Raw genomic sequence first — 57,671 nt, forward strand, 5'->3', positions numbered from 1 at the left:
GTCGCGTTGCAGTAGGCGTAGAGGAGCTTCGCGCCGTGGCGGATGATGCCGCCGTGCTCCTGGTCGACACCCGGCAGGAACCCGGGGACGTCCAGGAAGGTGACGATCGGGATGTTAAAAGCGTCACACATCTGGACAAAGCGCGCAGCTTTTTCTGAAGCCTCGATGTCCAGGACACCCGCGAGGGACTGCGGCTGGTTCGCCACGATGCCGACGACCTGGCCGTCCAGCCGCGCCAGGGCGCAGATGATGTTGCGGGCCCAGCGCTCGTGGACTTCGAGGTAGTCGCCGTCGTCGACGATCTCCTCGATGACCTTGGCCATGTCGTACGGCCGGTTGCCGTCGGCCGGCACCAGGTCCAGCAGGACGTCGCCGCGGCGGTCCGGCGCGTCCGTGGACTCCACGCGCGGCGGGTTCTCGCGGTTGTTCTGGGGCAGCAGCGACAGGAGGTAGCGCACCTCCGCGATGCAGGTCTCCTCGTCGTCGTACGCGAAGTGGCAGACACCGGACGTCTCGGCGTGCACGTCCGCGCCGCCCAGGCCGTTCTGGGTGATCTCCTCGCCCGTCACCGCCTTGACCACGTCCGGGCCCGTGATGAACATCTGGGACGTCTCACGGACCATGAACACGAAGTCCGTCAGCGCCGGGCTGTAGGCCGCGCCGCCCGCGCACGGGCCCAGCATCACGGAGATCTGCGGGATCACCCCGGACGCCTTGGTGTTGCGCTGGAAGATGCCGCCGTACCCGGCGAGCGCGGAGACGCCCTCCTGGATACGGGCACCCGCGCCGTCGTTCAGCGAGACCAGCGGCGCACCGGCCGCGATGGCCATGTCCATGATCTTGTGGATCTTGGTGGCGTGGGCCTCGCCCAACGCACCGCCGAAGATCCGGAAGTCGTGCGCGTAGACGAAGACCGTGCGGCCCTCCACCGTCCCCCACCCGGTGATGACACCGTCGGTGAACGGCTTCTTGGCCTCCAGACCGAAGCCGACCGCGCGGTGCCGGCGCAGCTGCTCGACCTCCTGGAAGGAACCCGCGTCCAGCAGCAGCTCGATGCGCTCCCGTGCGGTCAGCTTGCCCTTGGCGTGCTGCGCCTCGGTCGCCTTCTCACTCGGTCCGGCCAGTGCCTGGGCACGGATCTCGTGCAGCTCGGCCACTCGCCCACGGGCGTCCGTCGGCTCACTCGGCGCGTCATCCAAAACGGTCATGTAGTGACCTTACGAAGCCTCGCAAGGAAAGCGGGCCGTCGACTCCGTACAGTCTCCGGCCCGTTTTCCTGGTAGCCCTGAACAGAACCTGAGCGGCATGCAGCCGTTCCGACTGCTCAGGGGGCATCCCGGTTGTAGGGGTCGAACAAAGCCGTCAGGCGAGAGCCACCTCACATTCATGCGTGGCGCATGCCCTCCCTGGAGTGACAAGGAGGCGCAGACGGCGGCCCCTGGCGAGGATCTCGACCGAGTCGTCGGCCCTCAGGACGGCGCGTACCGGGTGGTCCCAGGTGATCTCCAGGGGCTCGCCCGTGCGCGGCGGCTCGCTCACGCAGAGGGTAGCGGCGCGGCCCCGGCGCCGGACCAGCACGCTCGCGCCCGCGGAGGCGGTGAGCGGCCCCGCCGTCCCGGCCTGCCAGAAGTTGACGGCCGTCAGGCCGAGGGAGGGGATCCTGACCCCCTGCCGGGTGGCGTCGTTGACGAGGACCGACATCCGGTGGCGGTCGGCGGCCCGGGCGGCCATCTCGTGGCGGGTGGCACCGGGCAGCAGGACATAGACGTAGGAGGCGTCGACCGGGTCGGTGCCGTGGTCGAGCCAGAGGGTCTGCCAGCGGCGGGTGGCCCGTTCCGTCGTACTGGTGGTGTTGATGTCGGACCAGGCGCCGGTGCGGTCCTCGCGCAGGGCGCGGAGTTCGCCGTAAGGCACCACGTAGCCGCCATGACCTTCGAGGTGGGCCCAGCCGTGGCCGCGTACGAAGACCTGGGCGCCGTTCTCCCCCAGGTTGCGGTTGTCGACGACCGTCTCGACCGGGACGCCGTCGGCGCAGGTGATGCCGGCGCCCAGGCAGATCACCGCGTCGTCGGCGCAGAACCATGACTTGCGGGCCTGGAGGGTGGAGCCGAGGCCCTTGAGGTGCTGGCCGATCGCCGCGTACTCGCCGTCGGTCACGCCCCCGACCCATCGCACGTCGGGCTTGGGCTCGCCCCACTCGCCGCCGGCCTTGTCGGGGAGGCGGCGGGTGGAGACGGTCGTACCGGGGAGGCGGTACCAGTCGACGGTCGGCCAGTACCAGTCTGTGTACTGATCACCGTTTCCCCCGGCCCACCAGGAGAGCATGCCGGCGCCGGTGTGCCAGCCTCGCGGGTTCTCGCCGTTGCCGCACTCGTAGGACGCGATGCGGTCGCCGGCCATGGCGATGTTGGCGACGAAGCGGGGGCGGCGGTGGACGGCCCGGTCCATGGCGGCGAAGAGGTGGTGGCCGAGGGGGGCGGGAGTGGCGGGGATCGGTGATTCGGCCACCGCCCGGAGCCGGGCCAGGTCGGCGACCCCGAACTGACGTGCCGTCAAGATCGGTGCGACGGTGTCCCGTTCGATCCAGTCCTTGATACGGCCGTGCCAGCGCTGACGCTCCGCGGGGCTGGCGCCGGCCGCGAGGAGGGCGATGGCGGCGATGACGCCCTGGCCGTGGAAGTGGTCGCTGCGCAGGACGTGCCGGTCGTCGCTCTTGAGGTAACCCCGGCTGATGGCACGGCCGTTGACGCTGTCCATCATCAATCCGTCGTGGATCAGGGGCGCGTAGGCGTGCTCGACGCTGTCGAGGACGATCTGCCGGGCGGGGTCGGTGACCTCCCACGCGGAGCCGGCGAGGAGGGCGAAGAGGCGGCCGAGGCCGTCCAGCAGGACCTGCCCGTAAGTGCCGGAGTAGGCGACCCAGGTGTGCTGCACGAACGAGCCGTCGGGGTAGAGGCCGTCGCCCTGGGTGACGTACGGGAAGACCGGTGAGAGTGCGTCGCGGGCGAGGGCGATGCGGTCGGGTGCGCGGCCGAGGATGCCGCGCAGGGCGACGGAGCGGCACAGGTCGACGCGGTTGGCGCCGGTGGAGGTGCCGGAGTAGTCGGTGAGCATCGCGTCGGGGATGAAATGGTCGACGGCCGCGCAGGCTGCCTGTCTCCGGGTGTCCGTGAGGTGGTCGTGGAGGGCGGCCACCAGGTCCATGAGCAGGCGGGGGCTGCCGATCTGCCATTCCCACCAGTTGCCGTAACGGGTGGTGGAGGGGTTGTAGACCGTGGCGGAGAGGTGGTCGAGCCCGCGCAGGACGTCCGCGAGCAGGGTGTCGTCGCCGGTGGCGCCGGTGCCGGGCTGGACGTAGGCCTGGGCCATGGTCCACAGGCGGCTGTAGCTCTGGGTGATGCCGGAGGGCGGGTCGTAGGGGCGGTCGGGCCACAGGGAGGTGGGGGCGGGGGCCATGGCCGTTCGGAAGGCGCGGGCCAGTTCGCCGGTCTCGGCGAGGCGGGAGGCGTACGGTTCGGCGGCGGGGTCGTAGCCCTCGCCCAGGGAGAGGGCGAGCCAGCGGTGGCGGAGGTCGGCGTAGGGGTCGGGGTCGGCGGCACGGCTCACCGAGGTGCTGGTGGCGACGAGGGTCGCCGCGAGTAACAGGGCCCTGCGGGTGAGTCTCATGGAAGCGCCGTGACGTGGGTTCATGCCTTGGGCATCTACCACCTCAGCGTATTCACGCCAACACATTGCGGATGATGTTGAAACTTGAATGGAATAGGTCTACCGTCGTCCGTGTTGAGTAGTTCAACGTTCAACTTACTCGCTCCGAAGGAGCACACCATGGCGAACACCGACCTGACCGCCCTGACCGGTGACTACACGATCGACACGGCGCACTCCACGATCGGCTTCACCGTTCGTCACGCCATGGTCACCAACGTCAAGGGGAAGTTCCTCGACTTCAGCGGCTCGCTGCACCTGGACGGCGGCGACCCGTCCGCGTCGTCGGCCTCCATCGACGTCAAGATGGACAGCATCGACACCGGCTCCGCCGACCGCGACGGTCACCTCAAGAGCGCGGACTTCTTCAAGATCGAGGAGTTCCCGACCATGACCTTCCGCTCCACCAAGGCGGAGTCCCTGGGCGGCGAGGACTACCGCATCACCGGTGACCTGACCATCCTCGGCACCACCAGGCCGGTCAGCATCGACCTGGAGTTCAACGGCGCCGCGAAGGACCCGTTCGGCAACGAGCGCGTCGGCTTCGAGGGCAAGGCGGAGATCCTGCGCTCCGAGTGGGGCCTGACGTGGAACGCCGCGCTGGAGACGGGCGGGGTGCTGGTCTCCGACAAGATCAAGCTGAACTTCGACATCTCGGCGATCAAGAACGCGTGAGCCTTCGGCGAAGGCGCCGGTGAGCGGATCCGGGCTCACCGGCGCGTCGTCGGTTCCATGGTGGCGCCGTCGGTCCTGCGGACGGTGCAGACGACGTAGTGCGCTCCGGATTCCCAGGAGAACTCGCTCACCCAGGAGCCTGCCGTGTAGGCCGAGGGGGCGTAGCCGTGCTCGGCCGGCGGCACGGCGATCTCGCAGTAGCGGCTCGGATTCCCCTTGACCTGGTCAAACGTGATGTCGGCGCCGAACCGGGCGAATCCGAGGACTTCCTCGGCGTGCGGCTGGGCGCAGGAGACCAGGCGGGCACTCCGGTTCGAGACCACGTCGATGCAGTCTCCCTTCTGCATGTTGGCCGTGTCGGAGAAGGTGTACCCGGGCTTCCGGTAGCCGTCGAGCGGCCCGTACATATGGCCGTGCGCGCCCAGCACCAGGCACGCCGTGACGCGGCCCGCGCCCTGGAACGTGGCTCGCGTCGGGACCACGGCGAAGCTGCGGGCGTCGGGGAGCTTCGCACGAACCTTCCCGGTGCGCTGTTCGCATTTCGCGGGCCCCTCCCGGCGCGCCTCGGCAGCACTCGCCGCAGGGACCACCGCGAGCACCTGGCCGTCGGGGTACGTGGTGCAGGTGAACTCCTCCATCACCTTTGGCACCCCGTCGAAGCGAACACCCCCCGGCCACGCCGCGACGACGCAGTCACCGACGGCGAGCGGTGTGTTGACCTCCACCACCGCTCCCGGGCCGGTCAACTCCGCGTCACCGGGACGCCATTGCGTCAGCCCCAGCGCCACCCCGCCGACCGCGGCGACGCCCACGGCACCCGCCAGTACCGCCCGCACGAACCCGCCGCCCCGACGGGTGCGTTCAGAGCCGGCGGACAGAACCAACGCGGGCAACTCGGCCACCCCGTACGGCTCGTGCACATCGGCCACCTCGGCCGCCTTGAACGGCACCCGCGCACCCGCGGACCGCAGCCGGACCCCCAACAGCCCCGCCACCACCCGTCGGCGCAGCGGGAACTCCCCGAACCGCGGTTCCGGCGGCGCCTCCTGAACCCCACCCACCGGCACCCCGAGGAACATCGTCAGCACCCGTCGCCACAGCGGCGCCCTCACTGACCGCTCCCGGGGCCGGCCGTCTCCAGGGGGCTCTCGGCCTGCGCCGGGGTGCCCGCGACCAGGCTCGCCACCTGGGGGACCGCCCCCAGCGTGGCCAGGACCGCCGGTGCGCAGACGCCGAGGGCCACCGCCGCGTACGCCCCGCTGATCTGGCCGCTCGCTCCGAAGAGAAGGGCCGTCGTCGCGCCGATGGCGGCACGGAGGACGGCCAGGCAGGCGTGCGCGGCCAGATCCAGGTACTGCCGCAGCGGCGGTGGCTTCGCGCGGCGGCGGCCCGTGGTGGTGCGGCGCGCGGCCTGCCATTGCGCGCAGCCCCGGAAGACGGCCAGGAGCTCGACGCTCAGGCCTCCCCCGGCGCCCAGCACGCCGAACTGCCACCAGGTCATCGCGTCCCCCGTCGCTGCCAGTGGCCGTCCAGCATTCCGACTCGGCGGAGGGAAGGGGAGCGGACCCCGGACGGCGCGGGACAAATACGTTACAGAGTGCGACGGTTGCAGTAGTCGACGTACGGCGTCGTTGATCCCTGCGCGGGACCGGGTCGAACATTTCGTCGGCGCGGAGGTCCGCTGGGACATCGCGTCCGTGCCGGCCCTCCTCGGTCGTCGACGGGCCCCGGGCGGCGTGCACCGGCTCCGCACATGTGAGGATCCGTCGATTACGGCCCTCGCGCCGGGCGTGGCTCGCTAACTTCCCGGAATCATGGAGCGTGAAGTGGCGGACACCGGTGTCCGCGAGCAACGTCAGATCGGCGCCGTGGGCTGCGGGGCCCGCGGTACGGGGTGTTTCTTACGCGTCGCCGGGTTCTTCGCGGCGATGGGCGGGGCCGGGCATCTGCGCGCTCCCTCGGTCTACGACTACGGCCATCCCGGGAACGCGATCTGGACGGGACTGCTGATGATCGCCGGGGGAATGGCGGCGGTCGTCGCGGGGTCACGGCTCGCCCGGCACGGGCGTCGGCACACGGCCCGGGTGCTGGAGCGGCCGGAGGAGTTGCCGGACCGGAAGTTCACCCTGTATCTGCGCCCCTTCGACGTGGACCACGACCTGAACAAGGTGATGCAGGCGCCCCGGGCGAGTCTCCGCGAGCGGGTCACCCACACCAGCGGGCGGACCTTCGAGGAGGCGCTGGCGCGCGGACTGCGGCGCCGGTTCGGGCGGGTCGTCGCCGTCGGGAGGCCGGGCGAGCGGCTGCCGTTGCCCGGTGCCGACCGCTTCTATCTGCCGTTGGCCGAGTGGCAGGCGCCGGTCAGCGGACTGATCGGGCGGGCCCGGATCGTGGCGCTCGTGACCGGTTCGAGCCCCGGCACGCTGTGGGAACTCACCGAGTGCATGCGGCTGTTGCCGCCGCAACGGCTGCTGCTGCTCGTCTTCTCGGACGAGGTGGAGTACGAGGAGTTCCGCACGGCCGTCCCCGCGGCCTTCGAGGAGCGGTCACGGGAGATGGCCGGCGAGGGTTCGGCGCCGTTGCGGACGCCCGTCTTCCCGGCTTATCCGCCGCTGCACAATCCTCAATCCCTCGTCCGCGGAACGGGACTTCAGGGGCTCATTCACTTCGACGCCGCCTGGCAGCCGACGTTCACACGCTGCGACTACACCCGTTTCTGGACGCTCACTCTCATGGGGCGGCAGATGAAGACGGACCGGCGTGTCGTGCGGCCTGTGCTCCGGCGGCTGGCGGAGGCGACGGCCGGGCCGGAAGCCGACACCACAGGCGATCGTGGCCGAATCACACCCCTTGCCTGAGGTCTCACAGCGTTCTCATAATCCACCGACAGATTTGACTTGCTCATGCCATCCGATGAGCACTTCTTTGCTGTCTCTGTGATCCGAGCACTTCCACCCCCCACGGAAGGCATCACGTTGAAGAGACTCCTCACGGCCCTCAAGAGAGGTGCGGTCCTCGGCGCCGCCGCCCTCGCGATCGCCAGTCTCCAGCCCGTCTCGGCCGCGCAGGCGGCTCCCGCGCCCGTCGTCGGCGGGACCCGTGCCGCGCAGGGCGAGTTCCCGTTCATGGTCCGGCTCTCCATGGGCTGTGGCGGGGCGCTCTACACCCAGCAGATCGTGCTCACCGCGGCCCACTGTGTGAGCGGGTCCGGGAACAACACGAGCATCACCGCGACCGCCGGGGTCGTGGACCTCCAGTCCACCAGCGGGCGGGTCCAGGTCCGTTCCACCAAGGTCCTCCAGGCGCCCGGGTACAACGGCACCGGCAAGGACTGGGCGCTCATCAAACTGGCCCAGCCGATCAGTCTGCCGACGCTGAAGATCGCCACCAACGCGCAGTACAACACCGGGGACTTCACCGTCGCCGGGTGGGGTGCGGCGCGTGAGGGCGGGGCGCAGCAGCGGTATCTCCTGAAGGCCACGGTGCCGTTCGTCAGTGACGCCACGTGCAGGGCGTACGGCGGGTCGTACGGTGGGCTGGTCGCGAGCGAGGAGATCTGCGCCGGGTTCGCCTCGGGCGGGGTCGACACCTGTCAGGGTGACTCCGGGGGGCCGATGTTCCGGAAGGACAGCGCCGGGGCCTGGATCCAGGTCGGGATCGTCAGTTGGGGTGAGGGGTGCGCTCGCCCGAACGCGCCCGGTGTGTACACCGAGGTGTCCACGTTCGCCTCGGCGATAGCGTCGGCCGCGTCGACGCTCTGAGTCCGACAGCGTTCGCGTCTCGTACGGCCTCCTGCGGGCCCGGCATGTCGGCTGCCGGGCCCGCAGGGTCTTTTCTCGCCCCCCGCCGCCCCTACCTGTCCCGTCACTGGGGGCTGCCGCCCCGGATCCCCGATTCGGCAGCGCAAGGGCCTTGGCCTCAAACGCCCGACGGGCTGGGTCTCAGAACCCGCCCCCGAAGTCCCCTCCCCCGCCGAAGTCGCCGCCGTCTCCTCCGCCGAAGCCCCCACCGAAGTCGTCCGAGTCGAAGTTCGCGCCTGAGACGTCGCCGCCCTCGTAGCCTCCGGGGCCACCGAAGTCGCCGTAGCCGGTGCCGTAGTCGGATGCGTAGGCCGGAGTCGCCATCATGCTGCCGAGGACCGTGCCGACGAGGAGGCCCGGGAGGATCCCGCCGCCGAAGTAGCCGCCTGCCCAGGGGCCGTAGGCCGGGCCCGCGTCCCAGTAGGGGCGGCGGCCCGCGTCCGTGTCGACCTCGCGCATGACCGGGTCGCGGCCGTCGGCCAGACGGGTCGCGTCGGCGGCGCAGACCGGGACCTCACGCGGGGCGCCTGACGGGGGCGTCCAGGTGGCGTCGGTGACGGACGGACCGTGGCGGGGGTCGAAGAAGCAGGGCGCCCGGCGGTCCGGCAGGGGCCTGCCCTCTCTGCGGGCCGCCAGTTGGGCCAGGGAGAAGCGGCCTTCCTCCAGGGCTTGGGTGACCGCGCGTACCTCTTCCGGTCTCCGTACCTCCGCCATCAGGGTCTTCGCCTGCTCGTAGGCGTCCAGCGCGCGCTCGTAGTCCGCGCGCATCGCGTCGTCCGCGCCCCGCTCCGCGGGGTGGAAGTCGAGGCGGTCCAGCTCCTCACCGAAGGCGGTGATGTCCTCGTCGACCACCACCCGCAGCTTCTCCAGCGCCGCCCGCTGCTCCTCCTCGTGCCGCCGCCGGTTGCGGCGGACCAGGGCGTAGCCACCCGCTCCGCCGGCCACCAGCACCGCACCCAAAGTGATCAGCGCGCCCGTCGGGACGCCGCCGCCGTCCGAGGAGGAGTTCCAGCTCGCCGGGGCCGAGCCTCCCATGTTCGTCAGCGCGCTGTTGGTGAAGTCGCTCAGCTGGGACCGGGTGTCCTCGCCAGCGACCGTGGTGACGAGGTTCCGTACGGCGGAGCGCGGCAGGACCGTGGAGTCGGCCCGGGCGTCGAACGCGTCGCCCAGGCGGATCGCGTAGAGCCCGGTGATGCCGGTCGCCGTGCGCAGCTTGGTGAAGAGGTTCTGAGTGGGGTAGCCGGCGGGCAGGACCGCGATGAAGAGCGGTTTGTCGGCGTTCTCGATCTGGTCGGCGAGGGTGGTGGCGTCGGCGGTGGACAGCTGGTCCGACGCCGCCGGGTCCACGTAGACGGGGCTGTCGCGGAGCGCCTCGGCGATCGTGGAGACGCTCGTGGCGGCGGCCGCCGGCGGCGCGGGGGCCACCCACAGCATGGTCAGGGCCGCGAGCGCCAAGGCCGCCGCCAGTCTGAGGAGGCCTCGGGTCCGAGGAGCGGACTTCATACTCCGACGCTACCCGAAGCCTCCCAAAACGGGACATCCATGCAGGTCAGCTGGCCCGGTAGGCGGCCAGCAGGCTCTCCACCGCCTTTCCGTACCGTCCGGTCAGGAGCAGGTGGTCCGCCTCCGCGAACGGCTTCGCCGACGCCGCCGTGACCGGCCGCTGCTGGACGATCAGCCTCGCCTTGGTCACCAGGGCGCGGCCCGTCTCGTGCGCGCCGGCCCTCTCGGCCACCGCCGCCGCGACGGCGAGCGCCTTCAGGGTCGTGGCACCGCCCTCGGGGAGCCTGGTCAGGGTGGTCAGGCCCCAGCCGTACGGGAACTGCGGGTCGTACGTCGGATCGCCGACGTTGATCGGGAGCTGGGCCTCCGACTTCGGCCAGGTGACCGGGAGTTGACCGGTGAAGGGGCGCTTGCCGTAGAGCACGTCGGCGACTCCGGCGCCCTCGGTGCCGGGCAGCCAGGACGCCACCAGGGCGTCGATCGCGCCGAGCCGGTCGCCGAGGAGCTGCGGGCGGCCGGAGACGATCAGCACCGCGCACTTCATGGCCGCGCACACCTTGTCGACGGCGGCCCGGTCGGCCGGGGACAGCTCCAGGTCGTTGCCGTTGCCGACGTCGCCGACGCCCTCGGCGTAGGGGGTCTCGCCGACGACGACCACACCGACGTCGTGGCCGGCCGTGGGCGCGGAGGCGTCCTTGGAGTACGTCACGTCTCCGCCGGCCCCGCGCAGGCCCTCCAGGATCGTCGTCCCGGGGACGATGTCACCGGAGGAGCCCTGCCAGGTGACCGTCCAGCCGCCGCTCTGGTTGCCGATGTCATCGGCGTTGGAGCCGGCGACGTACACCTTCTCGGACTTCTTCAAAGGCAGCACACCGCCCGCGTTCTTCAGCAGCACCTGCGACTCGGCCGCCGCCTGCCGGGCCACGGCGCGGTGTTCCGCGGAACCGATCTTCGCCGCGCCGCTGGTGTCGGCGTACGGCTTCTCGAAGAGCCCCAGCTTGAACTTCTGCGTCAGGATGCGGGACACGGCGTCGTCGATGCGGGTCTCGCCGACCCGCCCCGCCTCGGCCTCCGCCACCAGGCCGGTGCGGAAGTCCTTGTAGGCGTACGGAGCCATCACCATGTCCACGCCCGCGTTCACCGAGGTGCGGATGTCGCTCGTGTAGTCGCCGGGGATCTGGTTGATGCCGTCCCAGTCGCTGATGACGAAGCCGTCGAAGCCCATCCGGCCCTTCAGCACACCGTTGATCATGTCGGCGCGGGCGTGCATCTTGACCGGGCCCTGTCCGTCGCCGATGACGTCCAGGGAGGAGTACGACGGCATGACCGTGCCCACGCCGCGGTCGACGGCCGTCCGGTACGGGGCGAGGTGGACCGCCTCCAGCTGCTGCCGGGTGACGGTGGTGACGCCCTGGTCGATGGTGTAGGTGCCGGTGCTGGAGGAGCCGTAGGCGGTGCCGCCGTCGCCGACGAAGTGCTTGGCGGTGGCGAGGACCTTGTCGTCGTCCTTCAGGTCCTTGCCGTTCGCGGCGCCCTGGAGGCCCTGGATGACCGTCTCCATGGACTCGACGAGCGCCGGGTCCTCGCCGAAGGACTCGTAGGAGCGGCCCCAGCGTTCGTCGCGGGTCACGCAGAGGCAGGGTGCGAAGTCCCAGGGAATGCCGGTGGCGCGGACCTCGGCGGCGGTCACCGCTCCGGTGCGCTGGGCGAGTTGGGGATCGCGGGTGGCACCGAGGCCGATGTTGTGGGGCATGACGGTGGCGCCGACCAGGTTGTTGTGGCCGTGGACGGCGTCGACGCCGTAGATCAGGGGGATCTGGAACCTGGTCGCCTGGGCCCGGAGTTGGAAGGAGTCGATCATCTTCGCCCAGGCCTCGGGGGTGTTGGGCGTGGGGGTGGAGCCGCCGCCGGACAGGAGGGAGCCGAGGGCGTACGTGGCGATGTCGCCACCCGCTCCGACGGCTCCGCGCTCGGCCTGGGTCATCTGGCCGGCCTTCTCGGCGAGGGACATCCGCGAGAGGAGATCGGCGACGCGCGCCTTGATGGGCAACTTGGCGTTCAGATACGGCAGTCCGTGGGCGTCGATCACGATCTGCGGCGTCTCGTCGGGCGCCTTGGCGCCGGTGACGGTGAGTTTCAGCGGAATGGTCTCGGCGTTCTCGGCGGCCTTGTCCTTGAGGGTGCGCACCTGGATCGTCCGCGTGGTGCCGGAGGCCGTACCGGCGGGGAAGGTGAGAGTGCCGGAGACGGGGACGTAGTCCTTGCCGGGGTCGGCGGGCGTCTCGTACGCGACCGTCACGGGCTCCTCGACAGGTGCGGAGCCGGTGGTGGCCAGGGTCACCTCGACGGTGGCGGTGCCGCCTTCCTTCACCGGATACACAGGCGCGTCGGTGAGGACGGAGACGCGCCGGGACTGGTCGGCCCTGCCGTACAACTCGACGCCGTCCATGGCGAACTGCCCGGGTGCGCCGACCGGGAGGGTGAGCGCGTACCCCCAGGTCTCGGTGAGGCCGAGGACGTGGTCGATGCCGCCGACGGGCTGGTAGTCGGTGCGGTAGGCGAAGTCGGTGAAGGGGATCTCGATCTGTTTCCAGCCACTGAAGTCATCGGTGAAGGAGGTCGTCCAGAGTTCGGAGGCCTCGCCGTTGGCGCCGCCGTCCTTCAGCTCGAAGGCGATCTTCCTGCCGTTGTTCTGCCCCTCCCACCAGAAGCGGATCCCCTTGTGGGCGGACCAGTCGTGGGCCGGCTCGGCGAAGGCGAAGTCGTGGGTGAAGCCGCCGTAGCCGCTGATGTCGTAGCTGCCGGAGAGGACCTGGTCTCCCTCGGGGGCGTCGGAGCGCGCCGCGAGCCGCAGCGTCGGCGGGTCGTCGGTGTCGCTGCCCCAGGTGAACAGACCGCCGTCCGGTGGGTTCGCGAAGGGCACCTCGCCCTCGAAGCGGTCGACGGGGACCGGGGCGGGATCGTCGGCGGCCTGTGCGGCCAGCGCCGGCAGCAGGGCCGCCAGCAGGGTGGCGGAGGTGAGCAGGGCCGTTCTTCGCATGGAGCGTCCCCCTTGGCCGGCGTGGCTCTCGTCGTCCACGTCCACATCAATCCACTCATGACTTACCTCACGGCGTGAGTTAACTGGGGGCACGCAAGGCCGTCAAGGCATCGCGTCAGCCATTCGGCCCCGTGGGACCCAGCCACAACTCTCGTTGCGGCCAGGCGTGTTGTACGACCGCAACAGGACCGGTGTCGAACGGTGGTCGTACCAGCGGCCGTGGCGTGATGTCGTCGGTACGCCGACGGAGGGGGCGGGACGTGCGACGTGCCGGGCTGGTGGTGGTGGGTGTGACGGTCGGGGGGCTGCTGCTGGGTGGATGCGGTCCTGCGCATCGGTCCCTGGTCGGCGTCTGGCTGGACCCGGACGGCCGGGCGATGGCGCGGGTGCGGCCGTGCGACGGCGACCAGTCGGGCGGCGTGCGCCTGCGCGCCTACCCGGACGACCGCGAGGGGGGTCGTGGGCGCCGGGGCCATCAGGCCGTCAACGGCTGGTCGGCAGCGGCCGTGCCCGCACTGGGCGACACCACGTTCCCTCTCTTCGCCCCACCCGACGCCTGGCACCCGGACACCGTCGGCCCCCAGCGCCTCCTCTCCAACGCGACCTACGGCCTGGAGTTCACGGCGTACGAGCACGAGGACTTCGTGGACTACGTCGGCGAGGTCACCTTCACGGGCGAGAACCTGGCCGCGTTGGAGCACGGTGAAGTCTGGGCGGACGGGCGGTCGATGAGCCGGGCGGCCTTCGACCAGTTGGCGGAGGAAGCGTGTTGAGGCGAGTGGCGGGGGTCGTGGTCGCGGTCGCGGGGGCGCTGCTGTTGAGCGGGTGCGGCGCGGAGGTGCTGCCACTGGTCGCGGTGCGGCTGGACGCGGCCGGGACGGCGGAGGCGGTGCTGCGGCCGTGCGGGGACGACCTGGTCCGGGGCCTGTCCCTGAGCGGCACGACGACCGGGGAGGCCGACTCGGACTCCGCCCGCAACCGCTCCGGCTGGCGGGCGCCGGGTCGGCTGCGGCCCGACGACGCCGAGTTCCCCCTCTTCTCCCCGCCGGGCGACTGGCACGTCGGTCCGGCGGGAGAGCAACGGCTGGTGCCGGGATACACGTACGAACTCGGCTTCGGGAAAGCCGAGTTCAACTACGAGTACACCGGCATCGTCACCTTCACCGCCGCCGACCTCACCGCCCTCGAACCCGGCCAGGTCTGGGCCGACGACCGGGCCATGAGCCTCGGCGAGTTCGAGGGGCTCGCCGAGGGCTCGTGCTGAGGGCGTTACGCGGCGGGGGTGACGCCGGCGCGGAGGAGGCCGTAGGTGTACGCGTCCTCCAGCGCCTGCCAGGAGGCGGCGATGACGTTCTCGGCGACGCCCACCGTGGACCACTCGCCCGCGCCGTCCGACGTGGAGATCAGCACGCGGGTCGTGGACTGGGTGCCGTGGACGCCCTCCAGGATGCGGACCTTGTAGTCGACGAGGTCGAGCTTGGCCAGCTGGGGGTAGATCTTCTCCAGGGCGACACGCAGCGCACGGTCGAGGGCGTTGACCGGACCGTTGCCCTCCGCCGTGGCGACGATCCGCTCACCCTTGGCGAAGAGCTTGACCGTGGCCTCGTTGGCGTGGCTGCCGTCGGGACGGTCCTCGACGATCGCGCGCCAGGACTCGACGCCGAAGTACTTGAGGGGCTTGCCCTCGACCTCGCCGCGCAGGAGGAGTTCGAAGCTCGCGTCGGCCGCCTCGTACGTGTAGCCCTTGAGCTCGCGCTCCTTGACCCGCTCCACCACCCGGCCGACCAGCTCGCGGTCGCCGCCGAGGTCGACGCCGAGCTCCTTGCCCTTCAGCTCGACCGAGGCACGGCCCGCCATGTCGGAGACCAGCATGCGCATGGTGTTGCCGACCTGCTCGGGGTCGATGTGCTGGTACAGGTCCGGGTCGACCTTGATCGCGGACGCGTGCAGGCCGGCCTTGTGGGCGAAGGCCGAGACGCCGACGTAGGGCTGATGGGTGGAGGGGGTGAGGTTGACGACCTCGGCGATGGCGTGCGAGATCCTCGTCATCTCGCGCAGCTTGCCCTCGGGCAGCACCTTCTTTCCGTACTTCAGCTCCAGCGCGGCGACCACCGGGAACAGGTTGGCGTTGCCGACCCGCTCGCCGTAGCCGTTGGCCGTGCACTGGACGTGCGTCGCGCCGGCGTCGACGGCGGCGAGGGTGTTGGCGACCGCGCACCCCGTGTCGTCCTGGGCGTGGATACCGAGGCGGGCGCCGGTGTCGGCCAACACCGTCGACACGACCGCCTGGATTTGGGCCGGGAGCATGCCGCCGTTGGTGTCGCAGAGGATGACGACGGACGCGCCCGCCTCCGAGGCGGCCCGTACGACGGCCTTGGCGTACTCGGGGTTGGCGCGGTAGCCGTCGAAGAAGTGCTCGCAGTCGACGAAGACCCGGCGGCCCTGCGCCGTCAGGTACGACACCGTGTCGCGGACCATCTCCAGGTTCTCGTCCAGCGTGGTGCGCAGGGCGAGTTCGACGTGGCGGTCGTGGGACTTGGCGACCAGCGTGATCACCGGAGCGCCGGACTCCAGCAGCGCCTTGACCTGCGGGTCCTCGCTCGCCTTGGCTCCGGCCCTGCGGGTCGCGCCGAAGGCGACCAGCTGGGCGTTCCTGAACTCGATCTCCGCCTGCGCGCGGGCGAAGAACTCGGTGTCCCGCGGGTTGGCGCCGGGCCAGCCGCCCTCGATGAAGCCCACGCCGAAGTCGTCCAGGTGCCGTGCGATGGCCAGCTTGTCCGCGACGGTGAGGTTGATGCCCTCCCGCTGTGCGCCGTCGCGCAGGGTGGTGTCGAAGACGTGGAACTGATCGTCGAGTTCGCTGGTTTCGGTCATGGTCTCAAGGCTCCTGAGGATTGGATCTCGGTCGTACCGGAATGACCGGCTCCACCGCCCCCACATACTCCCTCGCGCTCTCGCCTCCGGCTGCGGGTGGGCCAGAAAAGCGAAAAACCCCTCGCGGGTGCGAGAGGTCTGCGCGCGGGTCGAGGACGACGGTGTCCGCCCGTACCTGGTCGTACGAGACGGTCACTGCGGACCGGCGCGCCTGCTGCCAATAATCATGGCGAACGAGAGCACGGGGGCAGTCTGGCACAAGTCGCCCCCACGCTCACCGTCCGTCTCAGGATGCGAACCGTGCGCTGGTCAGCGCAGGTGGCGGACGAAGCCGTCGGTGACCCCGTTGGTGTCGTCCGGCATCAGCTGCGTGGAGCCGGAGGCCAGACCGACCTCCTTGCCGCCGCGGCTCACGGAGTAGAGGGTGACGGCCTCGTCCTCCACGGTGCCGCCGCCGACCGACTCGCTGACCAGGCGGACCTGGCCGGTGCGCAGGTCACGCAGATAGACGTTCTGGACGCCGAAGTAGCCCGTCTCCCGGTTCCGCGGGGTCGCCTCGTAGGCCAGGTAGCGGCCGTCGGGGCTGATCTCGGGGCTCTGGGTGCCGAAGGCCGTCTCCGCGTTGTGCGAGATCCGCCGAATCTTCCCGGTCACCAGGTCACGTACGAAGACGTCCGGGTCGGTGCCGTTGGTGTCGTCCGGGACCAGGTCCGGGGCGCCGGAGCTGAAGGCGACGTACCGGCCGTCGGCGGTGAGCGAGGCGTCGACGGCCATCGCGGTGGTCGGGGTGCCGTCGGGGGTGACGTTCAACTGCTGCTGGGTGCCGCTGCGGATGTCGTACGCCCACAGGGCCGAGCCCGGGCCGCGGTACTGGAACTGGTCGTAGACGATGCGGCTGCCGTCCTCGCTGACGTCGTACAGGACGGACGTCCATTCGGGGCGGGCACGTTCGCTGACCCGCTTGACCTTTCCGGTCGTGCGGTCGAGGAGGTAGAGCATCCGGTAGCCGTTGGGGTCGTCGGCCTCCATCCGGTTGGGCCGGGCGGTGAAGGCGACCCAGCGGGCGTCGGCCGACATGGCGGCGCCGCCCGCGTCGACGGAGCGGCCGTCGATCCCTAGGCTGAGCCGTTCGGTCTTTCCGGTGCGGCGGTCGTGCAGATAGACGTCGTCGACCCATTCGTCGGCCGGCGGCGGGGTGTCCCCATGGACGAGATTGCGGGCCTGGGAGGTGAACAGGACGTACCTGCCGTCGGGGCTGATCTCGAACGAGCTGGACGTGTCGTCGGCCTGGGCGCCTGCGGAGCTGACGTTCACCCGCTCGACGGTGCCCTTGCGCAGGTCGCGCACGAAGACGTCCCGGAGCCCGTTGGTGTCGCCGGGCACCAGGTTGGAGGCGTCCGACGAGAAGACGGCGAAGCGGCCGTTGCCGCTGAACTCGGGGCCGTAGGTGTAGCTGTTGCCCTGCTCACCCGTGGGTGAGGTGCCGAGGCGCTCGGTGTGCGGGGCGGGCGTCGCAGCGGCCGACGCCGTGGTGGCGGAGAACGCGAGCAGGGCGGCGACGATGCCGGTGGCGAGTGCGGTGCGGGTGCTGGCGTACAAGAGCGGTTCCCCCTGTGTTGGTTCCTCGGTGCTCAGTGATGCGGTCAGTGCAGGCGCCGGGCGAACACGTCCGTCACCCCGTTCGTGTCGTCCGGTACGAGGTTCGAGGCGTCCGACGCGTAGGCGACCCGGTGGCCGCTCAGCGCCGTGCCGCCCGTCGCCGGGCCGTCCGGCTGGGTGCCGTCGGCGGCCGTTGCGACGCGCTGGATCGCGCCGGTCCGCAGGTCCTTGACGAAGACGTCGGCGACGCCGTTGGTGTCCCCGGGCACCAGGTTCGTCGCCGCCGACACGAAGGCGACCCGGCGGCCGTCAGCGCTCAGGTACGCCCCGGAACTCGCGCCGTCGCCCTGCGTGCCGTCGGCCGCGACGCTGACGCGCACGGTGGTCTGCGACGCGCGGTCGAAGGCGAAGACGTCGCTGACCCTGTTGGTGTCGTCGGGCACCAGGGAGCGGACGTGGGAGGCGAAGGCGAACACCCGGGCGTCCGCGCTGAGCGACGACTCGAACGAGCTTTCCTTGTAGACGTACTTGGCGGGCCGGCTGATCTGTTCCGTCGTCCGCTCGACCCGGTCGCGCACATAGATGTTGCGGGCGTGGGTGTAGTCGTGGGCCGGGTCCAGCTGGTCGGCCGACTCGAAGGCCACGTAGCGGCCGTCGGCGCTGAGGGCCGCCCCGAGGGAGTCGGCTTCGCCGAGCGTGCCGTCGGTGCGGTACTGAACCAGCTCGTCCTTGCCCGTGCGCAGGTCGTGGACGATCACGTCGTCCCGTCCGTTGGTGTCGGCGGGCGCGGCGTCCGGTGCCGAGGTGGTGTAGGCGACGACCCGGCCGTTCGCGCTGATGGCGGGCGCGTAGTTGAGCAGGTACCGCGGCGGCACGTCCGGATGGCCGTGGCTGACGCGCTCGGTGCGGTGGGTGCGGCGGTCGACGAGGTAGATGTCGTCGAGGCCGTTGGCGTCGTCCTCGGTGAGCGCGGCGGCGGTGGCGACGACGACACGCCGGCCGTCGCCGCTGAGCGCCACGTCCGTCGCCGGGCCCTCGGCCACCCGCTCGGTGCGACCGGTGCGCAGGTCGTGGACGAAGGCGTCGGCGACGCCGTTGGTGTCCCCCGGCACCAGGTCGGTGGCGGTCGAGACGAAGGCGACGTACCGGCCGTCGGCGCTGAGCACCGGGCGGCCCGAGGGGCCGTCGGCCTGCCGGCCGTGGGTGCTCACACTGGCCCGTTCGGTGCGCTGCGTGGTGTGCGGGCCGGCCTGGGCCGGTAAGGCGGCCACGCCGAGCACGGCCACGACGGCCGCGCTCAGGGTCGTACGGCGTGCGAGTCGCATGGAAGATCCCCCCAGATGTTCCCGCTGGCACTGTTCCCCCGGCCCCGTACCGAGGGCTCTCCATGAGGCAAGCGCATCACCAGGCCCAGGGCAATCCCCCGAATTGAGTACAACCCGGGCGTCGGCTCAGACGTCCGCGAGGAGCCCCTCGTCCAGGAACTCCCTTACGTGGCCGAGAATCTGCGCTCGGTCGGTGCCGCGCAGGCCGATCGCCACATGGATGGAGAAGCCGTCCAGCAGCGCGCGCAGCCGGGCCGCGAAACGGTCCGGATCCACCGCCCGGAACTCGCCCCGCGACACCCCCTCCGCCAGCAGGGCCACCAGGTCACGGTGCCAGGCGCCCTCGATGGCGGCCTGCCGCTCGCGGGCGTCCGATTCGACGGCAGCGCCCTGCGAGCGGTTCCAGACCTCCAGCCACAGGGTCCAGTGGGGGTCGCGGTGGCCGTCGGGGACGTACAGGTCGACATACGCATCGAGCCGTTCCCGCGCGGGCCCGACCCGGGCCAGCAGCCGCCCGCGCTCGGCACCGAGCCGTCCCTCGCTCCACTCCAGGGTCTGGAGCAGCAGTTCGTCCTTGGAGCGGAAGTAGTAGAGGAGATGGCCGCTGCTCATCCCGAGCTCGCGCCCGAGAGCGGCCATGGTGAGCTTCTCCAGGCCCCGCTCGGCGATCATCTCCATGGCGGCGGTGAGGATGCGTTCGCGCGGCGGGGCGGGGGTGCGGCGGGGGGTGCTCATACGGCCCTCACCTGGACGGCGTCGGGCAGGAAGTGCGTCTCGTACGGCCCGGTGCAGTCGGCGAAGAAGGTCGCCACCACCGCCCCGCACCCGCCGCACACCTCGTTGGGCCCCTCGCGGCCGGGCGCCCCGCAGCAGCCGATCTCCAGGAACGCGGGATTCTGCGCGAGATACGCGCGGGCGTCCTCGGGGTGGACGACCAGAGTGTCGCGCGGCCCTGCGGAGATCAGGAACCCCGGGCCGTCGGGGTCCCCCATCCAGGCGTTGCCCGGGTGGGCGATGCCGGTCCACTCCGGGTCGGGGTGCGGAACGTACGGCGCCCCGCACGCCTCCGGGTCCACGGCGTACGTGCCGCGCGGCATCGTCGCCGGGGCGCGGCGCGCGCCGTCGGCGCCCCTGCTGCCGTCGTACTCCGGGCGGGCGGGGACCTCGGGCAGCAGGCGCAGCGGCTCGGTCAGCCGTGTGCCACAGGCGGCGCAGTTCAGCACATTCACCCGTACGTTCTACCTGACGCCCGTCCTCGGCTGCTGCTGGGTGATGCAGTGGACACCGCCCCCGCCCGCGAAGATCGCCCGGGCGTCGACGAGGGTGACCGTGCGGTCGGGGAAGAGCCGGCGGAAGATGCCGGCCGCGAGTTCGTCGTTCGGGTCGTCGAAGCCGCACAGGACGACGCCGCCGTTGCAGAGGTAGTGGTTGATGTAGGAGTAGTCGACCCAGTCGCCGTCCTCGTCGGTCAGCACCGTGGGGGCGGGGATCTCGACGACCTCCAGGCGGCGGCCCCGCGCGTCGGTCCGGCCGCGCAGGATGTCGACGTACTCCAGGGAGCGGGCGTGGTCGGGGTGGGCCGGGTCGCGCTGGCTGTGCACGACCACGACGCCCGGCCGCGCGAAGGCAGCGACGATGTCGACGTGGCCCTGCGTGCCGTAGGTCCCGTAGTCGCCGGCGAGGCCGTGCGGGAGCCAGATGGCCTTGGTGGTGCCGAGCCGGGCGTGGATCTCCGCCTCGACCTGCTCGCGGGTCCAGTCGGGGTTGCGGCCCGCGCCGAGCTGGACGGTGTCGGTGAGCAGGACCGTGCCCTCGCCGTCCACGTGGATCGCGCCGCCCTCGTTGACGAGTCCGCTGCTCAGCACCGGTACCCCGGCCAGGTCGGCGACGTGTCCGGCGATCTTCGCGTCGTGCTCCCAGCGGGCCCACTCCTGTCCGCCCCAGCCGTTGAACACCCAGTCCACGGCGGCGAGTCGCCCCTCCGGGTCCGTCACGAAGGTCGGGCCGATGTCCCGCATCCACGCGTCGTCCAGCTCACGCTCCACCAACTCGACGTCCGGGCCGAGCAGTTCGCGGGCGGAGTCGCCCTGGCCCGGCGCGTGCACCATGGTCACCGGCTCGAAGCGGCGCACCGCACGGGCCACCGACGCCCAGGCGGCGCGGGCCTCTGCCAGCTCCTCGTCGTTCGTGAACGTCGGGTTGGGTCCGGGCCAGGCCATCCAGGTGCGCTCGTGCGGTTCCCACTCGGCGGGCATACGGAAGTCGGTCATGAGCGAGTCCTAGAGGAAGTAGAGGCGGTTGAGGGAGACGGACTCGGCGGGTTCCGAGCGCAGTGGCTCACCGTCGAGGGTCACCAGTCCCGTGCGCTGGTCCACGTCGACCGCTCCGGTACGGGAGTTGAGGCGCAGGTCGGCCGGTCCGATGCCGCGGGTGCCGCGGACGGCGACCCTGCGCCGCCGGGTCGGCATCGAGTCGTTGCCCTGGTCGACGGCGGCCTGTGCGACGAAGGCGACGGAGAGGTCGGCGGGGGTGGCGCCGTAGGACCCGAACTGCGGTCCCAGGACGAGGGGTTCGCAGGTGTCCGTCGCCGCGTTGGGGTCGCCGACCACGCCGTAGGCCGGGAACCCCGACTTCAGCACCAGCTGCGGCTTGGCCCCGAAGTACTCCGGGCGCCACAGCACGATGTCGGCCAGCTTGCCGACCTCGATGGACCCGACCTCGTGCGCGAGCCCGTGGGCGATGGCCGGGTTGATGGTCAGTTTGGCCATGTAGCGCAGGACGCGCTCGTTGTCGTGGTCGTCGTTCCCGGCGCCGAGCTCGGCCTTCATCTTGCCGGCCATCGCGAAGGTGCGGCGGACGGTCTCACCGGCCCGCCCCATGCCCTGCGCGTCGGAGGAGGTGATGCCGATCGCGCCCAGGTCGTGCAGCACGTCCTCGGCGCCCATGGTCCCGGCGCGGATGCGGTCGCGGGCCATGGCGGCGTCGCCGGGCAGGTCGGTCTTCAGGTCGTGGACGGAGACGATCATGCCGTAGTGCTCGGCGACCGCGTCCCGCCCGAAGGGCAGGGTGGGGTTGGTGGAGGAGCCGATGACGTTCGGCACGCCCGCCATCTTCAGCACGTTGGGGACGTGCCCGCCGCCGCAGCCCTCGATGTGGAAGGCGTGGATGGTCCGGCCCTCCAGCACCCTCAGGGTGTCCTCGACCGACAGGCACTCGTTCAACCCGTCGCTGTGCAGGGCGACTTGGACGTCGTACTCTTCGGCGACGCGCAGTGCCGTGTCCAACGCCCGCGTATGGGCGCCCATGTCCTCGTGCACCTTGAAGCCGCTCGCCCCGCCCTCGGCCAGCGCCTCGACCAGAGGCGCGTCATGGGACGACGAACCCCGGCCCAGGAAGCCGATGTTGACGGGCCAGGCGTCGAAGGCGTTGAACGCGTGCCGCAGCGCCCAGGGCGAGTTGACCCCGACACCCCACACCGGCCCGAACTCCTGGCCGATGACCGTGGTCACCCCGGAGGCCAGCGATGCCTCCATGATCCGCGGCGACAGCAGGTGCACATGGGTGTCGACGGCCCCGGCGGTGGCGATGAGCCCCTCGCCGGACACGATGGACGTGCCGGTGCCGACCACGACGTCCACGCCGTCTAGGGTGTCGGGGTTCCCGGCCCGTCCGACCGCGCAGATCCGTCCCTCGCGGATGCCGATGGACACCTTGCGGATGCCCAGCACCGCGTCGATCACGACCACGTTGCTGATCACCACGTCGCAGGTCTCGCGGACGGCCGCGGCCTTGAGGTGCAGTCCGTCCCGGGCGGTCTTGCCGAAGCCGGCGAGGAACTCGTCGCCGTACCGCTGGGAGTCGGCCTCGACGCGGATCGTCAGCCCGGAGTCACCGAGACGGACCCGGTCGCCGGCGCGGGGGCCGTGGGTGGCGGCGTACTCGTACGGGGTGAGGCGCCGGGCCTCGGCGGGGTGCCCTCCGGGGCGGCTCATGCCACAACCTCCTCGGTACTCGCCCCCAGATATCCGCAGGCGGCAGCCCTCCGCAGCGCCTCTACCCGCGCCCCCGGAGCGTCCAGCGCCCCGTCCACGAGCCCGGCGAAGCCGATCGCGACCCGCGCGCCGCCGATCGGCACGAGCCCGACCTCCAGCGTCTCCCCCGGCCCGAACCGCACCGACGACCCGGCGGGGACGGCGAGCCTCATGCCGTACCCGGCCCCCCGGTCGAAGTCGAGGCGCGGGTTGGCCTCGAAGAAGTGGAAGTGCGAGGTGACGGAGACGGGGACGGTCGCGGTGTTGGTGACCGTCAGCCGTACGACCGCCTCCGGCTCGGCGTGCACGGGACCCGGCAGCAGCGCGCCCGGCGCCCGGTCGGCGAGCCCGCCGCCCCCGATCGGGTCGGAGACGACCGCGAGCCGCGAGCCGTCGTCGAAGACGGCCTCGACATGCACCTCGGTGACGACGTCCGCGACGCCGGGCAGTACGTCGTCCGGCCCGAGGACCGACCGCGCGCGCTCAATGGCCTCGGCGAGCCGCGCGCCGTCCCGGGCGGCCTCGCACACGGTGTCCGCGACGAGCGCGGTGGCCTCCGGCACGTTCAGCCGCAGGCCCCGGGCCCTGCGCGCCCGGGCCAGCTCGGCGGCGCCGAAGAGCAGCAGGCGGTCGCGTTCGGTGGGGGTGAGCCGCATGTCGTTCCCTTCGCTTTAGAGCAACACTCTAAACGGGGAAAGTCCACAAACCAAGGCTTGACGCCAGAGCAGGGCACGCCTCACATTGAACGTCACTCAAACCGAGGGACCGAGGGAGACGCAGCATGCCGATGGAACAGCGCGGGGTCGACACCATCCCCGACGAGGAACGCACCAGCGGGCCCCGTGACCTCGTCTCGATCCTGCTCGGCTCGAACCTGTGCCTGGGCGTGATCGTCTTCGGCTGGCTGCCGCCGTCCTTCGGCCTCGACTGGTGGGGCTCGGTGAGCTCGATCGTGGCCGGCACGGTCGTCGGCACCCTGCTGACGGCCCCGCTCGCGCTGATCTCCCTGCGCACGGCCACCAACCTCTCCACCTCCTCCGGCGCCCAGTTCGGCGTCCGCGGCCGACTGGTCGGCTCGGTGGTGGGCCTGCTCCTCGCCCTCGGCTACACCGCGCTGACCGTCTGGATCGGCGGCGACGTGATGGTGGGCGTACTGGGCCGGCTGGTCGGGCTGCCGGCGAGCGGCTGGTCGTACGGCGTGATCTACGGGCTGCTCGCGGCGGCGACCGTGGCGGGCGCGGTGTACGGCTACCGGGTCCTGCTCACCATGTCGCGGGTGCTGGCGATCGGCATGACGGCCCTGCTCGCCCTCGGCGTCGTGGCCTACGCCCCCGACTTCACGACGGACGCCCTGCCCGAGGCGGGCGGCTATCTGCTGGGCGGCTTCTGGCCCACCTGGCTGCTGGCGGCGGTGGCCGTGGGCCTGTCCGGACCGATCGCCTTCATCACCCTCCTCGGCGACTACACCCGCTACATCTCCCCGGCCCGCCACTCCGACCGCCGGGTCCTGCACGCCACCTGGCTCGGGCTGCTGCTGGGCCTGCTGGTGCCGCAGCTGTTCGGCACGTTCACGGCGTACGGGGCCCGCGCGGCCCTGGACTACGCGGGGCCGCTGGTCTCCGCGTCCCCCGGCTGGTACCTGGTCCCGCTGCTGCTGGCCGCCTCCGCGGGCTCGGTGGGCAACGCGGGTCTGATGCTGTACTCGATGGGCCTCGACCTGGACGCCATCCTGCCGCGCGCCTCCCGGGCCACCGCGACCTACACCGTCGCCGTCGTCGCCACGGCCTGCGTCTTCGTCGGCCACTACGCCTCGTCCGCGCAGGACGCGATGACGTCCTTCGTCCTCCTGCTGACGGCGATCGGCACCCCGTGGGCGGTCATCACCCTCGTCGGCTTCGTACGCGACCGCGGTGTGTACGACGCGGACGCCCTCCAGGTCTTCAACCGCCGTGCGCGGGGCGGGATCTACTGGTTCCGGAGCGGCTGGAACATCCCGGCCACGGCGTCCTGGGCGCTGGGCGCGGCCGTCGGCCTGCTGGCCGTGTCGCTGCCGTCGTACGAGGGTCCGCTGCTGTCCCTGACGGGCGGGGTGGACTGCAGCTTCCTGCTGTCGGGGGTGGTGGGCGGGGTCGCGTACCTGCTGCTGTCACCCGCGCGGAACAGCACCAGGGCCGCCACGGAGGAGACCTCCGGGACGGCCCTGGCCAACACCGATGTCTAGCCCAGCTTGTGCATCCAGCCGTGCTGGTCAGCGGCCGTGCCGCGCTGGATGTCGAGCAGCGCCTGGCGGAGCTTGACCGTCACCTCGCCGGGCTCCCCGGTGCCCTGCTGCCACTCGGCGCCGGTGCGCTTGACCGTGCCGACCGGGGTGATGACCGCGGCGGTGCCGCAGGCGAAGACCTCGGTCAGGGTGCCGTTCGCGGAGTCGGTCTGCCACTGGTCGACGGAGATCCGGCCCTCCTCGGCCTCGTAGCCGAGGTCACGGGCGACGGCGAGGAGGGAGTCGCGGGTGACGCCCTCCAGGATGGAGCCGGTCAGGGTCGGCGTGACGATCTTGTTGCCGTACACGAAGTACAGGTTCATGCCGCCGAGTTCCTCGACCCACTTGCGCTCGACCGCGTCGAGGTAGCAGACCTGGGCGCAGCCCTGCTCGGCGGCCTCGGCCTGGGCGAGCAGGGAGGCGGCGTAGTTGCCGCCGGTCTTGGCGTCGCCCATGCCGCCGGGGACGGCGCGGACGTGGTCCTCGGAGACCCAGATCGACACCGGCTTGACGCCGCCCGGGAAGTACGCGCCGGCGGGGGACGCGATGACCAGGAAGAGGTACTCGTTGGCCGGCTTCACGCCCAGGCCGACCTCGGTCGCGATCATGAACGGGCGGAGGTAGAGGGACTCCTCGCCGCCGTGCGCCGGGACCCACGCCTCGTCCTGCTTCACCAGCGCGTCGCACGCCTCGATGAACGTCTCGACCGGCAGCTCCGGCATGCCGAGGCGGCGGGCGGAGGCCTGGAAGCGCTGGGCGTTCTTCTCCGGGCGGAAGGTCGCCACCGTGCCGTCGGGCTGGCGATAGGCCTTCAGGCCCTCGAAGATCTCCTGCGCGTAGTGCAGGACCATCGTCGCCGGGTCGAGGGAGAGCGGCGCGTACGGCACGAGCTGGCCGTCGTGCCAGCCGCGGCCCTCGGTCCACTTGATGACGACCATGTGGTCGGTGAAGTGGCGGCCGAACCCGGGGTTGGCCAGGATCGCGGCGCGTTCCGCGTCGGAAAGTGGCGAGGCCGAGGGCTTGAGCTCGATCGTGGGCGTCGTCATGAGTGGTTGTCCTTCACCGGTTGTGTAGTGACACGGGCCGCGCTCACGCCCTTTTACTGTCAGTGACCAGTGCTAGGACGTCCGAGCATTCCCTCATTCCGCGGCTCCGCGTTCGATTATCGCGCGCGGGGGTCCGTGGACGAAAACGGCGTGAATGCGACCCAGGGGTTGATGGTGTCACCCGGCGGGGGGCATACGGAAGCCGCCGGGTGCGTCTGCGACCCGGCGGCTTCGAGGTGGTGCTGGTAGCCGCGGGTCAGCCGGCTGCTCGTACGGCCAGCGCGTCGCCGATCTCCGAGGTGGAGCGGGCGGGCTTGCCGGCGCGCTCGCCGAGGTCGGCCGAGACGGCGTCCTCGATGCGGGCGGCCTCGGTCTCGTAGCCGAGGTGGCGCAGGAGCAGCGCGACGGACAGGACCGTGGCGGTGGGGTCGGCCTTGCCCTGGCCGGCGATGTCGGGCGCGGAGCCGTGGACCGGCTCGAACATCGAGGGGAACTCGCGGGAGGGGTTGATGTTGCCGCTCGCCGCGACGCCGATGCCGCCGGAGACGGCCGCGGCGAGGTCGGTGATGATGTCGCCGAAGAGGTTGTCGGTGACGATCACGTCGAACCGGGCCGGGTCGGTGACCAGGTAGATGGTGGCCGCGTCGACGTGGATGTAGTCGGTGGTGACCTCGGGGAACTCCTCGGCCACCTGGTTGAAGATGTTCGTCCACAGGTGGCCCGCGAAGGACAGCACGTTGTTCTTGTGGACCAGCGTGAGCTTCTTGCGCGGACGGGCCTGGGCACGGGCGAAGGCGTCCCGCACGACACGCTCGACACCGAAGGCCGTGTTCACCGAGACCTCGGTGGCGACCTCGTGCGGGGTGCCCTTGCGGATGGTGCCGCCGTTGCCGGTGTACGGGCCCTCGGTGCCCTCACGGACCACGACGAAGTCGATCGCCGGCTCGCCCTTGAGGGGCGTCTCGACGCCCGGCAGGAGCTTCGAGGGGCGCAGGTTGACGTGGTGGTCGAAGAGGAAGCGGAGCTTCAGCAGGAAGCCGCGCTCCAGGACACCGGAGGGGACCGACGGGTCGCCGATGGCGCCGAGGAGGATCGCGTCGTGCTGCTTGAGGGCGTCCGCGTCGGCGTCGGTGAGGGTCTCACCGGTGGCGTGGTAGCGCCGGGCGCCGAAGTCGTACTCCTTCGTCTCCAGCTTCACATCCTGCGGGAGGACGGCGGAGAGGACCTTCAGACCTTCGGCCACGACCTCCTGGCCGATGCCGTCACCGGGAATCACTGCGAGATTGATGCTGCGAGACATGTCGGCACCCTACTCCTCGTCCCATGTGATGACACGGCATGTCCGCGATGCGGACACCGCGGCGCAGCTGGGCGTCAGCCCTTCGACCGGCGTTCACCCGTATGTGGGGCGACTGTTGGCCCGCGCTGGGAACTTCTCCGTCATGGACCTTCCCGACGTAGGCATCCCGCCGCAGCTCGCACGCCGGATGAGCATGGCCGAACAGTACGAGTACCTGCGTACGAAGCTGACCCGCCGCCGCACGCTGGTGACGGCGGGCGCGGTGGCCGGCGGCCTGCTGACCGGGTGCGCGACCGACGGAAACGGTTCATCACCCCGTACGACCGCCCCGGCCTCCGCGACCAGCGCGGTGCCGGGCTCCGCCGTCGCCCCCTTCGGCCGCCACCTCGCCTTCGGCGCCGACCCGAGGACGCAGATGCGGATCTCCTGGCAGGTACCGGCCGCCGTCCGCAAGCCGTACGTCCGGATCGGCGCCCGCCCCGACGACCTGGGCCGGCGGATCGAGGCCGAGATCCGCGACCTCCACACGCCCGGCGTCACCGGCGTACGCCCCGCCCTCGACCAGTACTACGTGCACGCGGCCCTGGACGACCTGCTTCCCGGCACGACGTACTACTACGGCGTCGGCCACGAAGGCCTCGACCCGGCCACCCCCGAGCACCGCTCGACGATCGCGTCCTTCCGCACCGCGCCCACCCGCCCGGAGAGGTTCGTGTTCACGGCCTTCGGCGACCAGGGCGTGAGCAAGGCCGCGGCTGCCAACGACGACGTCCTGCTGAAGCAGGACCCGGCCTTCCATCTGCACGCGGGCGACATCTGCTACGCCGACGTCAACGGCCGCGGCGAGAAGGCGGACGGCTACGACCCGGCGTACTGGGATCTGTTCCTGAAGCAGAACGAGCAGGTCGCGCGGTCGGTGCCCTGGATGGTGACGACCGGGAACCACGACATGGAGGCCTGGTACTCCCCCGACGGCTACGGCGGCCAGCTCGCCCGCTGGTCCCTCCCGGGCAGCGGCTTCGACGCCCGCACGGCACCGGGCGTGTACTCCTTCGTGTACGGCAACGTCGGCTTCGTGGCCCTGGACGCCAACGACGTGTCGTACGAGATCCCCGCCAACCTCGGGTACACGGGCGGCAAGCAGACGGCGTGGCTGGACGGGAAGCTCGGGGAGCTGCGCAAGACGGTGGACTTCGTCGTCGTCTTCTTCCACCACTGCGCCTACTCGACCTCCTCGCACGCCTCGGACGGCGGGGTGCGCACGGAGTGGCTGCCGCTCTTCGCGAAGCACCAGGTGGACCTGGTGATCAACGGGCACAACCACGTCTACGAGCGGACCGACGCGATCAAGGGCGGCGAGGTGGGCCGGCGGGTGCCGATCGGTGCCTCGACCGACCCGACACGGGACGGGATCGTGTACGTCACCGCGGGCGGGGGCGGCAAGGATCTGTACGGCTTCCCGGCAGGCGCGAAGGAGAGTTACGAGGGTCAGGTGCGCGACGTCGACTCCGTGGACACCTTCCGGTGGACGAGGTCACGGGCCACGAAGGCGGAGACGGTGGAATGGTCGCGGGTGCGCTACCGCGGCTTCTCCCTCCTCACGGTGGAGGCGGAGAGCGGCAGCAGGCCGCGGCTCAGGGTCTCGGCGCTCGCGCAGAACGGCGACCGGATCGACCATTTCGAGGTGCGGCGCGGAGCGTGAGCCCGCGCCGCACCCCGTCGGGTGCGGCTCCCGGTAACAGGGTGTCTCAGTGGCCGGTCGAGCCGCCGTTGTCACGGCGGTCGAGGGCGCGCTGGAGGGCGGCCGCGGCGTTCTTGCGGTCGGACTCGCTCGTGCGAGAGGTGTGACGGACTCGACGGCGGGCGGTCGTCTCGGCCATGAGAAATCGACTCCTTCGAATTCATGGAAGGCAACGGGGGTTGCGAGACGCCGGAAGGGGCGGGGAGCGGGGGCCGCAGGGGTTGCCTGCACGGGGCCCGGCTCACGACCGCCATTCGCTTGATCGAGCGAGACGTTCGGCTTCTACAAAGCTAAGGGAGGCGGCCGTGTCTGTCTCCACAATTACTCGGACTTCCTACTATCTGAGACGGTGGATTGGGTCACACCGCCCTGAGCTGGGATTTTGCCGAAGCGGCGGCAGGATTGGCATGTGCCCGCAGCTCGCGGACGAGGGCACGGACCGCGGTTGTGGCGGCGAGTTCGGGGGTGGTGACGTATCCGACCTGGCGGGTGGGCCGGCCGGGACCGAGATCGGTGATCTGCGTCGAGAGCGGTGCTCCGGTGAGGGAGAGCGCGGGCATGATCGCCATACCGAGACCACTGCTCACCATCGAGAGCACCGCTCCGTCGTCCTCGGCGCGGACGGTCGCGGTGGGGATCCAGTCCTGGGCGGCCCACCAGGTGCGGGTGTAGGAGGAGCAGTTCTCCCGCCAGTCGACCAGGGGCAGTGAGCGCGGGTCGGGGTGACCGGCCGGGTGCACCAGGGAGTACGGCTCCTCCAGGAGTACGTCCCCCACGAGCTCCGGCGGGACCGGCGTGCTGGTGCCGAAGGTGGCGATGCCGAGGTCGGCCCGCCCCTCCGCCACCGCCCCGGCGGTCCCCGGCCCGACCTCCCGGACGACGGTGACGGTCGGCTCCAGCGCCGGATGCCGGGCGGTGAGGCGCTCCAGCACGGGTGGGAGCAGATACAGGGCGGCGCTGCGGAAGGCGGCGATGCGCAGGGGTCCGGCGACCTCGTCCGGCGAGGCGCGTCGGGTCTCGGCCACCAGCGCCTCCAGCATCCGCAGCACGCGCCGCCCGTGGGAGACGGCCCGCGCCCCCGCCGGGGTCGGCCGGGCCCCGAACCGCCCCCGCTCGAAGAGCACGACGCCCAGCTTGCGTTCGATGCCGCGCACGGCGTGGGAGACGGCGGACTGGGTGGTGCCGAGCCGGACGGCGGCGGCCGAGAAGCCGCCCTCCTCGGCGACGGCGACGAGGGTGCGCAGCTCCTGCGGCGCGAGATCGACGGTGCTCACTTCCGGGCTCCCCACCTGCGGTCATGAGGGCGGCTCATGGATCCGCCCGTTGCATGAGCCCAACCCTCTGCCCGGCGGGGGCATTCCTCTCTACGTTCCTCGCTCATGACCGACACCGCGCTCACCGTCCAGCAGATCGCCCGTCCGACGGGTTTCCCGACCCCGGAGCACTTCCGCTTCGCGGAGTCACCGGTGCCCGAGCCCGCCGCCGGCACGGCACTGGTGGAGAACCTCTACTGGTCCGTCGACCCCTACCACCGGGAAATGATGGACGGCGACTTCGCGTTGGACGCCCCACTGGAGGGCCGCACGCTGGGCCGCGTGATCGCGTCCCGCGCGCCAGAGCTGCCGGAGGGCGCGATCGTCTTCCACCGGCGGGGCTGGCGCACGCACGCCGTGGTCGGCCCGGAGGAAGCCAGACGCGTCCCCGAGTATCAAGGCGTCCCGCTGTCGGCGCACTTGAGCGTGCTCGGCGGTACGGGCCTGACGGCGTACGTGGGGCTGACCAGGATCGCCGGGCTGCGCGAGGGCGACGACCTCTTCGTCTCCGCGGCGGCCGGCGGCGTCGGCACGGCGACGGGCCGCTTCGCCCGCCTCCTGGGCGCGGGCCGCCTGATCGGCAGCGCGGGCTCGCCCGCCAAGGTCCGGCATCTGACGGAACAGGTCGGCTACGACACGGCGTTCGACTACCACGAGGGTCCGGTGCCGGACCTGTTGGCGAAGGCGGCACCGGACGGCATCGACCTCGTCGTGGACAACGTGGGCGGAGATCAACTGGCCGCGGCGATCGGCGCGCTCCGGGAGCACGGCCGGGTGGTCCGGATCGGCACGGTCGGCCAGTACAACATCCCGGGCACCGCCCCGGCCCACTTCAACCACGCGGACGTGGTCGAGAAGAGCCTGCGCATCGAGGGTTTCCTGGTGAGCAACTACCGGGAGGTGCAACGGGAGTTGGAGGAGTTCGCCGTCCCGCACCTCCAGCGGGGCACGCTCGCCCTCGACGAGACGGTGGTGGACGGCTTCGAGCGGATCGTGGAGGCGTTCCTGCTGATGCTGCGGGGCGGAAACACGGGCAAGATCCTGGTGCGGACGACGGCCCTCTAACCACTCAAAGACACTTGACTGGTGCGGTGACGCATGATGGAGTGACCTAACCGTTAAAAATCCATTAAGGGGTTAGCAGTAATGGCCACCGCTCACCGCACCACCACCGTCCGCGGCCTGGAGATCCACTACCGCGAGGCCGGCCCCGCCGACGCCCCGGTCGTCCTCCTGCTGCACGGCTTCCCCACCAGCTCGCACATGTTCCGCGAGCTGATCCCCCGCCTCGCCGACCGGTACCGCCTCATCGCCCCCGACCACATCGGCTTCGGCCGCTCGGCAGCCCCCGCCGCCACCGACTTCCGCTACTCCTTCGCCGAACTCGCCGCCATCACCGGCGAGTTCACCGAGCAGCTCGGCATCGACCGGTACGCCCTCTACATCCAGGACTACGGCGCCCCGATCGGCCTGCGCCTCGCCCTCGCCCACCCCGAGCGCGTCACGGCGATCGTCACGCAGAACGGCAACGCCTACGAGGAGGGGCTGGGAAAGGATGCCTGGGCGCCGGTCCTCGCGCTCATCGCGGAGCGGACACCGCAGACGGAGGCGCCGGTACGGGAGATCAGCTCACCGGACGGCATCAAGTGGCAGTACCTGCACGGCGTACCGGAGGAGTACCGGGAGCTCGTGGCGCCGGAGGCCTACGAGCACGACGCGGCCCTGATGGCCCGCCCCGGCCAGTCGCAGATCCAGCTCGACCTGATCTCCGACTACGGCTCCAACTTCGCCCTGTACCCGGCCTTCCACGCGTACTTCCGCGACAGCCAGGTCCCGCTCCTCGCCGCCTGGGGCGCCCACGACGAGATCTTCGTCCCGGCCGGAGCACTCGCCTTCCAGCGCGACCTGCCGAAGTCCGAGATCCACCTCCTGCCCACGGGCCACTTCGCCCTGGAGACCCACGCGGCACAGATCGCGGACCTCGTGCGGGACTTCCTGGCCCGGCACACGAAGGGGCCGGACGGCAGCCCGGCCCCTCAGCTCGTGTGACGTGGTGTCAGCCCATGTGCGGGTACGTGTAGTCGGTCGGCGGGACCAGGGTCTCCTTGATGGCGCGGGTCAGCGTCCAGCGCATCAGGTTCTGCGGGGCGCCGGCCTTGTCGTTGGTGCCGGAGGCGCGGCCGCCGCCGAAGGGCTGCTGGCCGACGACGGCACCGGTCGACTTGTCGTTGATGTAGAAGTTGCCGGCCGCGTAGCGGAGCTTCTCCATCGTGTACGCCGTCGCCGCGCGGTCGGCGGAGATCACCGAGCCGGTCAGGGCGTAGTCGGACGCCGACTCCATCTGGGTCAGCATCTCGTCGTAGTGGTCGTCCTCGTAGACGTGCACCGCGAGGAACGGGCCGAAGTACTCGGTCGTGAAGACCTCGTTCTCCGGGTCGCTGCACTCGACGACCGTCGGGCGGACGAAGTAGCCGACCGAGTCGTCGTACGAACCGCCCGCGACGATCGTGCAGGTGGGGTCGGCCTTGGCGCGGTCGATGGCGGCCTTGTTCTTGGCGAACGCGCGCTCGTCGATGACCGCGCCGACGAAGTTCGCAAGGTCGGTGACGTCACCCATGGTCAGGTAGTCGACCTCGGCCGCGAACTCCTCCTTGAAGCCGGAGTTCCAGATCGACGCCGGGATGTAGGCGCGGGAGGTGGCGCTGCACTTCTGGCCCTGGTACTCGAAGGCGCCCCGGGTGAGGGCCGTCTTGAGGATCGCCCTGTCGGCGCTCGGGTGGGCGACGACGAAGTCCTTGCCGCCGGTCTCGCCGACCAGGCGCGGGTAGGAGCGGTACTTCTCGATGTTGGCGCCGACCGTCTTCCACAGGTACTGGAAGGTCTTGGTGGAGCCGGTGAAGTGGATGCCGGCGAGGTCGCGGTGCTCAAGGGCGACCTTGGAGACCTCGATGCCGTCGCCGGTGACGAGGTTGATGACGCCCTTGGGCAGCCCGGCCTCCTCCAGGAGCTGCATCAGCAGCACGGCCGCGTGGGTCTGCGTCGGGGACGGCTTCCAGACGACGACGTTGCCCATGAGCGCGGGCGCGGTCGGCAGGTTGCCCGCGATCGCCGTGAAGTTGAACGGCGTGATGGCGTAGACGAAGCCTTCGAGCGGGCGGTGGTCGAGACGGTTCCAGACGCCCGGGGAGTTGGCCGGGGGCTGCTCGGCGAGCAGGTCGCGGGCGTACTTGACGTTGAAGCGCCAGAAGTCGACCAGCTCACAGGGGGTGTCGATCTCGGCCTGCTGGGCGGTCTTGGACTGCCCGAGCATGGTGGATGCCGCGAGGGTCTCGCGCCACGGACCGGCCAGCAGCTCGGCGGCGCGCAGGATGATCGCGGCACGGTCGTCGAAGGACATCGCGCGCCAGGCGGGCGCGGCGGCGAGGGCCGCGTCGATCGCGTCCTGGGCGTCCTGCTGGGTGGCGTTGGCGTACGTGCCGAGGCGGGACTTGTGGTTGTGCGGCTGAACGACGTCGAAACGGTCGCCGCCACCCATCCTCTTCTCGCCGCCGATGGTCATCGGCAGGTCGATCGGGTTCTCGGCCAGCTCCTTGAGCTTGGCCTCCAGACGGGCACGCTCGGGCGAGCCGGGGGCGTAGCCGTGCACCGGCTCGTTGACGGGGGTGGGGACCTGGGTCACAGCGTCCATGAGATCCGTAACTCCTTGTACGTGAGCGGGTGTTCGGGTCAGCCCTTGGTGAGGGTCGAGCGGACGAAGAAGAGGAGGTTCGCCGGCTTCTCCGCCAGACGGCGCATGAAGTAGCCGTACCAGTCGGTGCCGTAGGCGGTGTAGACGCGCATACGGTGCCCTTCGGCGGCGAGCCGCAGATGCTCGTCGCTGCGGATGCCGTACAGCATCTGGAACTCGTACTCGTCGAGCTTGCGCCCGGCCTTGCGGGCGAGTTCCTGGGCGATGGAGATCAGGCGCGGGTCGTGGGAACCGATCATCGGGTACCCCTCGCCCTCCATCAGCGTCTTCAGGACGCGGACGTACGCCTTGTCGATCTCGTGCTTCTGCTGGTACGCGACCTCGGCGGGCTCCTTGTAGGCGCCCTTCACGAGCCGGACGCGGCTGCCTGCCTCGGCGAGGCGGCGGGCGTCGGCCTCGGTGCGGAAGAGGTAGGCCTGGATGACACAGCCGGTCTGCGGGAAGTCCTTCCGCAGTTCCTCGTGGATGGCGAACATCGAGTCCAGGGTGGTGTGGTCCTCGGCGTCGAGGGTCACGGTCGTGCCGATGGCGGCGGCGGCCTCGACGACGGGGCGGACGTTGGCGAGGGCCAGTTCGTGCCCGCCGTCCAGTGCCTGCCCGAACATCGACAGCTTGACGGACATCTCGACGCGCTCGCCGAGGCCGAGGTCGCGCAGCCGGTCGATCAGCGCGAGGTAGGCGTCGCGGGCGGCAAAGGCCTGCTCGGGGGTGGTGATGTCCTCGCCGACGACGTCCATCGTCAGCTCCAGGCCCCGGTCGGTGAGGCTCTCGATGATCGGTACGACGTCGTCGACGGTCTCACCGGGGATGAAGCGGTCGACGACCTGCTTGGTCACCGGGGCCGCCGAGATCAGGCGTCGCATCCGGTCGCTTCGCGACGCGGCAAGAATCACGGGACCCAGCACGGGGCACCTCCACAAACCAGCAGATAGAACCACCGTGAAACCTAAGGATCCCTCCGATCGTCTGCCATCGACAGCTGTCACGCATCCGTGCCGCGGATCTCAGACAGATGTATGAAAGGTCTGCGATCGTGCGGGAGAATGCCTGAGTGACAGCCGACTACAAAGGTGACTTCCAGGAACTGGTCGACGAGATCTCGGAGCTTCTCGGCGTCCCGGCGACCCTGGAGAACCGCGACTTCGAGCTGATCGCCTTCGGTGCGTACGACAGCGAGGGCGACCTCGATCCGTCGGCCCTGGACCCCGTCCGTACCCGCTCGATCCTGACCCGCCGCTCGACGACGGCGGTCCGCACCTGGTTCGAGGGCTTCGGCATCACCCGCGCGACCGGCCCGGTCCGCATCCCGCCGACCCCGGAGGCGGGCGTGTACCGCGGGCGGATCTGTCTCCCCGTACGCCACCGGGGTGTCGTCCTCGGCTATGTCTGGCTGCTGGAGTCCGACCCCGGCCCCACCGAAGGCCAGTTGGCCGCCGCCATGGACGTGACCGTCCGGATCGGGGCGCTGCTCGCGGACGAGGCGCAGCACGGGGCGGACCTCAGCCGGGAGCTGCGGGCGGTGCTGACCGCCGAGCGCGGCTGGCAGGGGGACATGGCGGTGGCGGCGCTGCGTACGGCCCTCGGTCCGCGCGGCGACGGCCCGCACGCGGTGGTGTGCGTCGCCCCGTGGCCGTCCGCCGACCCGGACGACGCTCCCTCGGCCCGTACGGTCCCGCACGCGACGGCGCTGTGCACGGTTCCGTGGGGCACGGCCGCCCAGAGCCTCGCGATCCTGGTCAGACTGCGGTCGCCGGAGGTGGCGACACCCGCGCTGACGGCGGCACAGCGCCTGCTCGGCGACACCGGCGCCCCGCGGGCCGCCGGCATCGGCGCACCCCGCACCAGTCTGACCGACCTGCCGACGGCCTGGCACGAGGCCTCGGCCGCGGCCCGCGCGGCCCTGGCGGAACCGGCGCTGGGCCCGATCGCGCACTGGTCCGGCATCGGCCCGTACCGGCTGCTGACGTCCCTCCCGCCGGACTCGGCCCACGACCCCGCCGTACGCCCCCTGCTCTCCCCCGCCCATCGCGACCTCGCCCGCACCGCCGAGACCTACCTCGACTGCGCGGGCCAGGCCGGCCGCACGGCTGCGGCCCTCGGCATCCACCGGCAGACCCTCTACTACCGCCTCTCCCGGGTCGAGCAGCTGACCGGCCTCGACCTGGACGACGGGGAGGACCGGCTGCTGCTGCACATGGCGCTGAAGGGGACGCGACTGTAGCCGGCGACCAGCGACAGCCGCTCCGCCACCGCGGGGTTCGAAGCCGTGGCGCTCCAGCAGGCCGAGCACACCGTCGCCGGCGCCCTCCTCGGCCGGCCAGGTGCCCAGCTCGTGGGCCTTGCGGCGCAGGACGGTCCGGGTCGGCTCACCGGTGATCTGCCGGGCGGAGCGCTTGTAGAGCTTGGCGGGGCGGCCCGCGCCGGGGCCGGAGCGTCCGGTGCGTCGCTCGTGGACGAGGTCGAGCGGTGACTCCTCAGCCGGCCGGTCCAGGCGGAAGGGTGGCGGCCTCGATCAGCTGACGCAGCCCCGCCGTGAGCTGCTCCGCCTCCGGGGCGCTCTTGGGATCGAAGGTCCACTGCGCCATGAGGCCCATCATCAACGTGGTGTAGAAGGCGCCGAGGGTGTCGACGGTCGCCTCCTCGACATCCTCCTCGCGCCCACCCATGAAGAGCGGGACGATACCGCGCGCCCCCTCCCGCTGCGCCTTCGCCAAGTGCTCGGCCAGTTCGGGCAGTTGGTCCCGCATCGCCACGATCTCCACGCTGAGCCGCCAGAGCGAACCGGGCCCGCGCATCGTCTCGATGATGTTGGACCACACCTCCTGGAAACGCTCCAGCGAACCGGGCTCCGCACCGATCCCGGCGACCCCGTCGAAGGCTTCGGCCATCCCCTCGACCAACGCCACGTACGCCTGCGCGAGCAGCGCGTCCTTCGAGCCGTAGTGATAGCCGATCGAGGCGAGGTTGGTCCCCGACTCCTTGACGATGTCACGCGCCGTCGTGCGCGCGAAGCCCTTGGCCAGCAGGCAGCGCTTGGCGCCTTCCAGCAGATCCTCACGGTGTCCCATGCCGCCACCCTACCCCGGGTCCATACAAGCGTCCTAGACCAACGTCTTATACATACGTTCTAGACAAGCGTTTAAGACGCGCGTACATTCCTCGGCATGACCTCGAACTCGACCCGTGCCGGGCGCCGTGAATGGACCGCCCTCGGCGTGCTGATGCTTCCGCTGCTGCTGGTCTCGATGGACGTCTCCGTCCTCTACTTCGCGATCCCCTCGATCAGCGCCGACCTGGAGCCGTCCGGCACCCAGCAGCTGTGGATCTTCGACATCTACGCCTTCGTGCTCGCCGGCCTGCTGATGACCATGGGCTCGCTGGGCGACCGCATCGGCCACCGCCGTCTCCTGCTGATCGGCGCCACCGCCTTCGGCGCCGCCTCCCTGCTCGCGGCGTACGCCGACAGCGCCGAGACCCTGATCGCGGCCCGCGCGGTCCTCGGCATCGGCGGCGCGACCCTGATGCCGTCGACGATGGCCCTGCTGCGCACGATGTTCACCGACCCCGGCCAGCGCGCGAAGGCGATCGGCCTGTGGTCCGGCGTGATGACGGCCGGGATCGCGCTCGGCTCGGTGATGAGCGGGGTGCTGGTCGAGTACTTCTGGTGGGGCTCGGTCTTCCTGGTCAACCTGCCCGCGATGGCGCTGCTGCTGGTCCTCGGCCCGGTGCTGCTGCCGGAGTCCCGCAACCCGGCGTCCGGCCGCTTCGACTGGCTGAGCGTGCCCCTGTCCATGGCGGCCGTGCTCCCCGTCATCTACGGCCTGAAGGAGATCCCCTCCGAGGGCTGGAACGTCCGCTACGTCGTCTCGATCACCGTCGGCCTGCTCTTCGCGGCCCTGTTCGTCCACCGCCAGCGCACCGCGGCCTCACCGATGATCGACCCGGCCCTGTTCCGCGGCCGCGGCTTCGCCCCCGCTGTCGGCCTGAACCTCGTCTCGGCGTTCGGGATCATGGGGTCGGCGTACTTCACCACGCAGTACCTTCAGTCGGTGCTCGACAAGAGCGCGCTGGAGGCTGCCCTGTGGGCGCTGCTGCCGTCGGTGCCGATCGGGGCGGCCGCGCCGGTCGCGACGAGCCTCGTACAGAAGGGCGTCGACCGCTCCCGGGTCGTCACCGCGGGCTTCGTGATCGCCGCTGCCGGGTTCGTCGTCCTGGCCTTCGCCGGCACGGACTCACTGTGGGTGGTGCTGACCGCGTGCGCGGTCCTCGCCGTCGGCGGTGTCGTCGTGATGTCCCAGATCATGGACCTGGCCATGGGTGCCGCCCCGGCCGAGCGGGCGGGCACCGCGTCCTCGCTGATGGAGACCGGCTCGGAGTTCGGCGGCGCGCTGGGCATGGCGCTGCTCGGCTCCATCGGTACGGCGGTCTACCGCCACGAGATGCCGGCCTCGGCCCCGGACGCGGCCCGCGAGACGCTGGGCGGAGCGCTGGCCGTGGCCGACCGGGTGCCCGGTCTCGCGACGGTGGCCCGGGAGGCGTTCACCAGCGGGATGCAGGGTGCGGCGATCGGCGGGGCCGTGTTCCTGGCGGGGGCCGCGGTGCTGGCCGCGGTGACGCTGCGGGGCGTGGAGGTGCGGGAGCCGGTGACGGAACCGGAACCGGAGGCGGCGTCCGCCTGACGGAGAAAGGCGGGGCGCGCCGAGGATCGACCTCGGCGCGCCCCGCCTTTTCGCGTGGTACGTCAGACCAGGTTCACGGCACGCGCCGACGTCGCGCCGATCTCCGCCTCGACCTCGGCCAGCACCCCGGCGGGCACCGTGTCGTCGACGGTCAGGACGGCCAGCGCCTCGCCGCCGACCGCCGCGCGGGCGACCTGCATGCCGGCGATGTTGATGCCCGCCTCGCCGAAGATCCGGCCCACGGTGCCGACGACACCGGGACGGTCCTCGTAGCGCAGGACGACCATGTGGTCGGCGAGGGCCAGGTCCACGTCGTACTCACCCACGGCCACGATCTTCTGGAGGTGCTTCGGGCCGGCCAGCGTGCCGGAGACCGACACCTCCTCGCCGCTGCCGAGCGTGCCGCGCACGGTGACCACGTTGCGGTGGTCCGACGACTCCGAGCTGGTCGTCAGGCGCACCTCGACGCCGCGCTCCTGCGCGAACAGCGGGGCGTTGACGTAGGAGACCGTCTCGTCGACGACGTCCTCGAAGACACCCTTGAGGGCGGACAGCTCCAGCACCTTCACGTCGTGCTGGGTGATCTCGCCGTACACCTCGACGTCGAGGCGGACCGCGACCTCACCGGCGAGCGCGGTGAAGATGCGGCCGAGGCGCTCGGCGAGCGGCAGACCCGGCTTGACGTCCTCGGCGATGACACCGCCCTGGACGTTGACCGCGTCCGGGACCAGCTCACCGGCGAGCGCGAGCCGCACCGAACGGGCGACCGCGATCCCGGCCTTCTCCTGGGCCTCGTCGGTGGAGGCGCCGAGGTGCGGGGTGCAGACGACCTGGTCGAGCTCGAAGAGCGGGGAGTCCGTGCAGGGCTCCTTCGCGTACACGTCGAGACCGGCGCCGGCGACCCGGCCCTCCTTGAGGGCGGAGAACAGCGCGGCCTCGTCGACGATGCCACCGCGCGCGGCGTTGACGATGCGCACGCTCGGCTTGACCTTGTGCAGGGCCTCGTCGCCGATCAGACCGACCGTCTCGGGGGTCTTGGGCAGGTGGACGGTGATGAAGTCGGAGACCTCGAGGAGCTCGTCCAGGGACAGCACCTTGACGCCCATCTGCGCGGCGCGCGCGGGCTGGATGTAGGGGTCGTAGGCGACGACCTTCATCCCGAAGGCGGACATGCGCTGCGCGACGAGCGCACCGATGCGCCCGAGGCCCACGACGCCGAGGGTCTTCTCGGCGAGCTCGACGCCCGTGTACTTGCTGCGCTTCCACTCGCCGTTCTTCAGCGCCGAGTTGGCCTGCGGGATGTGCCGCGCGGTGGCCAGGAGCAGGCCACAGGCCAGCTCGGCGGCGGTCACGATGTTGGAGGTCGGGGCGTTGACGACCATCACGCCGGCCTTGGTGGCGGCGGAGACGTCCACGTTGTCCAGGCCGACGCCGGCTCGTGCGACGACCTTCAGCTTGTTCGCGGCGGCGATCGCCTCGGCGTCCACCTTGGTGGCGGAGCGGATCAGGATCGCGTCGACGTCGGCGATGGCGGGCAGCAGCTCGGCGCGGTCCGCGCCGTTGCACTGCCGGATCTCGAAGTCGGGGCCAAGCGCGTCGACGGTCGCGGGCGACAGCTCTTCAGCGATGAGTACGACAGGTTTCGAGCTCACGTGAGTCCTCACAAGTCCAATGCGGACGGCCGTCCCGACGGCCGCAGGCGGTGGAGGTTACTGGCCGCGTGGAAGACGCACGACGCTGTGGGCCTGACGCGTATGTAGTGCAGCAGTGTAGTGGCGTGGCCACCGGGCATTTACGCCACTGCGGAAGGATCACCCGTCCGTGGCCGGACAGGTTGGACAACGGGGCCGGAGCATGCCGCTCCGGCCCCGTCGCTGGAGGACTTACGCCTCCTCGTCGACCCAGCTCATCAGCTTGCGCAGCTGCTTGCCGGTGGTCTCCAGGAGGTGCTCGGAGTCCTGCTGCTTGTACTCGTTGTACTTCTTCAGACCGCCGTGGTACTCGGCCATCCACTCACGCGCGAAGGTGCCGTCCTGGATCTCGGCCAGGACCTTCTTCATCTCGGCCTTGGTGGCGTCGGTGATGATGCGCGGGCCGGTGACGTAGTCGCCCCACTCGGCGGTCTCGGAGACGGACCAGCGCATCTTCTCCAGGCCGCCCTCGTACATGAGGTCGACGATGAGCTTCAGCTCGTGCAGGCACTCGAAGTACGCGATCTCCGGCTGGTAGCCGGCCTCGGTCAGCGTCTCGAAGCCGGCCTTGACCAGCGCGGCCGTACCACCGCAGAGAACGGCCTGCTCGCCGAAGAGGTCGGTCTCGGTCTCCTCGGTGAAGGTCGTCTTGATGACGCCCGCGCGGGTGCCACCGATGCCCTTGGCGTACGACAGGGCCAGCGCGAAGGCGTTGCCCGTGGCGTCCTGCTCGACGGCCGCGATGCACGGAACGCCGCGACCCTCCTCGTACTGACGGCGCACGAGGTGACCCGGGCCCTTGGGGGCGACCATGCAGACGTCCACGCCGGCCGGGGGCTTGATGAAGTCGAAGCGGATGTTCAGGCCGTGGCCGAAGAACAGCGCGTCGCCCTCGTTGAGGTTGTCCTTGATGGACTCCTCGTAGACCTGGGCCTGGATCGGGTCCGGGACCAGGATCATGATGACGTCGGCCTCGGCGGCGGCCTCCGCCGGCGTCACCACGCGCAGGCCCTGCTCCTCGGCCTTGGCCTTGGACTTGGAGCCCTCGTGCAGACCGACACGGACGTCGACGCCCGAGTCACGGAGCGACAGCGCGTGGGCGTGGCCCTGGCTGCCGTAACCGATGACCGCGACCTTGCGGCCCTGGATGATGGACAGGTCGGCGTCGGCGTCGTAGAACAGCTCGGCCACTTTGGGTTCTCTCCTTGAGTGCAGGTGTTGCGTCCCACCGTATGACGGCGGGCTGAAGTGAAGTCTCGGGGTCTCGCCATACGGGCGACGGCCCGCGCCGCCGCCCGTGCCTGCCTTACGCGCTTCGGTCGAGCGCGCGCAGCGAACGGTCGGTGATCGAGCGCGCGCCGCGGCCGATCGCGATCGTGCCGGACTGGACGAGCTCCTTGATGCCGAAGGGCTCCAGCATCTTGAGCATGGCCTCCAGCTTGTCGCTGGAGCCGGTGGCCTCGACGGTGACGGCCTCCGGGGAGACGTCGACGGTCTTGGCGCGGAACAGCTGGACGATCTCGACGATCTGCGAGCGCGTCTCGTTGTCGGCGCGCACCTTCACCAGAACGAGTTCACGCTGAACCGCGCTCGCCGGCTCCAGTTCGACGATCTTGAGCACCTCGACCAGCTTGTTGAGCTGCTTGGTGACCTGCTCCAGGGGCAGCGCGTCGACGCTCACCACGATCGTGATGCGGGAGATGTCGGCGTGCTCGGTGACCCCGACGGCGAGCGAGTCGATGTTGAAGCCGCGGCGGGAGAACAGGGCCGCGATGCGGGCCAGGATGCCGGGCTTGTTCTCCACCAGGACGGAGAGCGTGTGCTTGGACATGATCTTTACGTCTCTCTCGCTCAGTCGTCTTCGTTGTCGCCGAAGTCGGGGCGGACGTCCCGGGCGGCCATGATCTCGTCGTTGGAGGTGCCGGCGGCGACCATCGGCCACACCATGGCGTCCTCGTGGACGATGAAGTCGATGACGACCGGGCGGTCGTTGATCGAGTTCGCCTCTTCGATGACCTTGTCGAGGTCGGCCGGGTCCTCGCAGCGGATCGCGTAGCAGCCCATGGCCTCCGACAGCTTCACGAAGTCGGGGACGCGGGTGCCACGGGCGTCCGGGTTGACGTCGTCGGGCCCGGAGTGCAGCACGGTGTTGGAGTACCGCTGGTTGTAGAAGAGGGTCTGCCACTGGCGGACCATCCCGAGGGCGCCGTTGTTGATGACGGCGACCTTGATCGGGATGTTGTTCAGGGCGCAGGTGGTGAGCTCCTGGTTGGTCATCTGGAAGCAGCCGTCGCCGTCGATCGCCCAGACCGCCCGGTCCGGCCGGCCGGCCTTGGCGCCCATCGCGGCGGGGACCGCGTAGCCCATGGTTCCGGCGCCGCCGGAGTTCAGCCAGGTCGCGGGCTTCTCGTACTCGATGTAGTGCGCCGCCCACATCTGGTGCTGGCCGACGCCCGCGGCGAAGATCGTGCCCTCCGGGGCGAGCTGGCCGATGCGCTGGATGACCTGCTGCGGCGACAGCGAGCCGTTCTCCGGCTGGTCGTAACCGAGCGGGTAGGTCTCGCGCCAGCGGTTGAGGTCCTTCCACCAGGCCGTGTAATCGGCCTGGTGGCCCTCGCTGTGCTCCTTCTGCACGGCCTGGACCAGGTCGGCGATGACCTCGCGGGCGTCACCGACGATCGGCACGTCCGCGGTGCGGTTCTTGCCGATCTCCGCGGGGTCGATGTCGGCGTGGACGATCTTGGCGTACGGGGCGAAGCTGTCCAGCTTGCCGGTGACGCGGTCGTCGAAGCGGGCTCCGAGGGCGACGATCAGGTCGGCCTTCTGCAGCGCGGTGACGGCGGTGACCGCACCGTGCATGCCCGGCATTCCCACGTGCAGCGGGTGGCTGTCGGGGAATGCGCCGAGCGCCATCAGGGTGGTGGTGACGGGCGCTCCGGTGAGTTCTGCGAGGACCTTCAGCTCGGCGGTGGCCTGGGCCTTGATGACGCCGCCGCCGACGTAGAGGACGGGCCGCTTGGCGGCCGTGATGAGCTTCGCGGCCTCGCGGATCTGCTTGGCGTGCGGCTTGGTCACCGGGCGGTAGCCGGGCAGGTCCATGACCGGCGGCCAGGAGAACGTGGTCTGCGCCTGGAGGATGTCCTTGGGGATGTCCACCAGCACCGGGCCGGGGCGGCCGGTGGAGGCGATGTGGAACGCCTGCGCGATGGTCCGCGGGATGTCCTCGGCCTTGGTGACCAGGAAGCTGTGCTTGGTGATCGGCATCGTGATGCCGACGATGTCCGCCTCCTGGAAGGCGTCCGTGCCGATCGCCTTGGAGACCACCTGGCCGGTGATCGCCACGAGCGGCACCGAGTCCATGTTGGCGTCCGCGATCGGGGTGACGAGGTTGGTCGCACCGGGTCCCGAGGTCGCCATGCAGACGCCGACCTTGCCGGTGGCCTGCGCGTAGCCCGTGGCCGCGTGACCGGCGCCCTGCTCGTGGCGGACCAGGACGTGACGCACCCGGGTGGAGTCCATCATCGGGTCGTACGCCGGCAGGATCGTGCCTCCGGGGATACCGAATACCGTGTCGACGCCGACCTCTTCAAGCGAACGGATGAGCGACTTCGCGCCCGTGACGCTCTCGGGAGGGGACTGCTGTCCTCCGGATCGGGGCCGCGGCTGCGGATGGTGGGCCCCGGTGGCCTGCTCGGTCATCGTCATTCTCTTCTCGATGCTGAGGGTTTTTGCGATGTTCGTGCGGTTTGAACGGTTTTACGCTCGGTACCTGTGCAACAAAAAACCCCTCGTGCCGTAAGGCAAGCGAGGGGAGCGCGCCGGGAGTGGTCGCTGAGCGGTCGAGGCTCAGCTTCAGCCGACGCGCTTTCCAAGTACGAGAATTCGGGTGCGCATGGCAATGACCCTCCCCCCGGCGCACACCACGTGTCAAGTGGGTGGGACGGGAGTCTCATTATGTGAGCGAAGGGCACTTCCGCCTCCGAGGACAGCGGTTCCGCCCCCGAGTACGGCGGGGACACCACTTGTGTACACCCCCGCGCCACCCCCGGCGAACGCGGGTTCGGCCGGTCCGTGCGGCACCGGAAAGTGGCCGGAAGTGAGCGCCCGGCGCAGCCGGTACTCGTCCAACGGACCGGAGAACGCCATCCCCTGGCCGTGTGTGCAGCCCATCGCCCGCAGCGCCACGACCTGCTCCGGCAGGTCCACTCCGTCGGCCACGGACTGCAGCCCGAGATCCCCGGCGATCCTGAGCAGCCCGCTGGTGATCTTGTGCAGCCGCGCGGACTCCACCACCCCGTCGACCAGACTGCGGTCGAGCTTGAGCACGTCCACGGGGAGTCTGCGCAGGGCCGTGATCGCCGCGTACCCGCTGCCGAAGCCGTCGAGCGCGATCCGGACACCGAGCCGCCGCAGGGCGGCCAGCCGGCGCTCCAGCTCGTCCAGGGAGACCCGGGGGTCGGTCTCGGACAGCTCGATCAGCAGGGACCCGGACGGCAGTCCGTGCCGGGTCAGCAGCGCCTCGATCGAGCCGGGCGGCAGCGACCGGTCGAGGAGCCGACGGGCACTCATCCGGACCGTCACCGGCACGGACACCCCGGTCCCGGTGCGCTCGGCGGCCTGACCCACGGCCTCCTCAAGGATCCAGCGGCCGAGTTCCTGCGTCTTGTCGCTGTCCTCGGCCACCCGCAGGAACTCGGCGGGCGTGAACAGGACACCCTGCGAGGAACGCCAGCGCGCCTGGGCGGCGACCGAGGTGATCCGGCCGTCCTCCAGACAGACCACGGGCTGGTGCAGCAGCGCGAACTCGCCGTCGTGCAGCGCGGCACGCAGCCGGGTGGCCAGTTCCGCCTTGCGTACGACGTCCTGTTGCATCTGCGGCGCGTACAGCTCGACGCGGCCCTTTCCGGCCGACTTGGCGCGGTACATCGCCAGGTCGGCGTTGCGCAGGATCTCGCCCGCGCCGAGGCCCGGCTCGGAGAAGGCGACGCCGATGGAGGCGGCGACCCGGACATCGTTGCCGTCGATGAGGTAGGGCTGCGAGAGCGTGATCCTGAGCCGGTCGGCGAGCTCCAGGATGTGGCGCTCCCTGGCGGAGCGGTCCCGGGTGCCGTCGCCGACGATCAGGGCCGCGAACTCGTCGCCGCCCAGCCGGGAGGCGGTGTCGCCGTACCGGACCGCGTCCTGGAGTCTGCGGGCGGCCTGGACGAGCAGCTCGTCCCCGGCCTGGTGGCCGATCGTGTCGTTGACGGCCTTGAAGCCGTCGAGATCGATGAAGAGGACGGCGGTGCCGCGGTCGGAGGAACGGCGGCCGGACAGGGCCTGCTGGACGCGCTTGGTGAACAGGGCGCGGTTGGGCAGGTCGGTGAGCGGGTCGTGCTCGGCGTTGTGCTGGAGCTGCGCCTGAAGGCGCACCCGCTCGGTCACGTCCCGGCTGTTGAAGATGAGGCCGCCGTGGTGCCGGTTGACGGTGGACTCGACGTTGAGCCAGCCGCCGTCGCCGGACTTGAAGCGGCACTCGATGCGGGTGGTGGGTTCCTCGGGCGGGCTGGCGGCGAGGAAGCGGCGCACCTCGTGCACCACGCAGCCCAGGTCCTCCGGGTGGATGAGATGGGCCAGTTCCGTACCGACGAGCTCCTCGGCGGTGCGTCCGTAGACCCCGGCGGCGGCCGGGGAGACGTAGCGGAGGATGCCGTTGGGCGCGGCGATCATGATGACGTCGCTGGAACCCTGCACCAGGGAGCGGAAGTGGCTCTCCTTCTGGGCCAGTTCCTGGGTGAGGGTGATGTTGTCGAGCAGCATGATGCCCTGGCGCACCACGAGGGCGAGCACGACGGTGCCGCAGGTGAGCAGCACCACGCGGTCGACGCTGCGGCCGTTGAGCACGTTGTAGAGGATGCCCAGCGTGCACACGGCGGCGGCGAGGTAGGGCGTGAGGGCGGCCAGGGAGCCGGCGATCGGCCGGGCGGCCGGATACCGGCTGTGATCACCTCCCGGCGGCTGTGCGGGCGGGTGGTGGTGGATGCCGCCGCGCCGCCTCGGCAGGTGCTCGTGCACCACGCGCGTGTGCGGCTCGTCGTCCGGCTGCCCGTGCCGCGGCGCGACCCAGGGGGCGTAGGCGAGGAGCAGCGAGCCGGCGAACCAGCCCGCGTCCAGCAGCTGGCCCGAGCGGTAGTCGTTGTGCAGCAGCGGTGAGGTGAACAGGGCGTCGCACATCACGGTGAGGGCGAGCGCGCCGATCGCGGTGTTGACCGCGGAGCGGTTGACCGCCGAGCGCCGGAAGTGCAGCGCGAGCACCATGCTGACCAGGGCGATGTCGAGCAGCGGATACGCCAGCGAGAGCGCGGTGTGCGCGACGCTGGGGCCCTCGGACTTGGCCGCCTGGGCGAGCGCGAGGCTCCACGACAGTGTGAGCAGCGAGCCGCCGATCAGCCAGGCGTCGAGCGCGAGACAGACCCAACCGGCCTTCGTCACCGGCCGTTTGGCGAGGACCAGCAGGCCCACGATGGCGGGCGGCGCGAAGCACAGGAAGAAGGCGTCGGCGTAACTGGGGCTCGGCACCGGCCGCTCCAGAACGACCTCGTACCACCCCCAGACCAGGTTGCCGAGGGAGGCCATGGCCGAGGAGAGCGCGAACAGCAGCCAGGCCGGTCGAAAGCGGATGCGGCGTCGACGGGCGTAGAGGAAGCAGGACACGGCGGCGATGCCCGCCGCGGCGCTCAGCCCGAAGTCGCCCATGATCAGGGCGAGTTCGTCCGAACCCCAGCCGAGCGCGGAACCGACGGCGTATCCCGCGCAGATCAGGGCCAGAACGAGTTGGTGGACCAGGTTCGCCCCGTTGCCGGAGGACGGCGGGCGGGACAGCAGCAACCCTGGCGAAGGCCGGTCCCGCAGCGCTCCGTTGAGGGTGGTCGTGGGGGGCGGCGGCGAGCTCACCGGACCCTCCAGGTCCGCTGTGCCCCGGGGTCCAGCGGCTCCCGGGTCGCTGGGTGCGCATGCCTCTTGCGGCCGCTGTGCCTGCGGTGGTGATGGCTGTGACGGCAGTTGTGGCTGCCGTGGTGACCGCGTCTGCGCGCGGCCGTGTGCCAGGGTCGCCGCCGGCTGCCCCGCCGCGTCGGATCGTTCGTCCATAGGCCGTGCATCGCCCGTCGCCCCCCTCACAGTCTGAAATGTGCGTCCCCGGCGCCGATCGGTGCGCGGCGCAGCCCCTGTCGGGACGATACACCAGTCTCGTCACTCAGGGACATAGTTCCTCTACGCTCCGTGACGACCAGCGGTGATGTGAGCACGGACCGCGTCCGGGAGGTTGCGGAGGGTACCGGAAGCGGATTACACGGTTGTTGCTCCGCGGATCTACGCGCTCCCGGAACCCGTAGTAAGGATCACGTTGCGCAGGGGTTCCCGGTTCACGAAACGTCCCAACTGGTCCAGCAGGAGCCGCTTCGCGCGCGGCAGGAACGCGGACGTGGGTCCGCCGACGTGCGGGCTGATGAGGACGCCCGGCGCCTGCCAGAGAGGGTGCCCCGCGGGGAGCGGTTCGGGGTCCACCACGTCCAGGGCGGCGGTGAGACGGCCGCTCTCCAGCTCGGCGAGGAGCGCCTTGGTGTCGACGACGCCTCCGCGCGCGACGTTCACGAGGAGGGCGCCGTCCTTCATCCGGGCCAGGAACTCCCCGTTCACCAGGGAGCGGGTGGAGTCGTTCAGCGGCGTGGAGAGGATGACGACGTCCGCCTCGGGCAAGAGGGCGGGCAGATCGGTGAGCGGGTGCACCGGTCCGCGCTCCGTAGTGCGCGCGGAGCGCGCGACGCGCGCCACCCGCGCGACCTCGAACGGTACGAGCCGGTCCTCGATGGCGGCCCCGATGGACCCGTACCCCACGATGAGGACGTTCTTGTCGGCGAGCGCGGGACGGAAGTCGCCCTGCCAGTGCTCCTGTTGCTGGGCCCGCACGAAACCGGGGATGCCGCGCAGAGAGGCGAGCGTCAGGGTCAGGGCGAGCTCGGCGGTGCTCGCCTCATGCACACCGCGCGCGTTGCACAGCCGTACGCCGGGTGCGAGGTCGGACAGCTGTGCCATGACGTCGTCGACGCCGGCGGTGAGCGTCTGGACGAGCTGAAGGTTGCGCATCTCCTTCAGCGGGCGGACCTTCACGGGCTGCCGCTTCATGTACGGCACCACGTAGACGACGCAGTCGGCCGGGTCCCCGGGATACTCCTGCTCCCCTGTCTCACCCCCGTCCCAGAACAGGTAGCGGGGGCCCTCGGGAAGCCCCGCGATCTCGTCCGGCGGGATGGGAAGCCACACGTCAGCGCTCATGGTCATGAGGCTATGTCAGGCGTGTGAGCACGCAGAGGTTAGGTTGTGGGGTGCCGGAAGAGGAGGGTCACGAGCAGGTGGAGCGCAGGACGATCGGCGCGGGGGCACTCGCGGTGGGGGCCGTCGGACTCGGCTGTATGCCGATGAGCTGGGCGTACAGCGGGTCACGGCAGCGGGGCGAGGAGTCGCTGCGGGCCGTGCACTCAGCGCTCGACGCGGGCACGACGCTCCTGGACACGGCCGACATGTACGGCCCGTTCACCAATGAGCTGCTGGTGGGGCGGGTGTTGAAGGAGCGGCGCGAGGACGCGTTCGTGTCGACCAAGGTCGGTCTGCTGGTGGGCGAGCAGCACGTCGTGGCCAACGGCCGCCCCGGGTATGTGAAACGGGCGTGCGACGCCTCACTGCGGCGCCTGCAGACCGATGTCATCGACCTCTACCAGCTGCATCGCGCGGACCCCGAGGTCCCGGTCGAGGAGACCTGGGGCGCGATGGCGGAGCTGGTGCGGGCGGGAAAGGTGCGGGCGCTGGGCTTCTGCGCGATGGGCGCACGGGGCGGCCGCCGGTCCGGGGCGCGTCTGTACGACGCGACGATCAAGCAGCTCCAGCGGGTGCAGCAGGTCTTCCCGGTGAGCGCGGTGGAGGCGGAGCTGTCGGTGTGGTCGCCGGAGGCGCTGGAGTCGCTGCTGCCGTGGTGCCAGGCCCGGGGCATCGGCTTCCTGGCGGCGATGCCGCTGGGCAACGGCTTCCTGACCGGGACGCTGACGCCGGGCGAGGGCTTCGAACCGGACGACCTGCGCGCCCGCCACCCCCGCTTCACGGCCGAGATGATGGCCGCCAACCAGCCGATCATCGCGGGCCTGCGGCGCATGGCGTCCCGGCACGGTGACGACGTGACCCCGGCGCAGGTGGCGCTGGCGTGGGTGCTGGCCCAGGGCGGGCACGTGGTGCCGGTACCGGGCACCAAACAGGAGCGGTGGGCGCGGGAGAACGCCGAGGCGGCGGGGCTGCGCCTCTCCGCACAGGACCTGGCGGAGGTGCGGGAGCTGCCGGGGGCGCTGGGGTCGTGGGACTGAGGTCCCGGGCGGCCGGGGCTGAGATCCTGGGGGTGTGAGGCGCTCTCGCGCTGCTTTCACGCCGCTTTCGCGCAGCCCGCTCGCATCGGCTCGTGGAGATCGGGAACCCGCGGGGCGCGAGCGGTGTATGAAAAGGAGAACCCGCCGCGTCGAAGGGACCAGATCGTGCAACGTCGAGTTGTGACGGCCGTGTTGGCCGCGACCACGCTCCTGCTGGCGGCCGGCTGCTCCTCGGACGACGGTGAGGGCTCCGCCGGCGGCGGCGCGACTCCGAGCGGTACGACGTCGAGGTCCGCGTCCTCCCCCACCGAGCAGGCCGCCGAGGAGACACCCCCGGCGAAGGGCTCGGTGAAGGTGCTGCGCACGGTCGCGACCGGCCTGGACACCCCCTGGGGCGTGGCCCCGCTGCCCGACGGCGATCTGCTCGTCTCCTCCCGGGACAAGGGCACCATCACCCGGGTCGACACGGAGACGGGCAGGAAGACGGAGCTGGGCGAGGTCCCGGGGGTCTCCCCGGCCGGCGAGGGCGGCCTCCTGGGCCTGGCCCTCTCCCCCGACTACGCCTCGGACCACATGGTGTACGCCTACTTCAGCTCGGCTTCCGACAACCGCATCGTCCGCATGCTGTACGAGGAGAAGAAGCCGTCCGGCGAGCAGCTGGGCGCACCGGACACTGTCTTCAAGGGCATCCCCAAGGGCTTCATCCACAATGGCGGCCGGATCGCCTTCGGCCCCGACAAGATGCTCTACGCGGGCACGGGCGAGAGCGGCGACACCGGCCTCTCCCAGGACAAGAAGTCCCTCGGCGGCAAGATCCTGCGCCTCACCCCGGAGGGCGAACCCGCTCCGGGCAACCCCTTCCCCGACTCCCCCGTGTACTCCTATGGCCACCGCAATGTGCAGGGCCTCGCCTGGGACCCCGAGCAGCGGCTGTTCGCCTCGGAGTTCGGCCAGGACACCTGGGACGAGCTGAACGCGATCAAACCGGGCGACAACTACGGCTGGCCCGAGGCCGAGGGCACGTCGGACGACTCCGGCTTCCACAACCCGACAGCCCAGTGGGCCACGGACGACGCCTCCCCCAGCGGCATCGCCTACGCCGAGGGCTCGCTATGGATGGCAGGTCTCAAGGGCCAGCGTCTGTGGCGCATCCCGCTGAGGGGCACGGAGGCCTCCGCCGACCCCCAGCCCTTCCTGAAGGGCGAGTACGGCCGGCTGCGCACGGTGGTGTCGGCGGGCGGCGCCAAGCTGTGGCTGGTCACCAGCAACACGGACGGACGGGGGAACCCGAAGGACGGGGACGACCGGATTCTGGAGATCCAGGTGAGCTGACCGATTGCCTACGCAGAGGGCTCGTCCTGTGCCCCGTCCTGCGTCCCGTCCTGCGTCCCGTCCTCTGTCTCGTCCGGCTCCGGACGCCGTACGACGACCTTTCCCGACGAGAGATCTATCGGCCCGTGTCCGGGGTCACCGTCACCCACGTCGACCCGCGTCAGTTCCAGTCGGTTCTGTTCGTCCCGGGTGTGTTTTCGACCGGGTGCGAACAGTTCCTCGAAAGGGTTGAACACAGGACCTCCCTAGGCCGGTCACTTACAGCGTAAAACGTCACCCCGCCGTCCGACTCGAGAGATGCTCGGCGGGGAACAGCCCCAGCCGATGGGCCACCGCCGCCGCCTCGCCACGCCCCGAGACACCCAGCTTGGCGAGGATGTTCGACACATGGACGCTGGCCGTCTTCGGGGAGATGAACAGTTCCTCGGCGATCTGGCGGTTGGTGCGTCCGGCGGAGACCAGGCGCAGCACATCGCGTTCCCGGCCGGTGAGGCCGAGGGCCTCGGCCTGGTCGGCGGGGGCCGGGGCCTGCTTCGGGACATGGGCGAGGCCGAGGCGGGCGCGCTGGGCGAGCCGGGTGACGGCGTCGGTCAGCGGGCGGGCGCCGAGGTGGTCGGCGACGGCGTGGGCGAGGCGGAGCAGCTCCGTGGCGCGGTCGCGCTCGTCCTCGCCGCCGACGGTGAGGAGGGACTCGGCGAGGCGGTGGCGGACGCGGGCGAGGTCGTAGGGCCGGTCCAGGGTTTCGAAGGCGGCGGTGACCGCGGCCCAGTCTTCGGGGTCGCTGTACCCCTCGGCGCGCAGCAGTTCGGCGCGGACCCAGTGTTCGTGGGCGTGCCAGACGGGCGCGTTGGTGGTGAGGGTCTTGGCGGCCTCGCGGATGCCCTGGAGGATCTCGGCGCGGCCGGCGTCGGTGGCGGGCAGTCCGAGCGCGTCGGCCTCCGCCGCGGCGGCGGTCAGGAGCAGCGGCCAGCCGTAGCGCTGGGTGTCGGGCGGGAAGCCCTCGTCCAGGGCGCGTTGGAGTGCGGCGCGGGCGTCCAGGAGGCGGCCTTCGCCCGCCGTGAGGCCGATGGAGATGCGGGCGAGGGGCATCTCGTGCTGGGGCGCGCGGTCATGGGTGCCGAAGTGACCGCGGGCCGCGGCGAGTTGGCTGCCGCACTCGGCCAGGTCGCCGCGGGTCAGGGCGAGTTCGGCGCGGAGGGTGGCGCGGAAGCCGCGGGATTTCGCGCTCTGGCCGACGTGTTCCGACTTGCCGGCGGCCGTGGCGGCCTCGTCCCAGCGGCCGAGGCTGAAGAGGGACTCGGCGAGGTTGCCCCAGACCCAGGCCTCGCTGTCGAGGAGGCCGAACTTCCGGGTGTGGGCGACGCCTTCCTCCAGGATGGGCACGGCTTCGGCGGAGCGTCCGACGGCTTCGAGGGCGTCGGGCAGATTGACGTAGACGCGGGCGGCGATGGCGGTCATGCCGTTCTCGGTGGTCTGCCGTCTGACCTCGAACATCTCCTTCAGGCCGGCTTCGAGGTCGCCGGAGTGGACGATGAGGCTGCCGAGGGTGAGCCGGGCGCTCATCTCGGTCTCGCGGGCGCCGACCATGCGCGCGTACTCCACGGCGCGTTCGGCGGCGGTGAAGGCGTCGGGGCCGGGGACGTGCACCATGGACCAGTTGGCGACATGGGCGAGGACGTCGGCGTGCACCTCGGAGGGCGGCAGGCCGCGGACCAGGTCCTGTGCGGTGGCGAGCTCCTGCCAGCCGTTGCCGCGGGCGAGCGCCTGCACCAGCCGGGAGCGCATCACCCAGAACCAGGCGGCGCGCACCGGATCGCCCTCTTCCTCCAGCAGGTGCAGGGCCCGCTTGGTGATCTTCAGGGCGCGTTCCCGTTCACCGGCGAGCCGGCCGGCGACGGCGGCCTCGGCCATCAGGTCGAGGTAGCGGAGCGCGGTGGTGGCCGGGTCGCAGCCGCAAGGAGGGAAGGCCTCGGTGTAGTCGACGGGGCGCAGCGCGGCCCGGACGTCCCCCGGGGCGGTGTCCCACAGCTCCATCGCGCGTTCCAGGAGCCGGAGTTGTTCGGAGAAGGCGTGCCGGCGGCGGGCGGTGACGGAGGCGTCCAGGACGGCGGGCAGGGCCTTGGCGGCGTCATGGGCGTGGTACCAGTAGCTGGCCAGGCGCATGACCCGGGCGTCGGCCGCGACCAGGGTCGGGTCGGCCTCCAGGGCCTCGGCGTAGCGGCGGTTGAGCCGGGAGCGTTCGCCCGGCAGCAGGTCGTCGCTGACCGCCTCGCGGACCAGGGAGTGCCGGAAGCGGTAGCCGTCGCCGTCGGGGGCGGCGCTGAGGATGTTGGCGTTGACGGCGGCGCGCAGGGCCTCGATGAGGTCGTCCTCGGCGAGCCGGGCGACGGCGGCGATCAGCCGGTACTCGACGGTGGAACCGCCCTCGGCGACGATCCGGGAGACCCGCTGGGCGCTCTCCGGCAGCCCTTCGACCCGTACGAGGAGCAGGTCGCGGAGGGAGTCGGTGAGGCCGGTGCAGCAGCCCTCGTGGGCGGCGACGGCGAGTTCCTCGACGAAGAAGGCGTTGCCGTCGGAGCGTTCGAAGATCTCGTCGACCTGCGCCGGGTCGGGTTCGGCGGCGAGGATGCCGGCGATCTGGCGGCCGACCTCGGTGCGGTTGAAGCGGCCGAGTTCGAGGCGGCGGACGGTGCGCAGCCGGTCGAGTTCGGCGAGCAGGGGGCGCAGCGGGTGGCGGCGGTGGATGTCGTCGGCGCGATAGGTGGCGACGACGACGAGGCGGCCGGTGCGCAGGGTGCGGAAGAGGTAGGCCAGGAGGTGGCGGGTGGAGGCGTCGGCCCAGTGGAGGTCCTCGAGGGCGACGACGACGGTGCGGTCGGCGGCGACGCGTTCCAGGAGACGGGCGGTGAGTTCGAAGAGACGGGCCATGCTCTGCTCGTCATGGCGTCCGGCGGGGGCCTCACCCAGTTCGGGCAGGAGCCGGGCCAGTTCCTCCTCCTGCCCGGCGGCTGCGGCGGAGAGTTCGTCGGGCAGTTCGCGGCGCAGGGCGCGCAGGGCGGTGGAGAAGGGGGCGAAGGGCAGTCCGTCGGCGCCGATCTCCACGCAGCCGCCGAGCGCGACGACCGCGCCCCGGCCGCAGGCGGTGGTCGCGAACTCCTCGACGAGGCGCGTCTTGCCGACCCCGGCCTCGCCACCGATCAGCAACGCCTGGGGCTCCCCCGCGGCGGCACGGGCGAGCGCGTCGTTCAAGGTGTCGAGTTCGTCGGAGCGACCGACGAACACGGGACTGACGGACCTGGTCTCCACGGGCCCGAGCATCGCACGCGGGTCCGACAGCGCGGCACCGGTTTTCGCCGAGGGCGCGATCTTGCCGCCCCACCCGTGGCCGGAAACGCCCGGGGAAACGCCCTCCGACGCCGCCCCGGCGTACGGGACGGCGTCGGAGGCCGGTGGAGCTTTGACTGTCAGTGGTGCGTCGGCTGCGGGGAGGACGGCCGTGTCCGTGGCCGACGTACGGCCGTCCTCCCTCCCCCCGGCGCTCACGCGGTGCGCAGGAACCGGTGCCGGCGGGAGCGGCCGGTATGCACCTCGCTCTCGGCCTCGCGGCCGGCTGCCTCGCGGCGGGCGGCGCGGCGGCCCTGGACCGCCTCGCGGACGAGACGCTCGTGCTGGGCCCGGCGGATCAGTTCGTCGGAACGGAGCTGGGAGAGCTCGTACTCGTACATGTGGTGTCCCTTGTGAGATGCGGTTTCGTGCTTCGCTTTCTGCGATGCCTCAACCTTCGTCTCCAAGGCGGGTGCGCCACATCGGGAGAGTTCCGCATCTTCGGCGGCCGGTGGGGCCTTAGACGTGCGGGAGGGGCCTCAGAACCTGCCTAAGGTGCTTACGGCGGTTCTAAGACCCCTCGTGGCCTGCGGCGACTCAGCTGGTGGAGGGCAGTCCGAGCAGGACGTCGGTGTACTTGAGGACGGCCAGGAGCAGGCCGATGACGCCGAGCGCGACACCCGCCCAGGAGACCGACCTGATCCAGACGGCCTGCGGCTTGCCGGGCGTCCCGAAGGCGGGCCGGGCCAGCACCGCGACGCCGACGATCAGCGCGGCGAGCGCGAAGAGGCCGCCCCAGAGCGCGGTGGTGTGCCAGGCGTCGCCGTACACCTCCTTGACCTGCGTGGCGACGCTGGCGGTCGACGAGGTCTGGAGCTGGCCGACGAGGGTCTCGCGGGCGGCGGCGACGGTGGCGATCCAGCCGCCGGTCAGCGAGACGAGGCCGAGCCCGGCGGAGACCACGGCGCCCGCGCCCTGACCGACGCCGGTCGGGCCCTCCTGCTCGGTGTCGGCGAGGCCCTCGGGCTCGTCGACGTCGTCGGTGTCATCGGAGTCGTCGGCCTCGGTCGTCTCGTCGACCTTGGTGACGTCGAGCTTCTCCTCGTCGGTCGTCGTCTCGGGGCCCGTCGCGGTCCCGGTCTCGTCCACAGTCTTGGTTCCCATGCCTCGCACCGTACGGACGGAGTCTGAGAGGTCTCTTAATGATCGTTGTGAGCGGCACGCGCGTGTGCCTCACGCCACTCGGGTGCCAGCACCGACCAGACCTCCAGATCGTGCCGCACCCCGCGATAGGGATGCGCCTGCCGGTGCACTCCGTCGCGGGTCAGGCCCAGGCGCCTGGCCACGTTCAGGCTGGCGGTGTTCCCGGCGGCGGCGACCCATTCGACGCGGTGGATGCCGCGTTCCTCGATCACGTGGTCGATGAGCACGCGCATCGCCCGGGTGATCAGCCCGCGCCCCGTGGCGGCGGGCTCCAGCCAGCAGCCGACCTCGGTGTTGCCCTGGGCTGCGTCGAAGTTGAGGGTCAGGACGCCGCCGACGAGCTTTCCGTCGAGCCAGATGCCGTGGTAGCCGCCGGTGTCGTCCACCCGCATCTGGGCGTACTTCCGGAGCGTCTCCCGCGCGGACTCGACGTCGACGACCTGGGAGCCGAAGCGGATGAACTGCCCGATGAACTCCCGGCCCCGCTCCAGGTTCGCCAGGAACTCCTCGGCGTGCCACGGCTCCAGCGGCCGCAGTTGCGCCCCGTCACCCAGCGATATCGCGTACATCCTCGTCCCGCTCCTTCTCGATGTCCCCCACGACGGCGTCCACCCTTTCATGGGCGGCACGGCACTCGGGCGGCTCGATGCTGATGCGGGGCATCCTGCGGTCCAGCCAGCGCGGCAGCCACCAGTTGGCGCCGCCGAGCAGATGCATGAGGGCCGGGACGAGCAGCGTACGGAGGACGAAGGCGTCCAGGGCGACCGCGGCGGCCAGCGCGATGCCGAACATGGCGATCACGCGGTCGCCGCTGAGGACGAAGGCGAGGAAGACCGAGATCATGATGACGGCGGCGGAGTTGATCACCCGGCTGGTCTCGGCGAGCCCGACCCGCACGGCCCGCCGGTTGTCGCCGGTCTCCAGCCACTCCTCGTACATCCGGCTGACCAGGAAGACCTGGTAGTCCATGGAGAGCCCGAAGAGCACGGACACCATGATCACGGGGAGGAAGGGCTCGATCGGCCCGGCCCTGCCCAGTCCCAGCAGCTCGCTCCCCCACCCCCACTGGAAGACCGCCACGACCACCCCGAACGCGGCGGCCACGGCGGCGACGTTCATCGCGGCGGCCTTCAGCGGGATGCCGACGGACCGGAAGGCGAGCAGGAGCAGCAGACAGCCGAGCCCGATGACGACCCCGACGAACAGCGGCAGCTTGCCGACGATGACATCGGCGAAGTCGTCGTACGACGCCGTCACCCCGCCGACCTGGAGGTCCAGGGACGTGCCGGTCTCGGCGCGGGGCAGTACCTCGGTGCGCAGCCGGTCGACGAGGTCGCTGGTCTGCTGCGACTGCGGGGACGAGGTGGGGACGATGGTGAAGTAGCCGGTGTCGCCGCCCGCGTCGTAGGTGACCGGCGTCACGGAGGCGACGCCCTCGGTGGTACGGATGGTGGCGTCGAGGTTGTCCAGGAGCAGCTTGTCCTCGGCGCTGTCGACGTGGGTGACCAGGGTGAGCGGGCCGTTGACGCCGGGGCCGAAGCCGTCGGCGAGCAGGTCGTAGGCCTGCCGGGTGGTGGCGGAGGTCGGGTTGTTGCCCTGGTCGGAGGTGCCGAGGCGGAGCCCGAGGGTGGGCAGCGCCAGGACGGTGATGACCACCAGGGCGATGGCGCCGAGGAGCTTGGGGTGGCGTTCCACGAACGCCGACCAGCGGGCGGCGAGCCCGGTCGGCAGCTCCGGCTGGGGCCCGTGTTCCACGAGGTGCCGTCGCTCGCGTCGGCTCAGGGCGCGCATGCCGATGAGGGACAGCAGGGCGGGCAGCAGCGTGACGGAGGCGGCGACGGTCAGGACGACGGTGAGCGAGGCGGCGATCGCGACGCCGTTGAGGAAGCCGAGCTGGAGGATCAGCATCCCGAGCAGGGCGATGCAAACGGTGGCACCCGCGAAGACGACGGCCCGACCGGTGGTGGCGACGGCGTTCTCGATGGACTCGGCGACGTCCAGCCCGCGTTTCAGCCCGCGCCGGTGGCGGGTGACGATGAACAGCGCGTAGTCGATGCCGACGCCGAGCCCGATCAGCATGCCGAGCATGGGCG

At 71.0% G+C, this 57,671-nt stretch carries 46 protein-coding genes and 1 pseudogene (1 of these 47 running past the window's edge); 13 read left to right on the plus strand and 34 right to left on the minus strand.

Annotated elements, in window-relative coordinates; all coding sequences use genetic code 11:
* Together ACIHIX_RS45025 and ACIHIX_RS45030 are read right to left on the minus strand one after the other, a co-directional pair.
* On the minus strand, positions 1-1,208 hold a 1,208-nt coding region (locus ACIHIX_RS45025), incomplete at its 3' end, for an acyl-CoA carboxylase subunit beta (protein ID WP_399966466.1).
* Between the two features lie 154 nt (positions 1,209-1,362).
* Positions 1,363-3,666: a polysaccharide lyase 8 family protein gene (locus tag ACIHIX_RS45030; protein ID WP_399966468.1), complete on the minus strand. Its 2,304-nt coding sequence runs from the start codon at positions 3,664-3,666 to the stop codon at positions 1,363-1,365.
* Positions 3,667-3,825: 159 nt separating this feature from the next.
* Between ACIHIX_RS45030 and ACIHIX_RS45035 the strand changes: the two genes are divergently transcribed.
* On the plus strand, positions 3,826-4,380 hold the full coding sequence (locus tag ACIHIX_RS45035) for a YceI family protein (RefSeq protein WP_399966469.1): 555 nt from the start codon (positions 3,826-3,828) through the stop codon (positions 4,378-4,380).
* A 35-nt stretch (positions 4,381-4,415) separates the two neighbouring features.
* On the opposite strand, the gene ACIHIX_RS45040 is transcribed toward ACIHIX_RS45035, so the two are convergent.
* Positions 4,416-5,492, minus strand: coding sequence for a septum formation family protein (locus tag ACIHIX_RS45040; protein ID WP_399966471.1), 1,077 nt, complete (start codon positions 5,490-5,492; stop codon positions 4,416-4,418).
* The gene (locus ACIHIX_RS45045) at positions 5,489-5,881 is read right to left on the minus strand and encodes a hypothetical protein (RefSeq protein WP_399966473.1); all 393 of its coding nucleotides are present in this window, start codon (positions 5,879-5,881) and stop codon (positions 5,489-5,491) included. Before ACIHIX_RS45045 ends, ACIHIX_RS45040 begins: the two co-directional genes overlap by 4 nt.
* A gap of 313 nt (positions 5,882-6,194) precedes the next feature.
* On the opposite strand from ACIHIX_RS45045, the gene ACIHIX_RS45050 reads away from it, so the two are divergent.
* Both ACIHIX_RS45050 and ACIHIX_RS45055 read left to right on the plus strand, forming a co-directional pair.
* Entirely contained in the window at positions 6,195-7,238 is a 1,044-nt protein-coding gene (locus ACIHIX_RS45050) for a hypothetical protein (protein WP_399966475.1), read from the plus strand.
* Positions 7,239-7,355: 117 nt separating this feature from the next.
* Positions 7,356-8,141, plus strand: a complete 786-nt coding sequence (locus ACIHIX_RS45055) for a serine protease (RefSeq protein WP_399966477.1) — start codon at positions 7,356-7,358, stop codon at positions 8,139-8,141.
* 180 nt (positions 8,142-8,321) lie between these two features.
* Here ACIHIX_RS45055 and ACIHIX_RS45060 read toward each other — a convergent pair whose 3' ends face one another.
* Both ACIHIX_RS45060 and ACIHIX_RS45065 read right to left on the minus strand, forming a co-directional pair.
* Entirely contained in the window at positions 8,322-9,683 is a 1,362-nt protein-coding gene (locus ACIHIX_RS45060; protein ID WP_399966479.1) for a hypothetical protein, read from the minus strand.
* Positions 9,684-9,729: 46 nt separating this feature from the next.
* Complete coding sequence (locus ACIHIX_RS45065; protein ID WP_399966481.1) at positions 9,730-12,723, minus strand: glycoside hydrolase family 3 N-terminal domain-containing protein; 2,994 nt, start codon at positions 12,721-12,723, stop codon at positions 9,730-9,732.
* A gap of 260 nt (positions 12,724-12,983) precedes the next feature.
* Here ACIHIX_RS45065 and ACIHIX_RS45070 point away from each other — a divergent pair, with 260 nt between their 5' ends.
* Both ACIHIX_RS45070 and ACIHIX_RS45075 read left to right on the plus strand, forming a co-directional pair.
* Positions 12,984-13,496 carry a hypothetical protein gene (locus tag ACIHIX_RS45070; protein WP_399966483.1) on the plus strand — a complete coding sequence of 171 codons (513 nt, stop codon included), beginning with the start codon at positions 12,984-12,986 and terminating at the stop codon, positions 13,494-13,496.
* Complete coding sequence (locus ACIHIX_RS45075; protein WP_399966485.1) at positions 13,490-13,987, plus strand: hypothetical protein; 498 nt, start codon at positions 13,490-13,492, stop codon at positions 13,985-13,987. The genes ACIHIX_RS45070 and ACIHIX_RS45075 overlap by 7 nt, the downstream gene beginning before the upstream one ends.
* A gap of 5 nt (positions 13,988-13,992) precedes the next feature.
* On the opposite strand, the gene cimA is transcribed toward ACIHIX_RS45075, so the two are convergent.
* The 8 genes from cimA to ureA all read right to left on the minus strand — a co-directional run bounded on the left by cimA (position 13,993) and on the right by ureA (position 23,208).
* Positions 13,993-15,597 (minus strand): citramalate synthase, encoded by a 1,605-nt coding sequence (gene cimA / locus ACIHIX_RS45080; RefSeq protein ID WP_399966486.1) that lies wholly within the window; start codon positions 15,595-15,597, stop codon positions 13,993-13,995.
* Positions 15,598-15,906: 309 nt separating this feature from the next.
* On the minus strand, positions 15,907-17,196 hold the full coding sequence (locus ACIHIX_RS45085; protein WP_399966487.1) for a TolB family protein: 1,290 nt from the start codon (positions 17,194-17,196) through the stop codon (positions 15,907-15,909).
* A gap of 44 nt (positions 17,197-17,240) precedes the next feature.
* The gene (locus ACIHIX_RS45090; protein ID WP_399966488.1) at positions 17,241-18,521 is read right to left on the minus strand and encodes a TolB family protein; all 1,281 of its coding nucleotides are present in this window, start codon (positions 18,519-18,521) and stop codon (positions 17,241-17,243) included.
* Positions 18,522-18,647: 126 nt separating this feature from the next.
* Complete coding sequence (locus tag ACIHIX_RS45095) at positions 18,648-19,256, minus strand: TetR/AcrR family transcriptional regulator (protein ID WP_399966489.1); 609 nt, start codon at positions 19,254-19,256, stop codon at positions 18,648-18,650.
* A complete protein-coding gene (locus ACIHIX_RS45100; RefSeq protein ID WP_399966490.1) occupies positions 19,253-19,750 on the minus strand; it encodes a hypothetical protein in 498 nt (165 codons plus the stop codon). The genes ACIHIX_RS45095 and ACIHIX_RS45100 overlap by 4 nt, the downstream gene beginning before the upstream one ends.
* 9 nt (positions 19,751-19,759) lie before the next feature.
* Positions 19,760-20,791, minus strand: coding sequence for an agmatine/peptidylarginine deiminase (locus ACIHIX_RS45105; protein ID WP_399966491.1), 1,032 nt, complete (start codon positions 20,789-20,791; stop codon positions 19,760-19,762).
* Between the two features lie 9 nt (positions 20,792-20,800).
* Complete coding sequence (locus tag ACIHIX_RS45110; protein WP_399966492.1) at positions 20,801-22,513, minus strand: urease subunit alpha; 1,713 nt, start codon at positions 22,511-22,513, stop codon at positions 20,801-20,803.
* On the minus strand, positions 22,510-23,208 hold the full coding sequence (ureA, locus tag ACIHIX_RS45115) for an urease subunit gamma (protein WP_399966493.1): 699 nt from the start codon (positions 23,206-23,208) through the stop codon (positions 22,510-22,512). Before ureA ends, ACIHIX_RS45110 begins: the two co-directional genes overlap by 4 nt.
* Before the next feature lie 125 nt (positions 23,209-23,333).
* On the opposite strand from ureA, the gene ACIHIX_RS45120 reads away from it, so the two are divergent.
* Complete coding sequence (locus tag ACIHIX_RS45120) at positions 23,334-24,773, plus strand: cytosine permease (RefSeq protein ID WP_399966494.1); 1,440 nt, start codon at positions 23,334-23,336, stop codon at positions 24,771-24,773.
* On the opposite strand, the gene ACIHIX_RS45125 is transcribed toward ACIHIX_RS45120, so the two are convergent.
* Together ACIHIX_RS45125 and ACIHIX_RS45130 are read right to left on the minus strand one after the other, a co-directional pair.
* Complete coding sequence (locus tag ACIHIX_RS45125; RefSeq protein ID WP_399966495.1) at positions 24,770-25,858, minus strand: branched-chain amino acid aminotransferase; 1,089 nt, start codon at positions 25,856-25,858, stop codon at positions 24,770-24,772. The two genes, ACIHIX_RS45120 and ACIHIX_RS45125, sit on opposite strands and share 4 nt — an antisense overlap.
* 256 nt (positions 25,859-26,114) lie before the next feature.
* On the minus strand, positions 26,115-27,158 hold the full coding sequence (locus tag ACIHIX_RS45130; RefSeq protein ID WP_399966496.1) for a 3-isopropylmalate dehydrogenase: 1,044 nt from the start codon (positions 27,156-27,158) through the stop codon (positions 26,115-26,117).
* A gap of 142 nt (positions 27,159-27,300) precedes the next feature.
* Here ACIHIX_RS45130 and ACIHIX_RS45135 point away from each other — a divergent pair, with 142 nt between their 5' ends.
* A complete protein-coding gene (locus tag ACIHIX_RS45135; RefSeq protein WP_399966550.1) occupies positions 27,301-28,860 on the plus strand; it encodes a purple acid phosphatase family protein in 1,560 nt (519 codons plus the stop codon).
* 46 nt (positions 28,861-28,906) lie between these two features.
* On the opposite strand, the gene ACIHIX_RS45140 is transcribed toward ACIHIX_RS45135, so the two are convergent.
* Both ACIHIX_RS45140 and ACIHIX_RS45145 read right to left on the minus strand, forming a co-directional pair.
* Entirely contained in the window at positions 28,907-29,038 is a 132-nt protein-coding gene (locus ACIHIX_RS45140; RefSeq protein ID WP_020121043.1) for a hypothetical protein, read from the minus strand.
* Between the two features lie 220 nt (positions 29,039-29,258).
* Positions 29,259-30,173, minus strand: coding sequence for a LysR family transcriptional regulator (locus tag ACIHIX_RS45145; RefSeq protein WP_399966497.1), 915 nt, complete (start codon positions 30,171-30,173; stop codon positions 29,259-29,261).
* Positions 30,174-30,278: 105 nt separating this feature from the next.
* Here ACIHIX_RS45145 and ACIHIX_RS45150 point away from each other — a divergent pair, with 105 nt between their 5' ends.
* Together ACIHIX_RS45150 and ACIHIX_RS45155 are read left to right on the plus strand one after the other, a co-directional pair.
* On the plus strand, positions 30,279-31,277 hold the full coding sequence (locus tag ACIHIX_RS45150) for an NADP-dependent oxidoreductase (RefSeq protein WP_399966498.1): 999 nt from the start codon (positions 30,279-30,281) through the stop codon (positions 31,275-31,277).
* An 81-nt stretch (positions 31,278-31,358) separates the two neighbouring features.
* Positions 31,359-32,261, plus strand: a complete 903-nt coding sequence (locus ACIHIX_RS45155; RefSeq protein ID WP_399966499.1) for an alpha/beta fold hydrolase — start codon at positions 31,359-31,361, stop codon at positions 32,259-32,261.
* A gap of 7 nt (positions 32,262-32,268) precedes the next feature.
* On the opposite strand, the gene pruA is transcribed toward ACIHIX_RS45155, so the two are convergent.
* Both pruA and ACIHIX_RS45165 read right to left on the minus strand, forming a co-directional pair.
* Entirely contained in the window at positions 32,269-33,900 is a 1,632-nt protein-coding gene (gene pruA, locus ACIHIX_RS45160; protein ID WP_399966500.1) for an L-glutamate gamma-semialdehyde dehydrogenase, read from the minus strand.
* Between the two features lie 38 nt (positions 33,901-33,938).
* Positions 33,939-34,865 (minus strand): proline dehydrogenase family protein, encoded by a 927-nt coding sequence (locus ACIHIX_RS45165; protein WP_399966501.1) that lies wholly within the window; start codon positions 34,863-34,865, stop codon positions 33,939-33,941.
* Between the two features lie 146 nt (positions 34,866-35,011).
* Between ACIHIX_RS45165 and ACIHIX_RS45170 the strand changes: the two genes are divergently transcribed.
* Positions 35,012-36,181 (plus strand): PucR family transcriptional regulator, encoded by a 1,170-nt coding sequence (locus tag ACIHIX_RS45170; RefSeq protein WP_399966502.1) that lies wholly within the window; start codon positions 35,012-35,014, stop codon positions 36,179-36,181.
* A 30-nt stretch (positions 36,182-36,211) separates the two neighbouring features.
* Here ACIHIX_RS45170 and ACIHIX_RS45175 read toward each other — a convergent pair.
* Positions 36,212-36,457: pseudogene (locus ACIHIX_RS45175) on the minus strand (transcriptional regulator); the annotation flags it as partial.
* Positions 36,435-37,028, minus strand: coding sequence for a TetR/AcrR family transcriptional regulator (locus tag ACIHIX_RS45180; protein WP_399966503.1), 594 nt, complete (start codon positions 37,026-37,028; stop codon positions 36,435-36,437). The pseudogene ACIHIX_RS45175 and the gene ACIHIX_RS45180, both read right to left, overlap by 23 nt.
* Positions 37,029-37,124: 96 nt before the next feature.
* Between ACIHIX_RS45180 and ACIHIX_RS45185 the strand changes: the two genes are divergently transcribed.
* On the plus strand, positions 37,125-38,639 hold the full coding sequence (locus tag ACIHIX_RS45185) for an MFS transporter (protein WP_399966504.1): 1,515 nt from the start codon (positions 37,125-37,127) through the stop codon (positions 38,637-38,639).
* 62 nt (positions 38,640-38,701) lie between these two features.
* Here ACIHIX_RS45185 and serA read toward each other — a convergent pair whose 3' ends face one another.
* The 6 genes from serA to ACIHIX_RS45215 form a co-directional block, all read right to left on the minus strand.
* Positions 38,702-40,291 (minus strand): phosphoglycerate dehydrogenase, encoded by a 1,590-nt coding sequence (gene serA, locus ACIHIX_RS45190; protein WP_399966505.1) that lies wholly within the window; start codon positions 40,289-40,291, stop codon positions 38,702-38,704.
* Positions 40,292-40,522: 231 nt separating this feature from the next.
* The gene (gene ilvC / locus ACIHIX_RS45195) at positions 40,523-41,521 is read right to left on the minus strand and encodes a ketol-acid reductoisomerase (protein ID WP_399966506.1); all 999 of its coding nucleotides are present in this window, start codon (positions 41,519-41,521) and stop codon (positions 40,523-40,525) included.
* Between the two features lie 115 nt (positions 41,522-41,636).
* Positions 41,637-42,161 carry an acetolactate synthase small subunit gene (gene ilvN, locus ACIHIX_RS45200; protein WP_399966507.1) on the minus strand — a complete coding sequence of 175 codons (525 nt, stop codon included), beginning with the start codon at positions 42,159-42,161 and terminating at the stop codon, positions 41,637-41,639.
* A gap of 20 nt (positions 42,162-42,181) precedes the next feature.
* Positions 42,182-44,029 (minus strand): acetolactate synthase large subunit, encoded by a 1,848-nt coding sequence (locus ACIHIX_RS45205; RefSeq protein ID WP_399966508.1) that lies wholly within the window; start codon positions 44,027-44,029, stop codon positions 42,182-42,184.
* Positions 44,030-44,257: 228 nt separating this feature from the next.
* Positions 44,258-47,263 carry a putative bifunctional diguanylate cyclase/phosphodiesterase gene (locus ACIHIX_RS45210; RefSeq protein ID WP_399966509.1) on the minus strand — a complete coding sequence of 1,002 codons (3,006 nt, stop codon included), beginning with the start codon at positions 47,261-47,263 and terminating at the stop codon, positions 44,258-44,260.
* Between the two features lie 417 nt (positions 47,264-47,680).
* Positions 47,681-48,643 carry a 2-hydroxyacid dehydrogenase gene (locus tag ACIHIX_RS45215; protein WP_399966510.1) on the minus strand — a complete coding sequence of 321 codons (963 nt, stop codon included), beginning with the start codon at positions 48,641-48,643 and terminating at the stop codon, positions 47,681-47,683.
* Positions 48,644-48,720: 77 nt separating this feature from the next.
* Here ACIHIX_RS45215 and ACIHIX_RS45220 point away from each other — a divergent pair, with 77 nt between their 5' ends.
* Entirely contained in the window at positions 48,721-49,719 is a 999-nt protein-coding gene (locus ACIHIX_RS45220) for an aldo/keto reductase (protein ID WP_399966551.1), read from the plus strand.
* 180 nt (positions 49,720-49,899) lie between these two features.
* Positions 49,900-51,051 (plus strand): PQQ-dependent sugar dehydrogenase, encoded by a 1,152-nt coding sequence (locus ACIHIX_RS45225; protein ID WP_399966552.1) that lies wholly within the window; start codon positions 49,900-49,902, stop codon positions 51,049-51,051.
* 8 nt (positions 51,052-51,059) lie between these two features.
* Here the strand turns inward: ACIHIX_RS45225 and ACIHIX_RS45230 are convergent, their stop codons facing one another.
* The 6 genes from ACIHIX_RS45230 to ACIHIX_RS45255 all read right to left on the minus strand — a co-directional run.
* A complete protein-coding gene (locus ACIHIX_RS45230; RefSeq protein ID WP_399966511.1) occupies positions 51,060-51,287 on the minus strand; it encodes a DUF6191 domain-containing protein in 228 nt (75 codons plus the stop codon).
* Between the two features lie 37 nt (positions 51,288-51,324).
* Positions 51,325-54,369, minus strand: a complete 3,045-nt coding sequence (locus tag ACIHIX_RS45235; protein WP_399966553.1) for an AAA family ATPase — start codon at positions 54,367-54,369, stop codon at positions 51,325-51,327.
* A gap of 221 nt (positions 54,370-54,590) precedes the next feature.
* Positions 54,591-54,776 (minus strand): hypothetical protein, encoded by a 186-nt coding sequence (locus ACIHIX_RS45240; protein WP_399966512.1) that lies wholly within the window; start codon positions 54,774-54,776, stop codon positions 54,591-54,593.
* A 196-nt stretch (positions 54,777-54,972) separates the two neighbouring features.
* Positions 54,973-55,539 (minus strand): hypothetical protein, encoded by a 567-nt coding sequence (locus ACIHIX_RS45245; RefSeq protein ID WP_399966513.1) that lies wholly within the window; start codon positions 55,537-55,539, stop codon positions 54,973-54,975.
* Between the two features lie 35 nt (positions 55,540-55,574).
* Positions 55,575-56,147, minus strand: a complete 573-nt coding sequence (locus tag ACIHIX_RS45250; protein ID WP_399966514.1) for a GNAT family N-acetyltransferase — start codon at positions 56,145-56,147, stop codon at positions 55,575-55,577.
* On the minus strand, positions 56,125-57,671 hold the 3' portion of the coding sequence (locus tag ACIHIX_RS45255; RefSeq protein ID WP_399966515.1) for an MMPL family transporter. 688 nt of this gene lie beyond the right edge of the window; the window shows 1,547 of its 2,235 coding nt (coding positions 689-2,235); its start codon lies beyond the right edge, outside the window; the stop codon is at positions 56,125-56,127. The genes ACIHIX_RS45250 and ACIHIX_RS45255 overlap by 23 nt, the downstream gene beginning before the upstream one ends.

Source organism: Streptomyces sp. NPDC051913 (assembly GCF_044593635.1).
GTDB lineage: Bacteria > Actinomycetota > Actinomycetes > Streptomycetales > Streptomycetaceae > Streptomyces.

Bases quoted from the DNA above. Each gene is read 5' to 3' on its own strand.
- ACIHIX_RS45030 (WP_399966468.1), bottom strand. From the start codon at position 3,666: ATGAGACTCACCCGCAGGGCCCTGTTACTCGCGGCGACCCTCGTCGCC.
- ACIHIX_RS45035 (WP_399966469.1), top strand. From the start codon at position 3,826: ATGGCGAACACCGACCTGACCGCCCTGACCGGTGACTACACGATCGAC.
- ACIHIX_RS45045 (WP_399966473.1), bottom strand. From the start codon at position 5,881: ATGACCTGGTGGCAGTTCGGCGTGCTGGGCGCCGGGGGAGGCCTGAGC.
- ACIHIX_RS45050 (WP_399966475.1), top strand. From the start codon at position 6,195: ATGGAGCGTGAAGTGGCGGACACCGGTGTCCGCGAGCAACGTCAGATC.
- ACIHIX_RS45060 (WP_399966479.1), bottom strand. From the start codon at position 9,683: ATGAAGTCCGCTCCTCGGACCCGAGGCCTCCTCAGACTGGCGGCGGCC.
- ACIHIX_RS45065 (WP_399966481.1), bottom strand. From the start codon at position 12,723: ATGCGAAGAACGGCCCTGCTCACCTCCGCCACCCTGCTGGCGGCCCTG.
- cimA (WP_399966486.1), bottom strand. From the start codon at position 15,597: ATGACCGAAACCAGCGAACTCGACGATCAGTTCCACGTCTTCGACACC.
- ACIHIX_RS45090 (WP_399966488.1), bottom strand. From the start codon at position 18,521: ATGCGACTCGCACGCCGTACGACCCTGAGCGCGGCCGTCGTGGCCGTG.
- ACIHIX_RS45095 (WP_399966489.1), bottom strand. From the start codon at position 19,256: ATGAGCACCCCCCGCCGCACCCCCGCCCCGCCGCGCGAACGCATCCTC.
- ACIHIX_RS45105 (WP_399966491.1), bottom strand. From the start codon at position 20,791: ATGACCGACTTCCGTATGCCCGCCGAGTGGGAACCGCACGAGCGCACC.
- ACIHIX_RS45110 (WP_399966492.1), bottom strand. From the start codon at position 22,513: ATGAGCCGCCCCGGAGGGCACCCCGCCGAGGCCCGGCGCCTCACCCCG.
- ureA (WP_399966493.1), bottom strand. From the start codon at position 23,208: ATGCGGCTCACCCCCACCGAACGCGACCGCCTGCTGCTCTTCGGCGCC.
- ACIHIX_RS45120 (WP_399966494.1), top strand. From the start codon at position 23,334: ATGCCGATGGAACAGCGCGGGGTCGACACCATCCCCGACGAGGAACGC.
- ACIHIX_RS45125 (WP_399966495.1), bottom strand. From the start codon at position 25,858: ATGACGACGCCCACGATCGAGCTCAAGCCCTCGGCCTCGCCACTTTCC.
- ACIHIX_RS45130 (WP_399966496.1), bottom strand. From the start codon at position 27,158: ATGTCTCGCAGCATCAATCTCGCAGTGATTCCCGGTGACGGCATCGGC.
- ACIHIX_RS45135 (WP_399966550.1), top strand. From the start codon at position 27,301: ATGGACCTTCCCGACGTAGGCATCCCGCCGCAGCTCGCACGCCGGATG.
- ACIHIX_RS45140 (WP_020121043.1), bottom strand. From the start codon at position 29,038: ATGGCCGAGACGACCGCCCGCCGTCGAGTCCGTCACACCTCTCGCACG.
- ACIHIX_RS45150 (WP_399966498.1), top strand. From the start codon at position 30,279: ATGACCGACACCGCGCTCACCGTCCAGCAGATCGCCCGTCCGACGGGT.
- ACIHIX_RS45155 (WP_399966499.1), top strand. From the start codon at position 31,359: ATGGCCACCGCTCACCGCACCACCACCGTCCGCGGCCTGGAGATCCAC.
- pruA (WP_399966500.1), bottom strand. From the start codon at position 33,900: ATGGACGCTGTGACCCAGGTCCCCACCCCCGTCAACGAGCCGGTGCAC.
- ACIHIX_RS45180 (WP_399966503.1), bottom strand. From the start codon at position 37,028: ATGGGACACCGTGAGGATCTGCTGGAAGGCGCCAAGCGCTGCCTGCTG.
- ACIHIX_RS45185 (WP_399966504.1), top strand. From the start codon at position 37,125: ATGACCTCGAACTCGACCCGTGCCGGGCGCCGTGAATGGACCGCCCTC.
- ilvN (WP_399966507.1), bottom strand. From the start codon at position 42,161: ATGTCCAAGCACACGCTCTCCGTCCTGGTGGAGAACAAGCCCGGCATC.
- ACIHIX_RS45205 (WP_399966508.1), bottom strand. From the start codon at position 44,029: ATGACCGAGCAGGCCACCGGGGCCCACCATCCGCAGCCGCGGCCCCGA.
- ACIHIX_RS45215 (WP_399966510.1), bottom strand. From the start codon at position 48,643: ATGAGCGCTGACGTGTGGCTTCCCATCCCGCCGGACGAGATCGCGGGG.
- ACIHIX_RS45235 (WP_399966553.1), bottom strand. From the start codon at position 54,369: ATGCTCGGGCCCGTGGAGACCAGGTCCGTCAGTCCCGTGTTCGTCGGT.
- ACIHIX_RS45240 (WP_399966512.1), bottom strand. From the start codon at position 54,776: ATGTACGAGTACGAGCTCTCCCAGCTCCGTTCCGACGAACTGATCCGC.
- ACIHIX_RS45245 (WP_399966513.1), bottom strand. From the start codon at position 55,539: ATGGGAACCAAGACTGTGGACGAGACCGGGACCGCGACGGGCCCCGAG.
- ACIHIX_RS45250 (WP_399966514.1), bottom strand. From the start codon at position 56,147: ATGTACGCGATATCGCTGGGTGACGGGGCGCAACTGCGGCCGCTGGAG.